We start from the raw sequence: 44,946 nt of genomic DNA, 5'->3' as shown, positions 1-44,946 counted from the left end.
TAATTGGAGCCGTTCTTATGGACCTACATGATGAATGGATTTATTCTTCAAGAAAATACATCAATTTTGATAAGTAGAAATGGTAAAAACATTGTATAGCATTTTACACAGGAGTCTGGACTTGACTAAACATTTCGTTTATTATTTATATCACTTAACTAATTAATTTATAATTTTTTATTGTTTTTAAGTTATCACTTAAAAATCGTTTGGCAAATTCGTTGTGACGCGTGTCCATCTTCTAATGAACAGAATTTTTGATAAAATACCGTTCGTGCTTCAATATACTCATTTGCAGTCTCATCGATTTGTTTTAATGCATCAATGAGTGCTGTTTGATTTTCAACAATTGGACCTGGCAACTCTTTTTTATAATCCATGTAAAAACCTCTAAGCTCATCGCCATATTTATCTAAGTCATACGCATAGAAAATTTGCGGACGCTTTAATACACCGAAGTCGAACATGACAGATGAGTAGTCGGTAACTAACGCATCGCTGATTAAGTATAAATCCGAAATATCTTCATAATCTGAAACGTCTTTCACAAAATCATCATGTTCATCAATACGTGTCACAACTAAATAATGCATGCGTAATAAAATAACATAATCATCATCCAGCGCTTGACGCAAAGCTTCTATATCAAAGTTAACATTAAATTGATATGAACCTTCTCGAATCGCTTCATCGTCACGCCAAGTTGGCGCGTACATAATCACTTTTTTATCTAATGGAATATTTAATCTTGTCTTAATACCATTAATATATTCAGTATCATTGCGTTTATGTGATAATTTATCATTTCTTGGATAACCTGTTTCCAAAATCCTATCTCGACTAACATGAAATGCATGTTGAAATATCGATGTCGAATATGGATTAGGTGACACTAGATAATCCCACCGTTGGCTTTCTTTTTTAAAGCCATCTTGGTAATTTTGAGTATTTGTTCCTAGCATTTTAACGTTACTAATATCCAAACCAATCTTTTTCAATGGCGTGCCATGCCATGTTTGTAAGTACGTCGTTCGCGGTGATTTATATAACCAATCTGGTGTACGTGTGTTAATCATCCACGCTTTCGCTCTTGGCATCGCTAAAAACCATTTCATTGAAAACTTTGTAACATATGGTACATTGTGCTGTTGGAATATGTGTTCATATCCTTTTTTCACACCCCATATTAATTGGGCATCGCTATGTTCAGTTAAGTATTCATATAATGCTTTGGGGTTGTCGCTGTATTGTTTACCATGAAAGCTTTCAAAATAAATTAGATTCTTGTTTGGCAATTTTGATAGTAATTTAAAAGTCGTATATATACTATGTTCTATCAATTTTTTAATTGTATTTTTAATCATGTCGTACCTCCGACGTGTTTTTGTAATTATATTAATATGTATGAGCAAGCTCATTGTAACCATGCCTATTATAGCATTTCATCATAAAATACATTTAACCATTACACTTGTCGTTAATTATCATACGAAATACATGATTAATGTACCACTTTAACATAACAAAAAATCGTTATCCATTCATAACGTATGTGTCTACACATTTATGAATTAGATAACGATTGGATCGATTATTTTATTTTACAAAATGACAATTCAGTTGGAACAGGCTGGGACATAAATCAATGTTCTATGCTCTACGAAGTTATATTGGCAGTAGTTGACTGAACGAAAATGCGCTTGTAACAAGCTTTTTTCAATTCTAGTCAGGGGCCCCAACACAGAAGCTGACGAAAAGTCAGCTTACAATAATGTGCAAGTTGGGGTGGCTGAGACGGCACCCTAGGAAGGGACCCGTCATCAAAAATTCTATTTATAGAATTTTACAGTAATGTGCCAGACGGGCAAAGCGAAGCCATTCAATACGAAGTATTGTATAAATAGAGAACAGCAGTAAGATAATTTTCAATTAGAAAATATCTTACTGCTGTTTTTTAGGGATTTCTGTCCCAGCCTCTTATGCATGAAAAATCAAAAGGTTATTCTCATTGTATAGTCCTGCTTCTCATCATGACATGTTGCTAACTTCATTGTCAGAACCCTTCTTGAAAACTATGCCTTATGACTCATTTGCATGGCAAGTAATATATGCCAACATTAGCGTCTAAACAAATCTTTGACTAAACGTTCACTTGAGCGACCATCTTGATATTTAAAATGTTTATCTAAGAATGGTACAACTTTTTCAACCTCATAATCTTCATTGTCCAAAGCATCCATTAATGCATCAAAGGATTGTACAATTTTACCTGGAACAAATGATTCATATGGTTCATAGAAATCACGCGTCGTAATGTAATCTTCTAAGTCAAATGCATAGAAAATCATCGGCTTTTTAAATACTGCATATTCATATATTAAAGATGAATAATCACTAATCAACAAGTCTGTAACAAAGAGAATATCGTTAACTTCACGATGATCTGACACATCGATAAAGTATTGTCTATGTTCACGTGAAATATTAAGTCTATTTTTTACGAACGGATGCATTTTGAATAACACAACTGCATTATGCTTCTCGCAGTATCTTGCTAAACGTTCAAAATCAATTTTAAAAAATGGATAATGTGCCGTACCGTGACCATTACCTCTAAATGTCGGTGCGAATAGAATAACTTTCTTACCTTTTATAATTGGCAATTCATCTTCCATCTCTTGTTTAATTTGTGTTGCATAAGCTTCATCAAATAGTACATCAGTACGTGGTACACCTGTTGGTACAACATTTTCTTCTCTAATTCCAAATGCTTCAGCATAAAATGGAATATCGGTTTCTGATGAAACATATGCTTTCGTGTAACTACGATGGTTTAATGAATCGATAAATGGACCACCTTTTTTACCTGTACGACTAAAGCCAACTGTTTTAAAAGCACCAACGGCATGCCACACTTGAATAATTTCTTGTGATGGTCTAAAGCGAACCGTATAAATTAATGGATGGAAATCATCAACAAAAATATAATCTGCCTTACCAAGTAAATATGGCAATCTAAACTTGTCTCTCCATTTACGTCTATCCGTAATATTCGCCTTAAATACCGTTTTAATATCATAATCAAAATCTACTTTTTGGCGTAGTAACTCATCATATACATACTTGAAATTCCCTGATAAATTCGGACGCGAATCTGATGTGAATAATATTGTTTTGCTTCTTTTAATATGTAGTAACTTTGTAATATTAAAAATAGCTTTAAATAAGAAACTTCTACTTTCAAATGAAGCTTTATGACCTTGTTTATGAATCCAGTGTGCACTTGTCGCAATGACCCCTGATTTCTCTTGAGGTAAGGTGATTTCAATATCAAATACAAATTCGTTAACGTCACTTGCTATTTCCGGAGTAATGGTATAGACCGTATGTTGTGATACGCCACCTTTACGGAAAACTTTAGCATCATACGCTAATAAATAGTTCACTTTTCCATTTTGTGTAGTCAGCTCATTGTATTCTTCAATTTGCTCTTCATTTAATGCCGCATAAGCTTGATCAATAATATTTGGATTAAGTTGTCCAATATACTCTAACTGGTCATGATAAACAAATAAATATTTATCCATTGGTAAATAATACCCATCGTCTAATATTGCGACGTTGAATCTACATATAAATGTATTACCGTCTATTTTCATTTCATTTGCTTCTAATGTTTTTGTTTCGGTTAAATTCCTCAGAACAAATTGTCCTGATGTTAAATCGACACCTTCACTATGTCCTTCAATATATAACTGAACACGTTCCCAGTATATGTTATCAATATGTATTGCTTGTTTCGTTTTTGTCATTGTTATTCCCCCATCGGTTTATTAAATCGTCCATTTCAATACTGTTTTTCCCCAAGATGTCGATAAATCCATTTCAAACGCTTGGACGATATCTTGCATCGTACATACATTAATTTCATGTCCTTTTAATAAGGCTAACTTTTCAACTATGTCTGGGTACTTACGATATAAATCAACAACTTGCTCAAAATCTTTAGAGCCGCTTCGACTACTACCAATCAATGTTAATCCTTTTTCAAGTACTAATCGTGTATTCACTTCCACGGGTAATTCACTTACGCCTAACAAAGCAATACTGCCTTCTGGTGAAATATGTTCAACTATTTGTTGAAGTGCAACTTGACTTCCTTTACCTCCAACACATTCAAATGCATGATTAATTTTAAGATCATCTGGTATTTGATTTACTGTAAAGATGTCATCTACAAATGAAAAATGACTTAATTTATAGTCTGTCTTACCAAATACATAAATTTTAGCTTCTGGGTACAACTTACGTAGCAAAATAGCAGTAATATAACCTAAGTTACCATCACCCCAAATACCAAAGCTGGTTTTCAAAGGTATAGATTTACGTTCAAATCGTTGTATAGCATGATAACTTACTGACACTAACTCTGTGTATGAAATCGTACTCAAATCAATGGCATTAGGCAGCGGAACGATACGATCATGTGCCATCACAACGTAGTCTTGCATAAAACCATCATAACCACTAGATCTAAAATAACTAGAGGGCAGGTAATTCTCGGCAATCACGTCGTGTTTTTCTGTAGGTGTATTCGGCACCATTACTACTTTCGTACCTTTTTCAAATACGCCTTTACTATCGAATACAACTTCACCAACAGCTTCATGAACTAGTGACATTGGTAATTTTTTGCGCAGTACATTTTCATCTCTTCGACCTGTGTAATACCTTTGATCAGCTGCACAAATAGACAAGTATAAAGGTCTTACAATGACATGATTACCATAAATATCAACATTATTATATGTGACGTCGAACTGTCTCGGTGCAACGAGTTGATATACTTGATTAATCATCGGCAATATCACCTTGAATAATGGCATTTGCTACTTTTAAATCATACGGTGTTGTCACTTTAATGTTGTATAGTTCTCCACGTACCAATTTAACTGGATGTCCAGATTCGACAATGATTTTACATGCATCTGATAAGATTTCTTTTTGTGCACTACTTAAGGCGCGATAACTATCTTGTAATAATTTAATATTAAATGATTGTGGTGTTTGGCCTTGATACATTTCATTCCTTACAGGGATACTGTGTATGTTCTGTTTATCTTTAGACATTACAATCGTATCAATTGCTTCAATGACTGTATCTACTGCACCATATTTTTCTGCTACTTCAATATTCTCTTTAATAATACGTTGAGTTAAAAATGGTCTTACGGCATCATGAGTTACAATCACATCATCATTATTAATTCCATTTACATTGCGAATATAGTCGATAATGTTCATAATTGTTTCGTTTCGATCCGTACCACCTGCAACTACTTTGACACGTTGATCTGTAATGTTATATTTTTTTAAAATATCCTGTGTATGGGAAATCCACTGTGCTGGCGTTGCGATAATAATCTCATTAAATTCACTCACTAAAATGAACTTCTCAATTGTATGGATTAAAATCGGTTTATTATCAATATCTAAAAATTGTTTTGGTAATGGCACGTTCCCCATTCTCGAACCAATACCTCCTGCTAAAATACCTGCATAAATCATGTTGTCCTCCATTCTGTCATTACATCATTTCCATTTATACATTACTGACCTATGCCCGCACATAAGCCTAACCTATTGCTCACTTGCCTCTTTTATTAATCCAAAGATAGTTGTCACAATAGTGTGATAATTTTTTATAAAAATGTATTTTTGTAACTGACCATTCTAAGTTGTTTTGCCATGCAGTTAATCATTAACTCTGACGATATTAAATTGTTAAAGGTATTAATGTTTACTCTTTTTCAAATTCATTATTACTGCCATCATTTTACCATATATTATAATAAATTTATCTTATTAAGTGGCTGTACTTGATTTTCACTTTAAAAATTATCAAATATTGCCATCTCATTTTAAGTATACAAAATGCAAAACAACCGATTCACAAGCATATTTCACACAAGTAAACCGGCTATTTAGCAACGTATATTCGAAGATGAGTTATTTCGATAGTATCTGTAGACCAGACGGCATTCGCACTTTCATAGCTATAACTATACCAGTGTTTTCGTCCTCAAAGGTGCATACTAATAAATCGTAAACATGACTTTATCAAATCGTTCTTTCTTGTTAACTAATTTATCAAATGTCTCTGGGCCTTTTTCTAACGGTAAAAAATGAGAAATAATAGGCTTTACATTAATATCTTTCGTCTTCATATAATGTAAGGTTGCCGTCCACTCTTTGCCCGGAAAATTACTGGACAAACAGTTCCAAGAGCCACATACTGTCAACTCGTTACGCAGAATTTTTTCAAAATGAACGCGATCAATCTCAATATCATCATATGGTATTCCGAGTAATACCACCTCGCCACCTTTTTTAGGTAGCGTCAATATTTGACCAATCGTAACTTTAGCACCTGATGATTCTATAGCTAAATCGATTTGATTGGCGTAATGATTTTCGATGAATTTCTCAAGATTTTCTTCTTTTGAATTGATTGTTTGATGTGCGCCCAATGATGTTGCAATATCTAGTTTATGCGCATCTATATCTATAGCGATGATATGTGCAGCACCAAATATTCGTGCCCATTGAATAGCTAACAAACCTATACTGCCACACCCCATTACTGCAACAGTCATACCAGGTTGTATATTCGATTTATAAAACCCATGCGCAACAACGGCTGATGGCTCAACCATTGCTGCTTCAATGTAATCAACATTGTCTGGAACCTTTAAAACATTTTGCGCTGGCAATTTGACATATTCCGCGAACGATCCAGGTTCATATGAGCCAATAACGAATAACTTTTCACATCGTGCATATTCACCTTTTAAACAATACTCGCATTGATAACAAGGTATTGCTGGGCAACCTGTCACTTTGTCGCCTACATTAACATGCGTAACATCACTTCCAATGGCATCTACAACACCTGAAAATTCATGACCAAATGGCATACCTTTAATGTATGGCCCCATTTTTTTGTATCGTGACGTGTCTGAACCACATATGCCAGTCGCTCGTACTTTAACAATAACGTCATTCGCACTTTCAATGACTGGCTTTTCATTATCCTCATACCGTAAATCTTCCACGCCATATAATTTCAATGCTTTCACTTGTAAATCACCTCAAATTTGATTTAATTCACAACTTTTTTCTTTTTAAAAATACCTGTCGCAAAATAACCTGCAATGACAATGGAATTACTTACGAGTAAATGTTCCATATAAAAATCAGTGATTTGTCTTAATGGCCCAAGCATAAAAGTTAGCATTGATTCTACCATATTAATTCTCTCCTTCATTTTCATCTAAATCGAGCGGCTTAAGTAATGCTTTAATACCTTCGCCAGATTTTAAATGTTGATACGCCTCGTCCCATTTCGAAATATCATATATTTTTGTCACCAAAGCTTCAGCATTTACTAAACCATCCGCCATAAGTTGCAATGAAGGTTCCCAATCTGCTGGCTTTTGACTTCTACTACCAACAACTGTTATTTCTTTTTGAATCACTTTTTCCATATCAAATGGAATTTCAGCATCCTTAAAAATACCTATTTGACTGTAGAAACCTTTTTTGCGTAAAATATCCAAACCTTGTCGTGCTGCTGGAACTGCACCTGAACATTCAACAACAACATCTGCACCGTAACCGTCTGTAATTCCATTGATATACGTTTTTAAGTCTGTTTGTTGTAAATTGACTACATAATCCATGTGCAATGCTTCTGCTTTATCTAATCTGACTTTGTCATTGTCCAATCCAGTTACCACAACAGTTGCGCCTTTACTTTTTAACACTTGTGCTACAAGTAATCCGATTGGCCCAGGTCCCATTACAACTGCTACATCGCCTGAATTGACTTGAATCTTAGAAACGCCATGATGTGCACATGCTAATGGTTCTGTCATAGCTGCAGACTGATACGATACTTCATCTGGAATATGATGCAAACTTTCTTCACGTGCAATGACATAATTAGTAAATGCGCCATCAACTTGTGTTCCAATACCTTTTCGATGGTTGCATAAATTATAGTCTTTTGATTTACAGTATTCACACTCATTACAAACATAGAATGTCGTTTCAGAAGTGACACGGTCACCAACTTTAAAATCTTTAACGTCTGCTCCAACTTCAACGATTTCACCAGAAAATTCATGACCTAATGTCACTGGAAAATTAACTTTATAATGCCCTTCATAAGTATGAATGTCTGTGCCACAAATTCCTGCATAATGTACTTTAATCTTTACTTTATCATCTAGCGGTGTTGCAACTTCTTTATCAAGAAGTTCTAAGTTGCCATGTCCTTCTCTTGTTTTTACTAAAGCTTTCACCACAAACACCTCGATTTTTAATTGAATAGACTAAATAGTTTAAAGATAAGATAGTTAACGATATTACCACCTTGATCAATACTTGAAATTTCAGATGAACCTTTTGGCATTTGTACATTCGTACCTTTCGCCATATCTGTGAAAATGGGTGCTACGTCTGTTGCAATATATAATGAAATTGCAATCATAATCGTGCCCACAATGACAGAATGAATAATGTTTCCTCTTGCTGCACCAACAATAAACGCGACAACAAATGGTATAGTTGCTAAGTCACCAAAAGGTAGTACTTGGTTTCCTGGTAAAATAACGGCTAATAAAACAGTGATAGGTACTAAAATTAATGCTGTCGAAATAACCGCTGGATGACCTAATGCTACAGCCGCATCCAATCCAATATAAATTTCACGTTCGCCAAAACGTTTATTTAGCCATGTTCTTGCAGACTCTGAAACTGGCATTAAACCTTCCATTAAGATTTTTACCATTCTAGGCATTAATACCATTACTGCAGCCATTGACATTCCTAAATTAATGATGTCTCCAGGTTTGTAACCTGCTAACACACCAATACCTAAACCTAAAATTAATCCGACAAAGATAGACTCTCCAAATGCGCCAAAACGTTTTTGAATTGTTTCAGGATCAGCATCTAACTTATTCAGACCGGGTACTTTTTGTAACAATTTAACTAAGTAAATACCTGGTGCATAAGAAATTGTACTTCCTGTAGCAATCGATACACCTGGTAAATCAAAGAACTCACTCATCATCGGTGCTGTCCAATCTGCTACTTTCAAACAGATAACTTGGAAAATAACTGCTGCTAATAACGCTTGCCAAATACTGCCTGATACGGCATAAACCATTGCTGCTGTAAACGTATAATGCCAAAAATTCCAAATATCTACATTCATCGTCTTTGTCACTTTAGTTACTAGCAATACAACGTTAACTATGATTCCGAGTGGAATAATAAATGCTGCGACAGATGATGCCCAAGCGATAGATGATGTTGCTGGCCAACCTACATCAATCACATTCAGACTGACGCCTAAATTTTTAACCATCGCTTGTGCTGCTGGCCCTAAATTTTTAACTAATAAATCGATGACTAAGAAAATCCCTACAAAAGCCACACCTATTGTTAAACCAGACCTAAATGCCGCTCCAATTTTCTGCCTAAAGAATAGGCCAAGCAAGAATATGACAACCGGTAAAATAACAGTTGCACCTAAATCTAAAAATCCCCTTACAAAATCAGTGAAGTAACTCATATTTAAACCCTCCCTGTTATATATGCATTGTCACGATACTTTCCGATTGTGATTACATTTGACGTTACAGTCATTTCAACGACAACCCTTGCTACATTCGACTGCAGTCATTTTGAATTACAGTCACTGCGTTTCTATGTCATCAACAATCATTTGTCGTGATAGTCATTTATATGCAATTTGCATATATTAATATGTTATCGACCCACGTTACATATCAATTCCGTTATTTTTGTAACTCTGTTAAGATTTGTTGTTTTGTTTCTTCAATACCAATACCAGTTAAGAAATTACGTGCGTTGATAACTGGGAATTTATATTCTTTCTTTGTCATTGCAGTTGTAACTAATAAATCTGCAGTGTCTTCATAAGGTCCAACTTCTGTAATTTTGATTTGTTTAATATCTACTTTAATATTGTGTTCCTTTGCCATTTCCTCAATTGCATTATTTACTACTGTTGACGTTGCAATACCTGCACCACACGCTACTAATACTTGTTTCATTTTCAATTCCTCCAATTAATTTTTAGTTATATTCCAAATAATCATTGATTAGTGTTGCTAAAATCGTTTCATCTTTCGTTCGCAGAATCTGCTCCAATTTTTCTTCACTTTGAAAAATTTGCATCAACTGTTGTAACAACTTAAGTTGATCATCTACTTTATCCATCGCTAACATAAAAACGATTTTCACTTCTGTCTGTTGATCAAGTGTTCCCATTTCAATAAACGGCACCTCTTTTTCTAGAACAGCCACACCTATCGTTCTATGGTTAATATGTTCGACATCTGTATGCGGTATAGCGACCGAACATAGATGTGTTGGTAAACCAGTAGCAAATTCTTTTTCTCTGTCGATGACTGCATCTTTAAACGTTGACTTCACGAACCCATTTTGAAATAACACATCTGACATTTGTGACAATACGGATTCTTTATCAGTTGCCGACAAATTGAGCATTATATTTTCTTTATGCACTAATTGCTGTCCCATCCATTTTCCCTCGCTTCTTTATTTGAATAATTTTTTAAAATCTCATTTACATCAGAATTTTTGCGACTTTGTATGATGCGCTTAATTGCGTCATTGTCTTGCGCCACATCTCTCAATTGTAGTAACGCTCTTAAGTGTGTCACTTTATCAACAGCAGCAATAGGTACAATAATATGGATTGCTGTGCCATCTGACATGTATATTGGTTCTTGTAATATCAACATACTCATCGCTGTTTTATGTACATGCTTTTCAGAGTATGCATGTGGAATAGCAATATTTTGCATGATAACCATATACGAATCATCAAATACCTGTTGCATCTCATGAATATATTTAATATCAATAAAATGATTAGCAACTAACACATCACTTGCTTTAGCAATAGCTTCATCAATATTTTCAACATGATGTATTCTTTTCACGTGCCTTGCCGGTATCAAGTCAGCTAAATCTAATGTCTTATTTTGTGTGACAATCGATCCATTAATGGTTGAAATTGAATTATAATTCGCAATAAAATCTTCTAAACCATCACGTAGTTCTGTAATGTCATTAACTGTCGTAGTGCGTTCAATTAATGCCATTAACTTGTTTATTTCCTTATCAATGTCAGCCGATTCCTTATTAATGTACTTCATCACTTCTTTACGTAACTTTCGTTGCTCATTTTCAGATAAAGCTACTTTTGTGATAAATAATTTTTTATGTGTTAGGACAAACATTGGTGAAAAGACGATGTCATAATCTAATGTGTAATTTTCAAATGTTCTAAGTGAAATCGCATCTAAGAAAATAATTTCTGGAAATAAGTTTCGCAACTCGTATAACATCATTTGTGATACTGACGTGCCTTGTGTACACACGATAATAGCTTTTATCTTGCCATCGAAGTTTTCATCTTGACGTCTCAAACTACCTCCGAACAACATGGTTAAATATGCTATTTCATTATCAGGCAACGATTTTCCGAAATATTCAGTTAACGATTGACATGATTGTTTCACCATATGAAATAAGGATTGATAATTTCCTTGTAAAGGATTTATTAATTCATCACGATCCGTTAAGTTATATTTAATCCTATAAAAAGCAGGCGTTAAATGTAACAAGAGTTGCTGTGATAATTTCTCCTTATCTTCAATGTTAATAAAAGTGATTTGTTCAAAATGGTGAATCATTTGAGCGATAGCCATCGTTAAATTCGATATGTTATCTGATTCCTGCAAATCAGTCCATTGCACACTTGTTGAAAGTAAGTGTAATGTCAAATATAACTTTTCCGCTTCTGGCAAATCCGGCTCAAGTTGCGTCATAATCTCCGTTGCTTGATATTCTTTCGTATCCCTCAAATACTGATAATTAATATTTAATGGATTCATCACATGACCACTTTGAATTCGTCTACGAATCACACAAAGGACATAAGGCAATGAACTAAGTGATTTGTCTATAAAGCGACTCTTCAAAAATTGTTCTACCTGTTTGATTTTGTCTTTTTGATATGCGATATCTTCGAATGTTAAGTTGAGCGCCTTTAAAACTTCACTTTTAGTAATATCATGATTCAACCTTTGATCAATCAACTTAATGAAGAAACGGCGAACTTCAAATTCATCACCAACAATTTCATAACCATGTTTTCGAGAATACTTAAGTGACAAACCATGATTTTCCAATTGCTCTTTCACATGATTTATATCGTGAATGACAGTATTTTTACTGACTTGTAAATCAATTGAAAAATGGTTTAGAGACATTGCGTTTTCCTTACTAAAAAGCATGAGCATTAAATAATAACGACGTGTTTCTATGCTAAAAATGACATTGTTGCCGTTTAACATTTGCTGCTCTGATACATCTCGTTTGAATAACGTCATGATTTCAGAACTTACAATAAAATTTCCTTGGCTTGTTCTTTCAAGTTTTGGATAACCCTCTTGTTCAAGCCACAAATTGATTTTTTGAATGCGATATCCTAGTTGTCTACGAGACAAACCAAATATCGATTCAAGTTCTTTACCATGAATAGTAGGATTCAATACAATTTCTCTGAGTATTTGCTGATTATCCCCGTTCATGTTCGATCCTCCTTTGAGCATCTGAGCTCAATTTATCATCAATCGTCACACCGATGTACACACTTTGAACACATATTTTCAAAATGAGCATGTACATCATTGTGATGTTTTAACAACATTTCAATTATATCTATATTTTTTGTGATTTTAATCTTTTAAAATAAAGCAATTGAAATTTTGAATATATTTTTGTATTTTGTGTTTTTTGAAGCATTTTTAACATACATATCTCAATCATTATCAAATTGTCATGACCATTGTAATCCAATACAAAAACCCTAAGGACGCTTATATCAGGCACCTTAGGGCTAACTGTATCTATTTAATTAAGTATTATTATTCGTATGTACGTAACTTATGGTCTATCAAGTTCCACACTTCTTCAACATCAACTGCTGTAGCAAAATAAGCATTGGCAGGCTTACCTGTAACATGATTTAAATCGACAGCCATAGTGCCATAAGTTAGTGGACTTTGATGTTCAATGTCGATATTAACGGGTACCATTGTAAACAATTCTGGTTGTAACAAATACAAAATTGTACAAGCATCATGTATTGGACCACCATCCATATTAAAGTGAGTCTTGTATGTCTTCTTAAAGAATTGCAATAATTCTACGACGAACTGTGCAACAGGATTATTGATACTTTCAAAGCGTTCAATCACGTGATCGTCGGCTAAAACTTGATGTGTTACATCTAAACCAAACACATTTATAGTAATCCCACTTTCAAAAACACGCTTCGCTGCTTCAGCATCTACCCAAATATTGAATTCTGCTGTAGGCGTCCAATTTCCAAATGTACCACCACCCATCAAAGTAATAGATTCAATATGCTCAGCGATTCTTGGCTCACGAATCAATGCCGTTGCTACATTCGTAAGAGGACCTGTCGCTACAATTGTTACAGGTGTATCACTCGTCATCACTTTGTTTATAATCACATCTGATGCTGGCATTGCAACTGCTTGACGTGATGGTGTCGACGGTAGTTTCGGACCATCTAATCCAGATTCCCCATGTATTTCAGAAGCAAAGGCAGCTGGTTTAATTAACGGCCTATCCGCACCTTTCGCTACTGCTATATCTTGGCGTCCCATAATATCCAATACGTTCAAGGCGTTTGTCGTATTCTTGTCAACTGATTGATTACCTGCGACTGTTGTTACAGCTAATATCTCTAGTGGACTGTCAATTGCCCCCGCTAAAATTAATGCTATTGCATCATCGTGTCCTGGATCACAATCCATAATAATCTTTCTTTTCATTTATATATCCACCTTTCTTAAGTTGTTATCGATAGCTTATGTATATTTATTTATGTGGTGAATCATGTTTATTTTGAAAAATAGTTTTAACTTTCTCATATTTTTGGATACAAACACTATTTATCTATTTTATGGCTTATAAATTTATCCGATATGCCTTATCAACCTACCTCGCTAAAAATAGGATGTCTACATATCTATACCGACTTTTGTCAACTCATTTTCACAACAATATAAACAGCAATTTATATGATTGTTACATGATTCAAACAATTTTTATGAAAAATATTTTCATACACAGAATATATATTGATATTAAATTTCTCAAAAGCTATATTGAGAATAATTAGGAGGGATGTTGATGAAATCTTTATTTGAAAAAGCACAGCAGTTCGGCAAGTCCTTTATGTTACCTATCGCAATCTTACCAGCTGCAGGTCTATTGTTGGGTATCGGTGGTGCATTAAGTAATCCAAACACCGTTAAAGCATACCCTATTTTAGATATTACCTTATTACAAAATATTTTTACATTAATGTCAGCTGCAGGTAGTATTGTTTTCCAAAATTTACCGGTCATCTTTGCAATTGGTGTCGCAATCGGATTATCTAGAAGCGATAAAGGTACTGCAGGTTTAGCTGCGCTGCTCGGTTTCTTAATTATGAACGCAACTATGAATGGCTTATTAACTATCACGGGCACATTGGCAAAAGATCAGCTTGCACAAAATGGACAAGGCATGGTGCTCGGTATACAAACGGTTGAAACCGGTGTTTTTGGCGGGATTATCACAGGTATTATGACCGCAATACTTCACAACAAATATCACAAAGTGGTATTACCACCGTATTTAGGTTTCTTTGGTGGCTCTAGATTTGTCCCTATTGTCACAGCATTTGCCGCAATCTTTTTAGGTGTATTGATGTTTTTCATTTGGCCAAGCATACAAGCCGGCATTTATCATGTTGGTGGATTTGTAACGAAAACAGGTGCCATCGGTACTTTTGTTTATGGCTTCATCTTAAGATTGTTAGGTCCACTCGGTTTACACCATATTTTTTACTTACCGTTTTGGCAGACGGCACTTGGTGGTACTTTAGAAGTCAAAGGGCACTTAGTTCAAGGTACGCAGAACATCTTCTTTGCTCAACTTGGTGATCCAGATGTGACGAAGTATTATTCAGGTGTGTCACGCTTTATGTCAGGCCGTTTTATTACGATGATGTTCGGCTTATGTGGTGCCGCACTTGCAATTTATCACACAGCTAAACCTGAACATAAAAAAGTTGTCGGCGGTTTAATGTTATCCGCTGCACTCACTTCATTTTTAACAGGTATTACCGAACCTTTAGAGTTTAGTTTCTTGTTTGTCGCACCTATTCTTTATGTAATCCATGCCTTCTTTGATGGATTAGCATTTATGATGGCAGACATTTTCAACATTACAATTGGTCAAACCTTCAGTGGAGGCTTTATCGATTTCTTACTCTTTGGTGTGCTACAAGGTAATAGTAAAACAAACTACCTATACGTCATACCTATTGGAATTGTGTGGTTCTGTTTGTATTACATCGTTTTCAGATTCTTAATTACGAAATTTAATTTCAAAACACCTGGTCGAGAAGATAAAGCTGCAGCACAACAAGTTGAGGCTACTGAAAGAGCACAAACTATTGTTGCTGGTTTGGGAGGCAAAGATAACATTGAAATCGTTGACTGTTGTGCAACGAGACTACGCGTCACACTTCATCAAAATGACAAAGTCGATAAAGTATTACTCGAAAGTACTGGTGCCAAAGGTGTAATCCAGCAAGGCACTGGTGTGCAAGTAATTTATGGGCCTCACGTTACAGTTATCAAAAATGAAATTGAAGAATTGCTCGGGGATTAAGACTAACCGAAATATCAACAGAACTAATGGCAACGATGTACGAAGTAAGAAGTGACATCGTTGCTTTTATTTTTAATGTTACATTTGAAGCATTAAGTTCATCATGCACTGTAGTGAGCCCGCAAATCGCCTCTGCTAGACAATCATCTTAATGCTATGATTAAAGCTTAAGTGCCAGATTTGAATTTAATTTCAACAACGACTTTCACTACATTAAAAATAGGGCTACTCGACACATATAGTTGTATCAAATAGCCCTTTATACAATTTTTTGGGTAAGGTTTTACAATTTTTGGAATGGTATAGATTTTATAAAAAGTTATTTAAGTTCTTCTGCTTCAGCCATAATATCTTTTAATGTTTTAGCTGAATGTGCGAACTTGCTTTGTTCTTCGTCGTTTAATGGGATTTCTACGACGTTGCGAATACCGTTTCTATTGATGACTGCTGGAACACCAATATAAACATCTTCTTCATCATATTCGCCTTCTAATAATGCTGATACAGTCAATACGGCATCTTCATTTCTGAAAATCGCTTCAGTAATTCTAGCTAATCCCATTGCAACACCATAATAAGTGGCACCTTTAGCTTGAATAATGTCATATGCTGCATCACGTGTTTGAACAAAAATTTGTTCAATTTGCGCTTTGCCCTCAGGACGTTGTTCAAGTAATGTCTTCAAAGGTTGACCCGCAATATTAGCGTGTGACCATACTGGTAATTCAGTGTCACCATGTTCACCAATAATTTGAGCATCGACGCTACGTGGCGCAACATCGAACGCTTCGCTTAACAATAATCTAAAGCGTGCAGAGTCTAAAATTGTACCAGAACCTATAACACGTTCTTTAGGTAAACCAGAGAATTTCCATGTTGCATACGCTAAAATATCAACAGGATTTGTAGCTACCAAGAAAATACCATCAAATTTTGATGCCATTACTTCACCAACAATTGATTTGAATATTTTCAAGTTTTTAGATACTAAATCTAAACGTGTTTCTCCAGGTTTTTGTGCAGCACCAGCACAGATGACAACTAGATCCGCATCATGACAATCACTGTATTCGCCAGCTTTCACACGAACTGTTGTTGGAGAATATGGTGTGGCATGTTTTAAATCCATAACATCTCCTCGAACTTTTTCAGTGTCTAAATCAATGATGACTAATTCATCAACAATGCTTTGGTTCACTAATGAAAATGCGTAGCTTGAACCTACTGCACCATTACCTATTAATACAACTTTGTTCCCTTTAAATTTGTTCATTACAAAAACTCCCTTATGATTAATTCACTAACATACGTGTAGTTTCAAATATGTTAGTTTAATGCTGCTTATTGACGATACAAAAACAAATAAACATCTCTTTTATTTTCAACGCATAACTTAAAAGGTCATGTGTCATCCGCTTTTAAGTTTGTGATTTATTTCACATATAAAATGTAACATACATTAAGTACTAGGTCAATATTAAATTGTGATTTATTTCACATTTCATTTTAATTTTTACACCTTTTTAATTTGTATACGATTACATCTTAGATGTCTTTAGTCTTCGTACTTCGCCAGTGATTATTTACACTTTCACATTTTTATTATCATGTTTACTTTTTTCTAAGAAAACAACAATGTTTTTTGAATTAGTCAAATAAATGCGCGCAATCGTCGGTGTGCAAACAGACAATTGTACACAATGCTTATTGATAAGTATTTAAAAAATTAAAAATGTCATACAATTATCAAATTTGCCATTTTATTTATATTTTCTCAAACTAATTAATTGAATATCGAAATTTTTAGTAGAATAATCAAAATAGACAGATTAAAGGAGGAGTATCATGCTTACAGAACAAGAGAAAGACATTATCAAACAAACAGTGCCTTTACTTAAAGAGAAAGGGACAGAAATTACGTCAATCTTTTATCCAAAAATGTTTAAAGCGCATCCTGAACTTTTAAACATGTTTAATCAAACGAACCAAAAACGAGGCATGCAATCTTCAGCATTAGCACAAGCTGTAATGGCCGCAGCGGTTAATATCGATAACTTAAGTGTTATTAAACCAGTCATTATGCCAGTCGCATATAAACACTGCGCACTACAAGTTTATGCTGAACATTATCCAATTGTGGGGGAAAATTTATTAAAAGCCATTCAAGACGTGACAGGATTAGAAGAAAATGACCCTGTCATTCAAGCTTGGGCAAAAGCATATGGCGTTATTGCGGATGTGTTCATCCAAATTGAAAAAGAAATTTATGATCAAATGATGTGGATAGGTTTTAAACCATTCAAAATTACCAATATTAAACAAGAATCTGAAGACATTAAATCATTTACAGTTGAAACTGAAGAATATGACTTTAGTGAATTTACACCAGGCCAATACATCACAGTTGATGTTTCTAGTGAAAAACTTCCATATAGAGCTAAACGTCACTATTCTATCGTATCAGGTGAAAAAAACCATTTAACTTTTGGCGTTAAACGTGATGTCACAACAGAACATGAAGGCGAAGTTTCAACAATTTTACACGATGAGATTAAAGAAGGCGATATGATTAATTTAGCTGCGCCTGTAGGTGGATTCGTATTAGAGAATACGACTGAACCACAACTTTTCTTAGGTTCAGGTATTGGTGTTACACCTTTAGTAGCTATGTATGAAGCTGCCTCTGCCAAAGGTTTAGATACACAGATGGTTCAAGTTGCTGAAAATGAACAACATTTACCTTTCAAAGACAACTTCAACAGTATCGCAAGCCATCATGACAACGCTAAATTATATACACACTTAAAAGATAAACAAGGCTATATTGGCGCTGAAGAATTACAAGCATTTTTAGCAAATAAACCTGAAATTTATATCTGTGGTGGTACAAAATTCTTACAATCTATGATCGAAGCACTTAAATCTTTAAATTACGATATGGATCGCGTACACTACGAAACATTTATTCCAAGACTAAGCGTTGCAGTATAACTGAGAAAAGAGGTTTAGTGCTCATATGAAACTTAATCAACGTTACGTAAAAGTATTTGCATTATATTTCGTAAGTATTGTTACTGCAAATATTATTGTTAAAAATAATAATTTAATTAAAACATTGATACAAACCATAGCCGGGTACACGGTCTTTGCAGTTGGTTTAAAGTATTTAACTAAACGTAAAAATAAATAACATATATACAAAAACAGCTATGACTTTACTTTGTCATGGCAGTTTTTTAATTGGGAGTGGGACAGTAATGAGATTTTCGCAAAATTTATTTCGTCGTCCCACCACAACATGCATTGATGTATGCTCACTGAATTTCATAAGAAAGGAGTTCACAAGATGACCGTAGATATTGGACGGATTTATGACAATAAAGATAATACCGACGCTATTCGTATCCTAGTCGATAGAGTCTGGCCGAGAGGTATTTCGAAAAGAACTGCTAACCTAGATTATTGGTTAAAAGACATTGCCCCTTCTACTGAGTTGCGACAATGGTTCCAACATGATCCTAAACTTTTTGGAGCTTTTAAAGAAAAATATGAAAAAGAATTACGTGATCAGGATGCACAAAAAGATGCTTTTGAAAAATTAAAGGATATTGTAAATCAGCATAATCATGTTCTATTGTTATATGCAGCAAAAGATACTAAACATAACCAAGCTGTAGTACTACAGCAGTTGCTCAATACTTAGGTATATATGTTTATCGTGAATCACTATAAATATCGCTAACTTCATTTCTAATATTTATTTTTAAAAAGCATAATTACTACAATTAATTGAACTTTAATGATTACTAAACTTGAACAATATTTTACTTTAACAAAATAAAGTTTTAAAATATTAATTGTTGGGTTTTACATAGTAATTAGAAAGAGAGTGTTAATGAAATGAAGTTTAAAAGACTAGCAACTATATTTTCAGCAGTATTAGTGTTATCAGGATGTGGCTCAATGCATTCATCTGGCAAAGACTTAAATATTTCGTTACCGTTAAAAACAAAGTCTATTGCACCTTATGAAACAGATGTACCAGTTAAGATTGGTGCTGCAGAATCATTATTTAAAACAAATGATCAAGGAAAAATAGAAAAAGCATTAGTGAAATCGTATCATCAACCAAATGATACAACGTTAGATATAGAATTAAAAGATAATATTAAATTTCAAAACGGTCAAAAATTGACTGCAGAAAAAGTGAAATCTAGCCTTGAAAATAGCATGAAAAAAAGCGACTTGGTCAAATATTCATTACCAATATCATCAATTACCGCTAAAGGTCAAAAACTGACAATTAAAACCAACTCCGCTTACCCTGAACTTGTATCTGAATTAGCTAATCCTTTTATGGCAATTTATGATACAGATGCTAAATCAGATGTTAATCAAACTCCTGTTGGTACAGGCCCTTACCAAATAAAAGATTATAAGCAATCTCGAAAAATATCATTGTCGAATTTTAAGGACTATTGGCAAGGTAAACCCAAACTTGATCATATTACTGTGACGTACCAAGAAGACGGCAATAATCGCGTCAGAAATTTAGAATCTCAAAAAGATGATTTAATAACTGATGTCCCAGTTAATAAAGTTCAAGACATAGAAAATAATCAAAATTTAAAAGTGTCAAAAGAATCTGGATTTAGAACTTCTTTACTTATGTATAATCATACTAATAAAAAAATGACTAAATCCGTTCGTGAAGCATTAGATCATATCATTGATAGACAAGGTATTGCAGATCATATTTATCAAGGTTATGCGAAACCTGCAACGAGTCCATTTAATGATAAAATTCCATATATTAAAGAACCTAAGTTAACCAAACAAAATATCGAACAAGCAAAAACGTTATTAGCTAAAGATGGTTATACAAAAGAACACCCTTTAAAAATTAAGTTAATTACGTATGACGGTCGTCCAGAGCTATCGAAAATTGCGCAAGTATTACAATCAGATGCTAAAAAAGCAAATATTGAAATCGACATTAAAAGTGTTGATGACATAGAAGGTTACTTAAAAGACCGTTCTGCATGGGATGCAACGATGTATAGTTTTGGGACAATCCCTCGCGGTGATACAGGTTATTTCTTTAATCAAGCATATAAAAAAGATGGTGCTATTAATAAAGGAGACTACAATAATAGCAACGTCGATGATTTAATTAATCAATTGAATCATACTGTAGATGTTAAGGAACGTCACAATATTTCTAATGATATTATTAAATTATCAAGTCGAGATGTACCAAACAGTTATATTGCTTACAACGATCAAATAGTCGCTGCTAACGCTAAGGTTAAAAATTATAAAGTAACACCTGAAGGTATCTATTTAATCGATTATCGAACAACGATTGAACGATAAGGGAGTGTGGGACATTGATTTATGTCTCAGCCCTGCTTCAACTATAAAAACCACGCCGAAGTCATCCAATATGATTATGGCGTGGTTTAATTTGCTTATATGATTGTATTAATTTCTGTTTGATGAATTTCAATAAAATGATTATTACATACTTTCAGTGAATCATGTTCATTTTATATAAATCTAATTGTCACTATTTGTTTAACGTGAAACACTTTTTTAACTCCGAAAAGTATTCCTATTCCACTCTTTTAAAGACAAATTATAAAAATAGCTTATGTCACAAACATATGAGCAACATAAGCTTTAATTATTATTCGTCTACTTTTTTCTGTTGTTCTTTAAATTCTTTCTGCAGTAAATTCACTTGTTTTAAACCTGCCCCCATTAAAATGAATACAAGTATCCACACAATAACGATTAAAATAAATATTTTTAACGTATCACTGCCAAGTACAGTTAAAGATGTATCCCAAATGCCATGTAAACCAACGGCTGATAAAAAGAATATTAAAAAGCGTTTATCAAAAATATCTTTGAATTCAAAGCCATGCTGTTCTTTCGCAATAACTATTGCAGCACCAACAATCGCTGACCAAACTAAATGACCACCAATCGCAGTCCACGCACGTGTGAAGACAATATCTAATAATGGGACATTTTCCCCTAAAGCGAAATTCAAAATATAACCTGCTGATTCAAAAACTGCGAACCCTGCACCAATAGCAGCACCGATTAATAATCCATTCAAAATCTTATTTGTTTTCAATTTATTGACGAAATAAACAATAATGAGTGCTTTTCCAGTTTCTTCAACTAATCCTACTAAAAATGCATCGAAAAATGTTAAAGAACCAAACCTTTCGAATTGATCACTAAAAACGACAAATCTATATAATAACATCGTACTTAGTAATGAAAATACGCCGCCAATAAAGAACATGATAATAACTTCAAAAATGCTAATATTTTTAAACGCATTTGATTCATAAAAGAAGAACAAACCCGATAATGGTACTGTTAAAGCCCCTATAAAAATGAGACCCGGAATCGCGTTAGTGTTATTAAAAATCGCTGCCATGACCCATAATCCAATAAATGTTACTGTGAAAGCGATGAATACTCGAGAAAAGAGCCATGGCTTCCCCCATTCTTCTGATATGTCACAAATTGCTGGCGTAGTTTTAGCAGTACCCGCTATAAATATTTCATCTGCTTCGTTTTTAGTATGCGGCTTAAATACTTCAGAAAACATATCTTTTAAATTAAGATTTAAGCTTTCATCATTGCCGGCTAGTCTACCGATTGATTTGGTTGCATTATCAAATAAACTTCTTGCTTCGGTTTTTAAATCTGCATTTTGCGCTGTTTCATGCGCTTTGGCTTCCATTTGTTTATTGATAGATTCATTATGTATGTCGGACGTCTTAGTTGATTGTGTACTTGCTGATGACATCCCCTCTTCACCTGTATTAGGTGCAACTGATTGCGTTTGTGTTGTCTCTTCTTTTTCTGTATTTCTTCGATGATTAAGACCTTCCATAGACTTACCTACTTTCACTTTTCATAATAAAACTATTTTAATTTAATATTGATGGATTTTCCATATTTTAATATAAATACTTTGTTCGATTGGGCGCTTTGTATTTCATATTTAAAAATCAAAACCTATTTAACTTTTTATATTCCGAGCAATATTTTTATATAAGTATTTTAATGATATTCAATTCATTACAAACCCTTGATATTACAATTGTTATCAACCATCAAAATGTGTCTATACTGTGTCTATTATCAGAATAAAAAGATATTTCTAATTGATTTTAAACGTCGTTATGTTATATTTCTTGTAAGGGTTTACACAAAGTGTAAAAACGCTATATTTTATCAAATGTGATGGAGGTGACTTGCTTGAAACAAATCACATGGCACGACTTACAACATATCATTAAAGATGGTGATGTGATTGGTTTACCAGCATTAGCTGTAGCCAACTTACCCGCCGAAGTTCTACGTGCTGTGTTAGCGCAACATGACACATATCATACGCCCAAAGATTTAACGTTTATATTAGCGAATGATATCCATAGTTTAGGTGCCGCACCGGATTTAGATGATTTTATAGAACGTCGCATGATTAAACGTGTCATTATGAGCATTTTAACGGCTTCTTCCAAAACGGCACAAGCAATGAAAAATAATGACATTGAAGCTTATTTTTTACCACAAGGTATCATTGCAACTCATTATCGTCAGAGTAATCAATTATTACCTGGAGTTATTACTAAAATCGGATTAAACACAGCTGTTGATCCTAGATACGGTGGCGGTAAAGTAAATACACGAACAACTGATGATTTAGTTTCATTAGTAACCATCAACGATGAAACATACTTACATTACACATTCCCTAGCGTTGATGTGGCACTACTGAGAGGAACATACGCAGATCAACAAGGTAACATTTATTTAACTCAAGAAGCGTACTTGAGCGAGTGTTATCATGTCGCATTAAACGCGAAAGCCAATCATGGGAAAGTTATTGTACAAGTTAAAGCTTTAGTTGACGGATATCAACTAAAACCGAATGAAGTTGTTATCCCAGGAAATCTTGTCGATTATGTATACGTCACAGAAGATGAAAAGAATCACCGCCAAGTAATTCAGAGTCATTATTTACCAGCCTTGTCTGGAGAAGAACGAATTGATGGAATACCTGAACCCGCATTACCTTTTAATAGTCGCAAATTGATTCTCCGACGTGCTGCTCAGTTTTTAACTTATGGCGATACAATTAGCATCGGTTATGGCATCAATAATGAACTCTCTAATTTATTGCACGAAGAATGTGTTGAACATGATGTGCAACCGATTTTAGATGTTGGCATTTTCGGTGGATTCGTTGGGAGTCGTGAACATTTTGGTATGAATTACAATGCAGATGTGCGCATGCCTCATGATCGAGCATGGGATTTTATTTATAACAATGGTGTATCAGTTGCCTATCTTAGCTTTGCTGAGGTTGATCAATACGGCAATGTCAACGTGTCTTACTTCAATGACCGACTAAATGGATGTGGTGGCTTTATAGACATTACGCAATCTGTAAATAAAATTATCTTTTCAGGTACTTTTGTAGCTGGCAGTCATGTCTCATGCCATAATCAACGATTAAACATTGAAACTGAAGGACAAAACCAGAAATTTGTATCAGATGTGAGCCATATCGACTTTAATGCACAATATTCACAATCACTCGAGCAAGAAGTCTATTTTGTTACTGAGCGTGCAGTATTCGAACTCACCAATCAAGGCTTGAAACTAATTGAAATTGCACCAGGTCTTGATTTGCATAAAGATATTTTGAATCAAATGGCTTTTAAACCAATTATTGCTGATCATTTAAAATTAATTGATACCAGCATTTACAAAGAAAAATGGGGACAACTTAAACAATCAATTCATAAAGTATGAAAGTGAAGCTAAAGGGGGTATACTAATGAATTTCGATTGGATAAAAACGCGTTCAGACTTCGATGATGACAAGCCTGCCGTTATTGATCACGCAAAACAAACATCTTGGACATACCAACAACTCAATGCACGCGCTGATAATATGGCACATTATTTAACATCTCAAGGTGTTAAAAAAGGCGATGTTATCGGTATTTTTGCGCCAAATGATATTGCAATATTAGATTTATTGTTTGCTTGTTTTAAAACAGGTGCGGTTTTTTTACCATTGAATTGGCGGCTTAACCCAAAAGAAATTGCAGCCATTGTGGAAGATGCACAATTAAAACTGCTCTTCTATGCTGAAAAACATTTAAGTTCACTCACCGATATTGACCAAAACTTATTGCATATGGATATTGATGTAGCGCAATATGATGAAATCGTAAATCCAGATTATCACCAACCTTTTCAAGCAACACCTGTCGAACCACAAGATCTTGCAGCATTAATTTATACAAGTGGTACAACCGGATCACCTAAAGGTGTGATGTTCTCATATGAATCATTTGTTCATAACGGTGCAAACCTAGAGCTGACGTATAAGTTCAATTCAAACTATATTACGATTGTATCAACACCAATGTTCCATGTTTTAGGGTTTAACGATACTGTATTACCAGTATTGATGTCAGGTGGCACACTTATTCTTCAACGTTACTTTAACGGCGAAGAATTGAATGACATGATTGCACAATATCACCCTACATTTATTATCATGATTCCGACAATGTATTATAGTACGCTACGTGCTAGTAATTTTAATCCTGAAAATTTTAAAGCTATGGATTATATCATCCAAGGTGGTTCACAACCATTACCAAGTATCCAAGCAGCTTTTAAACAATATGGCATAAACATTATTAACGGCTATGGTTTAACTGAAGCACCTCTTGTACTTGTTAATACACCGGAAAATTCAAAACGTAAGCCAATGAGTATTGGTAAAGCAGTCATGTTCGTTGATGCACGTATCCTTGATGATAACGGTGAGGAAGTACCTACTGGTGAGATTGGCGAACTTGCAATTAAGGCTAAAAATGTCACGCCAGGATATTGGAATAAACCAGCAGAGACTGCCAAAGCATTTCATGGTCGTTATTTATTAACTGGTGACTTAGCGAAGATGGACGACGATGGCGATATATTTATTATTGAACGCAAAAAAGAATTAATCATAACTGGTGGCGAAAATGTCTTACCATCCGAAGTCGAAAATGCTTTAGCTGAGCATCCACTAGTAGACCGGTGTGTGGTCGTTGGCTATGATCATCCAAAATATGGTGAATCAATTGCTGCAGCCATTATACTTCGCGAAGATGAACCTCATTACGCTGAAATTTTAGATCAACATATGCGAAGTCGTTTAGCAGGTTATAAAGTCCCAAGAATGTATGTACCAGTGACACATATGCCGTTAAACAGTACGCAGAAACCAGATAAACTTGCGATTCGACAAATGATGAATGACAAAGTCTCACAAACACTTTAAAGGTGATAAAAATTTTTGACATTTAGTGTAAGCGTTTACAAATAAAGCGTGTTGTTTTTGAATTAAATGCATTTCACATTAGTATTCATATTATTTTTAGGAGGAATTTATATGACATTTGAAAAAGAAACGGTCTTAAAAACATTATTTCCTGAAGATGTACTTAGTATTGCTAAAGGTTTAACAGACGGTGAAGTCGAATTTTTACAACAAGTAGATTCATTGCTAGAAAGTAAGTACCGTGAAAATATTAATCAACATTGGATAGACGCTACTGTACCCGAGGACTATTTTAAAGATCTGGGAGAATTAAATTATTTTAACAATCCATTACTTTACAAGGATCGTCCAAACGCCAAAATGCCTAGTCAACTATTTCAGTTTTTCATGTCTTACCTACTCGCGCGATTTGATATTTCCTTAGCTACCCTACTCGGTGTTCACCAAGGTTTAGGGCATAACACTTTCTATTTCGGAGGTAGCAAAGAACAAATTGCGAAATATGTACCTAAATTACAGTCACATGAACTGCGTACATGCTTTGCTTTAACTGAACCAGAACACGGTTCGGACGTTGCGGGAGGTCTTGAAACAGTCGCTGAACGCCAGGGCGATACTTGGGTTATCAATGGTGAAAAGAAATGGATTGGTGGTGCACATGTATCTGATGTCATTCCAGTATTCGCAGTAAATAAAGAAACTGGCAAACCCCATTGCTTTGTAGTCAGACCAGAACAAGATGGCGTCGATATTGAAGTCATTGATAATAAAATCGCACTTCGCATTGTTCCTAACGCCCTAATTAAATTAACTAATGTCAAAGTAGATGAAGCGGATCGCTTACAAAACATAACAAGCTTTAAAGATATTGCCAAAATTCTTTATTCAACGAGAGCAGGCGTTGCTTATATGGCTACAGGTGGTATGGCTGGCGCTTTACGTGCCACATTAGATTATGTCACTGAGCGTAAGCAATTCGGCAAACCAATTAGTAAATATCAGTTAATACAAGAAAAGCTAGCAATGATGCAAGGTAATTTAGCTCAAGCAATGGCAACATGTGCTCAATTAGCTAATATGCAAGCACATGGTGAATATGACGAGGTTGCAACTTCAACGGCGAAGATGATGAATGCCTTACGTTTGCGTGAGACAGTAGCTATGGGCCGTGGTATTACAGGTGGTAATGGCATACTAGCTGACGATTATGATATTGCACGTTTCTTCTCTGATGCAGAAGCGATTTACACGTACGAAGGTACACATGAAATTAATGCCTTAGTAATTGGACGCGCTTTGACTGGAGATTCTGCTTTCGTATAAATAGCAAAGAATTATATGAGATGCAGTAATATCACTAAAAAAAGACTTATTTTAAGCATAAAGCTTTTTCCTTAAATAAGAGGCTAAGATGACTGTCAAAGATACTTAATTAATTTTATAAAATAGCAACGTTATTCCAATTATCTTAATGGTTATCTTATCCTCAACTAAATTGGAGGAATCACTATGACAATTAATAAAGTAACCGTTCTTGGCGCAGGCACGATGGGCGCTCAACTGGCAGCACTCTTTGTGAATGCTGGACTTAAAGTAAAACTATTAGATATTGTAGTGGACAAAAACGATCCAAATCTCATTGCGAAAAAATCTTACGATAAAATTACAGATAAGAAACGGCCGCTACTATTCGACTTAAATCTAGCGAGTCATTTAACATATGGTAATTTTGATGATGACTTGGTAAATGATGATGCTGATTTATATATCGAAGCAGTTAAAGAAGATATTGAAATTAAGCATGCTGTTTGGCAACAAGTTCTACAACATGCTAAAGAAGATGCTTTATTCGCTACAAATACATCAGGTATTCCAATTAATGCGATTGCTCAAACATTTAACGAGAAGGATCAAGAACGATTCTTTGGTCTACATTTCTTTAACCCACCACGTATTATGAAATTAGTGGAGTTAATACCTACGTCACACACGAAGGAATCTATCATATTAGATGTAAAAAATTTCGCGCAAAATGTGTTAGGTAAAGGTGTCATTGTCGTCAATGATGTGCCTGGCTTTGTCGCAAATAGAGTCGGCACGCAAACAATGAATGATATTATGTATCGCGCCGAGCAACACAAGTTAAGCATTGTAGATGTGGATGCTTTAACTGGGCAAGCGATTGGTCGTCCTAAAACAGGTACATATGCCCTATCTGACCTAGTCGGTTTAGATATTGCAGTGTCTGTAATTAAAGGCATGCAACAAGTACCTGAAGAAACGCCTTATTTTCATGATGTCAAAATTGTAAATACGTTGTTTGACAATGGCGCACTCGGACGTAAAACGAAACAAGGATTTTACAAAAAGGATAAAGAAACTAAAGCTCGACTTGTTTACGATGTTGAAAAACAAGATTATGTACCTGTATCGCAACCACAATTACCAATTTTAAATGAATTTAATAAAGACTTAGTGCATAACCTTGATGTCATATTCAATGCGCAAGACGAAGCGGGACTATTTTTATGGGAGACATTACGTAATAATTTCTATTACTCTGCTATCAATGTACCTAAAGCTACCGATGATTTCCGAGACATAGACCGTGCGCTTGTCTGGGGGTTCAACTGGAAACTTGGTCCATTCCAATTATGGGATGCAATGGGATATGAACGTGTTAAAACACGTATGGAAGACGAAATTGGAGACTTACCACAATGGATTAGTGATTTAGATGGTGGCTTTTATAAACAAGATGAGACCATCGAATATGCAACACCTGTTTCTCACTTCGTAAAAGATGAACTTTGGGATAAAGGTGATGCCAAACTTTCCGTAACTCATGATGATCAACTGTTACTGAAATTACAAAGTAAAAATAATGTCATTACCGATGAATTCAACGATGCGTTAGTTGATGCGATTGATTTACTGGAAAATGACCATTACACAAGTATGGTTATTTATGCAGATGGTAACAATTTCAGTGTGGGTGCTAACCTTTTCTTAATGAAAAAGGCGCATGAAGACGGTCTTGTAGATGATGTCGTTGCACAATCAATTGATAAATTACATTATAGCTTTAATCGTTTGAAGTATAGTTTGAAACCAGTAGTCACAGCTGTTCAAGGTCGTGCCTTAGGCGGTGGCTGTGAGCTTGTACTTTACTCACCTATTGTTGTCGCTGCAAGTGAAACGTATATCGGTCTTGTTGAAGCAGGCGTTGGCTTATTACCGAGTGGCGGTGGCCTTGCAGAAATGGCTGATCGCATATTACGCACATCGCATAAGTTTGATGACAAACAAGCTTCCATGACAAAAGTACTGACGAATATCGCATTTGCGAAAGTCTCTACAAATGCCTTTGAGGCACGTCGTTATGGTTATTTACGTGATACAGATACGATTATTTTCAATACAGCACAACGTGTCGAAGTTGCGCTCAAACGTGCGAAATATGAAGCAGAAACAAACTATATTCCGAATCCTAGACATCAATATATCGCTTTAGGTGAAGACTTCAAAGCATTGATCCAAGGACAATTAGATGCGCAAAGACGGGGTCATTTTATTAGCGACCATGATTATCATATCGCCTTAAATATCGCCACAATTTTAGCGGGTGGTGATTTACCAAGAAATACATTTATCAATCAACGTTACATTCAATCGTTGGAGAAAATTGGCTTTATTGACTTACTAAAATCTAAAAAATCATATGAAAGAATTGCACATATGTTAAAAACTGGTAAGCCATTACGTAATTAAAAGATAGTCATTAAGAGAGGATGATAACCATGCAAGAAGCATACATTGTAGCTTATGGGCGTTCAGCCGCAGCGAAAGCAAAGCAAGGCGCATTATTCCACGAAAGACCTGATGATGTCGCAGCCAAAGTATTACAAGGCGTATTGAAACGTATTGACGGAAAATTCAATAAGAATATGATTGAAGATGTCATTGTTGGTACGGCTTTTCCAGAAGGATTACAAGGACAAAACATTGCACGAACGATTGCATTGCTTACGGGATTATCTGACACGGTACCGGGTCAAACAGTGAATCGCTACTGCTCATCAGGATTACAAACCATCGCGATTGCAGCCAATCAAATTATGGCTGGTCAAGGAGATATACTTGTAGCTGGTGGCGTTGAATTGATGAGTGCCGTACCAATGGGTGGCAACGAGCCCACAAACAATCCTACCTTACAATATGATGATATAGGTGCGTCATATCCTATGGGTTTAACTGCTGAAAATGTAGCATCCCAATTTGACGTATCACGCGAAGATCAAGATGCTTATGCTGTCAGAAGTCATCAACGTGCCTATGAAGCACAACGTGATGGTCGGTTCAACGATGAAATTATCCCAATACAAGTAAACTCAGTTGAATATACAAACGCAGGACCAAAAGTACACACAAATATCTTTGACCAAGATGAATTTATACGCCCTGACACCACGATGGAGGCATTAGCCAAATTACGTACAGTATTTAAAGCTGACGGCACTGTGACTGCGGGAACATCTGCCCCACTTTCTGATGGTGCAGGATTTGTAGTTTTAATGTCTGGAGATAAAGTGAAAGAACTAGGCGTGACACCTATTGCACGATTCGTTGGTTATAAGGCAGTAGGCGTTGACCCGAAAATTATGGGTATTGGGCCTGCATATGCGATTCCTGAAGTATTGTCACTCAGCAATCTATCTGTTGAAGACATTGATTTGATCGAATTGAACGAAGCATTTGCTTCTCAAACAATTGCATCTATTAAAGAAGTAGGTCTAGATATATCACGTACGAATGTGAATGGTGGCGCTATTGCTTTAGGTCATCCATTAGGTGCTACAGGCGCAATGTTAACCGCGCGTTTACTTAATGAAATGGGTAGACGTCCCGATAGCCGTTACGGCATGGTTACGATGTGTATTGGTGTCGGTATGGGTGCAGCTGCTATATTTGAATATGTGCGTTAGAATGGTTGATTTTGGATGAAGCGGATTCGTTTTGTTATTGAATGAAGTAGGCTGAAGTTGAAGCCAGTTGAAGTTGAAGCGGGTTGAAGCAATTTCGTTTTATTAATGAAGCTGTGTGAAATATAGTGATTGAACAAAAAAGTGGTTTAATGGGATGGTGGTTATTTCCGTTTTAGAATTTAACATTTACACGTCTAATTTTAATCATTGTTTTAAATTTTATGAATCGAAGCCCTTTGATTTAATAATATTTGCTAATGCTAGTAACTTATCTGATTGTTCATGTTTAAAATAAAGAAAACCACTCACATCAGTGTGTGTTCGAACTAGACTTGTAAGTTCCAGTTCGGCACGACTTTCTAAAGCAATTATTATTGCTGTGATTGTCGTATATCACTTAGATGTGCGTGGTTTATTTTAATAGGTTAGTAATATATTAGGTCATGTTATGTTTAAGACTATAATGAATAAATAATTTAGAAATATGCTTCCGATTGTTCGATGCTTTAATTCAGTTAGAAGCATCATAGAATGCATGATTACTGTTGTAAAGATACGTAATGTTTTGTATTGACTGTATGTCTTTGGATAGAGTTACAAACTTATTTTGTTACTCTAGGCCCATATGTCGCAGTACCATCTGCATGTGTTGTTACATTGTATGCATTTGTTTTACTTGGCTTCTTGTATGTCGGGCGAGCTCCGTATGACACTTGACCGTTTGCGTGTGTTGTTACGTTATATGCATTTGTTTTGCTTGGCTTGTTTTGTGTCGGGCGAGCTCCGTATGATACTTGACCATTTGCATGTGTTGTTACGTTATATGCATTTGTTTTGCTTGGCTTGTTTTGTGTCGGGCGAGCGCCATATGATACTTGACGATTTGCATGTGTTGTTACGTTGTATGCATTTGTTTTGCTTGGTTTGTTTTGTGTTGGGCGAGCGCCATATGTTACTGTGCCATCTTGATTTGTCGTTACGTTGTATGCGTTTGTTTCTGATGGCTTATTGAATCTTGGTCTCGCTTCATATCCAAATGTTCCATCGTTGTATTCACGGATACCTGTACCAGCATCTCTATATTTAACATATTTAGGTGTTTTGTTAAATTGAGGTCTTGCTGGATAATGTGATGCTTCTGTTGTTTCAGATGCTTGAGGTTTAACTTCAATATCACTTGATTCTCCTTGAGTACCTTTTAACGTTGATTCAGTACCTTGTGGTTTTATTTCAAGTTTAGATGAGCTACCTTCAAGACCTTCTAAAATAGGGTTCGGTGTCGTCGGTTGAGTATAATTATCGCTTAAAGATGGTCTGTTTTGTTCCATTGTTGGGAAATCTGGACCTTGAACGATTTCACCTTGTAACGTTTTATTTTCCATCGTTGGATATTCCGGACCTTTTACAATTTCACCTGTAATTGTGCCCTGTGGAATTTTAACTAATGGCTGTGCCACTGGTTGTGTTGTTTCTTCAGCTTTATCAACTGTAATTTTAACCTCTTGTTGGTTATCAAATTTAGGTGATTGAGGTTCTTCAACTTTCTTCTCTTCTTTTACAACTGGAGATTTTGTTACAGTTTCCTCGTATTTTTTGACAGTTTTATTTTTCCAAGATTCGTCAGCCTTTGCAACCGCTTCTCTTGTTTCTTTAACTAGAGCATCAAATCCATCTTTATGTTTATGGTAATCATGTTTAGTTCCATCATACCTAGTAATGTGTTTAGGTCTATTCAACTTGGTTTCAATGAAGAAATCATCAATAATAGATTCTAAATCTTTAATCATTTCTTTTTCAGTACGTTGATTCGTAACTCTAATTGGATCTTTTTCATCACCTAAAATCAAATCAATTTTCGCCCTAAGATTTAATGCTTCTGTTTTATGTTGTGCATCTGTAACGTAGGCAAAATATACACTATATGCTTGATCAACAAGTGAATCTATTTTACCATATGCTGTTCTTTCTTCGCTTTCAGAATATGGTTTTAAATCTGGATTCTCTGATTCAATTTTCTTTACTTCTAACTTAAAGTTATCCAATGCTTTTGTTAATAATTTTGATAAGTCATTGTATTCTTCCATAGTTAAATCGCCAAGATCGTATTTATCAAATGCTTTCATTTTAACTTGAGTATTAGGATTCTCTTTTTTGTATTTTTTATATAGTTCTTTATAAATTTCGTATTTTTCTTTTTTTCTTTCTAGCAGGTATTGGTCTTCCTCTAAAACTCTAGTTTTTAATTTATCTACTGCATCTTTATATTCTTTTTCTGCATATTTATGCTGATCCAGTAAATGAAAAATATTGTAAAACTGGTTTTCTAGATTTTCAATTATTCCCCAATAATATCCATCTGCAATTTGTTTCCCATTTTTACTCCCAGCATTAACTTGTGATTTCCCACTATAATCCTTTGTTACTATCGCATCTGCTTTGTTATCCCATGTAAATAAGCTAGATGCAACTGCTAATGCGCCTAGCGAAATTATTTGCTTTTTCATAATTTTTTAATTCCTCCAAAATGTAATTGCCCAATCTACATTAAAGAAACAAAATATTAAAAGACATTAACTATATATTAACTAGAATAAACAAAGCATTAACTATCTTTTTGTTATAGTTAATTAGCTTTGCAATATACAATAGTGTATAATTTTTTTGATTAATGTACATCAAAGGAGTAACAAAGCATGACAACACAAATGAAAATCAAAACATATTTAGTTGCTGGTATTAAAGCGGCGCTCCTTGATACGACTGGTATTAAATTAGCAAGCAAATCTGAAACTACATCACATACGTATCAACATCAAGCGCTTGTAGATCAATTACATGAATTAATAGCAAACACTGACTTAAATAAATTATCGTACCTAAATTTAGATGCGTTTCAAAAACGCGATATTTTAGCTGCGCACTATATTGCAAAATCCGCTATACGCACTAAAAATTTGGATCAAATGACTAAAGCGAAACATAGATTAGAAAGTATTTACGATTCAATTTCTAACCCTTTGCATTCACAAAACAATTAGCAACTTATCAATAAATCATGTAAGTGTTTGTGACGCCAAATTGCCATACAAATACTTGTCATATGAATATAAACGAATGAAACGATTGCCTATCCCATAGATGGCAACATTAAAAAGACCTCTGAAGGTATCATCTTGATAACTTTAGAGGTCTTTGTTTATATTATTCAAACAAAATTCTTATAGAACGATCGAAGTATGTTTCGTCTTTCTTTTCTTCTTTAATCTGATCAGCTAATGCTGGGTCATCTGTGATAATACCATCAACATTGGTTTGTAAGTATTTCGTTAAATCTTCTTCGCCGTTAATGGTCCAAGTATAGACTTCTTTATTTTCCAAGTGCGCTTGATTAACAAGTCTTGGCGAATAAGAAAAATCTTCGATGACAAAGAAATCTAATGATGTTTCTTTAAAATGACCAAACTGCAACGGAATGATATAACCACACTTGAGATATGGCGCTTCTTTTTTCAACTTAGTCATCACATCATAATCCAATGACATCACACGATATTGATGTTCAACACCATGCTTTTTCAAAATATCAATAACACGTTGTGTATAATCTGCTGGTTCTTTACCATGTGGCTTTAACTCTACTAGTAGCTTCACATTTGATTGTTTAGCCGTTTCAATAAATTCGTCTAAGGATACAAGTTTTGCTTCATGTCCATTTTGACGCATTTTCAAACCGACGACATCTTTGAAATTAGATTCAGAAATATTTTTATTAACACCTGTTAAACGTTTCAAATTGTTATCATGACTAACAACAAATTGTTTATCTTTCGTCATAATTGTATCTAACTCAACGTATTCGACATTCGCTTTTGCAGCAGCTTTCAATGACGGAATAGAATTTTCAACGCCTTTATCTTCGAAACCACGATGGCCAATAATGGAGATATTTGTATTGATAGTATTATTGTAAAGTAAGTACATGTTATAACCGATAAAACATGTCACTGCAAGTACCATTGAAATTATAAAGAACCTAGACTTCCGTTTCGGTTTTGGGTATTTAAATTCTAAGCCCGGTTGGTCTAATACATTCTCTTGTTTTAAGTGCAGTACTAACACACTGATTAATGATAATTTCGTAAATAAATAATAGAAGAACAATGCGCTTTTCAATACAACAAATAAAATTGATGAGACTAAAAACTTATCTCCTTCTTCATCTACACAAATAGCAAGATATGTTGCTCCTGAAATAATTAATGTTAAAATCGCACCAATGATGAGTTCCAATATAACTATTTCTATAACAAGTCGAAACTTATTTCGCTTCGTAATTTGCCAACTTAGTCTCATATTTTTAAATAACGACTGACGGTTTAAAATCGTTAACGGTAAGGTAAATATTAATTTAAAGTTTAATATAAATACAGCAATCATAAAGGTACCGTAAATGATTATACCTTTCGTCGTTTTCATAAGTTCTTCCGTTAAAAATTTAGGTATGTAAATATTTTTTGTTAATACTGAACTTAGTCCTAGGTTGGCAATGGGTATCATTAACATTAAATAAATAACAAAGAAAATAACTGGTACACCTATGAGTTTACGCACATTTACAAAGGCATTTTTAAAAATGGATTTAAATGTAATAATCTGTCGATCAAAGCCGGCATAAACCATATAAACTAACAATGAAAACTCTACATAAATCAGAAAGGCAACACTTAATATGAATATAATAAGAAGTATCACACTGGCGGGATGACTAACGATTTCCGTCCAATTGTTAATCGTAAGTTGGCTTTGCCCAGCTACTTTTAACATCATATTAAATAGTAAAATTAAGTATGTACTACTAATAAAAATCATGATTAACTGCAATAGTAAGGCATTAATGCTAAAACGCCCTTTATTTTGATACAGTAATTTAAATACTGCCCATATATCTTTACTAATTCTCTTCATAATCACGCTCCGCATTGCTTTAATATTAAGTTTCATCTTAATATTTTTCATTACTCAGGGTCAATAAAAATTTGAAAAGACTCATATTCATATGCAAGTAGCAAATAATAACCCATTCAACATCAGCTAAATGATGATATTGGAACCCCACCTTTAACAAGACATCACATTCTTTATCAGCATAGCTACTTACAAAAACGTCTTCCTTCAACCATTGTAGAAGTTGTCTCATATACTTACTACGTCTTGCTAATACTCTATACTCAATTGAAAAAGAAGCATATGCCCCTTCACTCTTGAAGTTGCATATGCTTTCTTTTCGGTCTGAATTGTATTTATAATTCAACGGGAATTTTCCCTTTGAAGTTAACATAACGGTAGGCTGCTTTAACAGCTTCATCATCGGGCGCTTCGACATCTTCTAATTCATATGCAATGCCCAATGTTTTCCACTTATGAACACCTAACTGATGATATGGCAGAATTTCAAACTTTTCGACGTTATCAAGAGAATTAATGAATTCCCCTAGTTTAATTAAATCGTCTTTATCATCAGAATAACCAGGCACAAGGACATGTCGAATCCATACAGGTTGTTTCATATCTGACAGTTTGCGCGCGAAGTTAAGGATGTGTGTATTAGGCTTTCCTGTCAATCTAATATGTTTGTCATTATCAATATGTTTTATATCTAATAATATCAAGTCTGTATGTTTTTGTAATTCTTCAAAATGCCTTTGAAATGCTTTTGTATCATTAGCACATCCAGCCGATGTGTCTAAGCAAGTGTGCACACCATTTTCTTTTAATTCCGCAAATAATTTTTCTAAGAATGGCATTTGTAACAATGGTTCGCCACCACTGACTGTTACACCGCCACCCGATGCATCAAAGTATGGTTTGTATGGTAATATTTCATTCACCATTTCATCAACTGTGACTTCTCTTGATGGCTCACTAATTTTCCAAGTATCTGGATTGTGGCAATACAAGCATCTAAGTAAGCATCCTTGTGTAAATAATATATATCTTAATCCCGGTCCATCGACAGTACCTAAACTTTCGACAGAATGTAAGTGTCCCTTAAGCATAGTGCTCCCACCTTAAATTTTGTTACATACTTTCATGGAATGTACGAGAAATTACATCTAATTGTTGTTCACGTGTTAATTTAATGAAGTTAACAGCGTAACCAGATACACGGATTGTTAACTGTGGATATTCTTCTGGATGTTCCATTGCATCTATTAATGTTTCACGGTTAAATACGTTAATATTTAAGTGGTGACCACATTGCATTGCGTAACCATCTAACATACTAGTTAAGTTACGGTTTTGATCTTCTGGTTCTTTACCTAATGATTTTGGTACGATACTGAATGTATTTGAAATACCATCTTTACAGCAATCGTAAGGGATCTTAGCTACAGAACTTAATGAAGATAATGCACCTTTTTGGTCACGGCCATGCATTGGGTTTGCACCTGGTGCAAATGGTTCGCCAGCTTTACGTCCGTCTGGTGTGTTACCAGTTTTCTTACCGTATACAACGTTTGAAGTAATTGTTAATACACTCATTGTATGTTCTGAATCACGATATGTTTTATGACTACGTAATTTAGTCATAAAGCGTTCTACTAAATCAACTGCGATATCATCTACACGGTCGTCATTGTTACCGTATTTAGGGAAGTCGCCTTCGATTTCAAAGTCTACTACAAGACCTTCTTCGTTACGAATTGGTTTAACTTGTGCATATTTAATTGCAGATAATGAGTCAGCTGCTACTGATAAACCAGCGATACCTGTTGCCATTGTACGTACAATTTCTGTATCATGTAATGCCATTTCAATACGTTCATAGCTGTATTTATCGTGCATGTAGTGAATAACATTTAATGAGTTAATGTAAACACCTGCTAGCCAATCCATCATTTGATCAAATTTCTTGAATACTTCGTCATATTCTAATACTTCGCTGTTAATACCTTCGAAGTTTGGACCAACTTGTGCACCAGATTTTTCATCTTTACCACCATTGATAGCGTAAAGTAATGTTTTAGCTAAGTTCGCACGTGCACCGAAGAATTGCATTTGTTTACCAATTGTCATCGCTGATACACAACATGCGATACCATAGTCATCGCCATAGCTTTCACGCATAATGTCATCATTTTCATATTGGATAGAACTTGTTTTAATACTCATTTTTGCACAGTATGTTTTGAAGTTGTCAGGTAAACGTACTGACCATAATACTGTTAAGTTTGGTTCTGGAGCTGGACCTAAGTTATCTAATGAGTGTAAGAAACGGAATGAGTTTTTCGTAACAAGTGGACGTCCGTCAATACCTACACCACCGATAGATTCAGTTACCCAAGTTGGGTCTCCAGAGAATAATTCATTGTAATCAGGTGTACGAGCAAATTTAACAATACGTAATTTCATGATGAAGTGGTCAATAATTTCTTGAACTTCGCTTTCAGTAATAACGCCTGCTTTAAGGTCACGTTCAGCATAGATATCTAAGAATGTTGATGTACGACCTAAACTCATTGCTGCACCGTTTTGTTCTTTAATTGCAGCAAGGTATGCTAAGTATAACCATTGAACTGCTTCTTTGAAGTTTTCTGCTGGACGGCTTAAATCGAAACCATATTTTTGTCCAAGTTCTTTTAATTCTTTTAATGCACGATATTGTTCTGATAATTCTTCACGTAAACGAATTACATCTTCTGACATTTCTGTAGACATCGTGTTGAAGTCGTGCATTTTTTCTTCCATTAAGAAATCTACACCATATAAAGCTACACGACGATAGTCACCGATAATACGTCCACGTCCGTATGCATCAGGTAAACCAGTGATTACACCTGCTTTACGGCAGTTCAACATTTCTCTAGAATATGCATCGAATACACCTTGGTTATGTGTTTTACGATAATCTGTAAAGATTTTTTCAGTTTCTTCGTCTAATTCGTAACCGTAAGCTTCACAAGCTGCTTTCGCCATACGAATACCACCGAATGGTTGCATTGAACGTTTGAATGGCTTTTCAGTTTGTACACCTACAATTGTTTCTAAATCTTTGTCTAAATAACCAGCATCATGAGATGTGATTGTTGAAGCTACTTTCGTGTCCATATCCCACATGCCGCCACGTTCACGTTCTTCTTTCGATAACTGCATTACTTGTTCCCAAAGTTTAGAAGTTGCTTCTGTTGGTCCTGCTAAAAATGAATCATTACCTTCATAAAGAGTGTAGTTTAATTGGATAAACTCTCTTACATCTACGTGTCTGTTCCATCTTCCATTTTTAAATCCTTGCCAAGCTGTTGCATGATTTTTATTTGTTTCTAACATACTAAACGCCTCCATCTGTATAATGTTGTGAATTTGAAATGCTATGTTAACGTTTTCATAGTCATTGTAGCATGTTTGTTGTGATTTTTTTCACATAAATTATGTACAATTTTCATCAAATGTATGTCAAAACATAGAAACTGTACTAATTTGTGTAACAGTAATATGCTAATTGCATTCTGTTACACAACAGTTATAATGTTCACTATTTTCATTGCTTTAAAAGTTAATTTAGGAGTATATATTTGTTTATAAAAAATGATTGTTGATAAGCGTTAAATCAACACTTAGAAAGATTTACTTTTATATATGAAGAGACTGGATTAAATACTTTTATTGACGTAAAAATATACTTTTGAACCGTTCAATATCTTGCCAATTTTTATATAACAGCTACAAATAAAATATAACAGTTTGATTTTACAACCTCGGTAAGTCATCTTGACAAACAAAAATTATGTGCTATCACAACATTTGCAACGTCTTAACAAGTCATCTTTAAACATTTCTAAATATTTAACATTACTTATGCGTCATTTATTGCTAAAATTATTGTATTAAAATATACATAGAATTGATGGGATATCATGAAATCAAAAATTTATATCTTGCTATTATTTCTCATTTTTTTATCAGCATGCGCTAATACGCGTCACTCTGAATCAGATAAAAATGTATTAACAGTTTATTCTCCGTATCAATCAAACTTGATTCGTCCAATTTTAAATGAATTTGAAAAACAAGAGCATGTCAAAATTGAAATCAAACATGGATCTACTCAAGTACTGCTTTCAAACTTGCATAACGAAGATTTTTCGGAGCGTGGTGACGTCTTTATGGGTGGTGTGTTATCAGAAACAATTGATCATCCAGAAGATTTTGTTCCCTATCAAGATACATCTGTAACACAGCAATTAGAGGATTATCGCTCGAACAATAAATATGTTACTAGTTTTCTATTAATGCCAACAGTTATAGTAGTGAATTCAGATTTACAAGGAGATATTAAGATTCGAGGTTATCAAGATTTATTACAACCTATACTTAAAGGTAAAATTGCGTACTCAAATCCAAATACAACAACGACAGGCTATCAACATATGCGCGCTATTTATAGCATGCATCATCGAGTAAGTGATGTGCATCAATTCCAAAACCATGCGATGCAACTGTCAAAGACGTCTAAAGTCATTGAAGATGTTGCAAAAGGTAAATATTACGCAGGTCTAAGCTACGAACAAGATGCACGCACATGGAAAAACAAAGGTTATCCTGTATCAATCGTTTATCCAATTGAAGGAACAATGTTAAATGTTGATGGTATTGCTTTAGTTAAAAATGCACACCCTCATCCTAAGCGTAAAAAGTTAGTGCAATATTTAACAAGCCGCTCAGTACAACAACGATTAGTTGCAGAGTTCGATGCCAAGTCAATTCGAAAGGATGTTAGTGAACAAAGCGATCAGTCTATCGAAAATCTTAAGAACATACCTTTAATACCGAAATCTAAATTACCGGACATTCCACATCATAAATTTTTGGAGATGATTCAATGACGGCATACAAACCTTATAGACATCAATTGAGACGATCGTTATTTGCGTCTACTATTTTTCCGGTATTTTTAGTCATTATTATTGGACTAGTAAGCTTCTATGCCATCTATATTTGGATTGAGCATCGTACGATTCATCAACATGTTGATGAAAGTCAGTCATCTTTACATCACACTGAAAAGCAGATTCAGACATTTATTACACAGCATAATAATTCGTTTCAAGAGCTCGATTTAACAAATCATCATGATGTTACCGCTACAAAACGTGGATTATTAAAATTAATACACCAACAGCCCGCAACACTTTATTATGAATTATCTGGACCAAATCAGTTTATAACCAATAATTATGAACATTTAAACACTAAAAATATGTATTTATTTTCAACGCATCAGCTTAAATTCAAAAATAGTACATATATGCTTAAAATTTATATGGCTAACACCCCACGTTTAAGTGAAATTAAGAAAGATAGCCGACAATTCGCACTTATCGTTGATCAATATGACAATATTTTATACGCCAACGATGACCGTTTTACTATAGGTGAAAAGTATAGACCACAACAATTCGGATTTATGAATGAATCTGTAAAATTAAACCATGCTGACCATCGTCTCATTATTTATAAAGATATACATGAAAACATTGAAGATGGTATCACGTTGTTAATTGTTATGGCCGTAGTTCTTGTTTTACTAGTAATATTTGGTTTCATTAGCGCAGATAATATGGCTAAACGACAAACAAAAGATATCGAAACGATTATTCAAAAAATTTACTATGCCAAAAATCGTCATCTAGGTACATATACACCTTTAAAAAACAACAGTGAACTAGAAGAAATTAATAATTATATTTACGATTTATTTGAATCAAATGAGCAACTGATCCATTCTATCGAGCATACAGAACGTCGCTTGCGTGATATTCAGTTAAAGGAAATAGAACGCCAATTCCAACCTCATTTCCTATTCAATACGATGCAAACAATACAATATTTAATTACGTTATCTCCGAAATTAGCACAAACTGTGGTCCAACAATTATCGCAAATGTTACGTTACTCATTACGTACAAACTCACATACAGTGGAATTAAACGAAGAGTTGAACTACATTGAACAGTATGTTGCGATACAAAACATCCGTTTTGATGACATGATTAAGCTCCATATCGAAAGTTCTGAAGAAGCGCGTCACCAGACAATTGGTAAAATGATGCTTCAACCACTCATAGAAAATGCTATTAAACATGGTAGAGATACTGAGTCATTGGATATTACTATACGCCTGACATTGGCACGTCAGAATTTACATGTTTTAGTTTGCGACAATGGTATTGGGATGTCGTCATCTCGCCTGCAATATGTACGCCAATCTCTTAATAATGATGTATTTGATACTAAGCATTTGGGATTAAATCATTTACACAATAAAGCAATGATTCAATATGGTTCACATGCACGACTCCATATTTTTTCAAAGCGTAATCAAGGTACGTTAATTTGTTATAAAATACCACTTTCAAGGGGGAATGTAGATGTTTAAGGTAGTTATTTGTGATGATGAACGAATTATTCGAGAAGGTTTAAAGCAAATCATTCCTTGGGGAGACTATCATTTCAATACAATATACACTGCTAAAGATGGTGTTGAAGCATTATCACTAATTCAACAACATCAGCCAGAATTAGTAATTACTGATATTCGTATGCCACGTAAAAATGGCGTCGATTTACTCAATGATATTGCGCATCTAGATTGTAATGTCATCATATTATCGAGTTACGATGACTTTGAATATATGAAAGCCGGTATTCAACATCATGTTCTTGATTATTTATTAAAACCAGTGGACCATGCACAATTAGAAGTTATTTTAGGAAGACTTGTCCGTACCTTATTAGAGCAACAATCACAGAACGGCCGTAGCTTAGCATCTTGTCATGATGCCTTCCAACCATTATTAAAAGTAGAATACGATGATTATTATGTAAATCAAATTGTTGATCAAATTAAGCAATCTTATCAAACGAAAGTGACTGTTTCAGATTTAATTCAACATATCGATGTTAGTGAATCGTATGCGATGCGAACATTTAAAGATCATGTTGGTATTACAATTGTCGATTATTTAAATCGCTATCGTATTTTACAATCTCTGCAATTGTTAGATCGACATTACAAACACTATGAAATTGCAGACAAAGTAGGCTTTTCAGAGTATAAAATGTTTAGCTATCATTTTAAAAAATATTTACAAATGTCGCCAAGTGATTATTGTAAGCAAGCAAAATAGATTAGCACATAACTAATGATTATGGCGCCTACATTTTGTTCTATGAAAAAGCGGACTGATAGAGAAGTTTTCACTTTTCTTTCAGTCCGCTTTTTAGAGAGTTTAAATATAAAACAATACTCCCTACAATATTGACACCGCTATATGTCTTTATTGTAAGGAGTAAATTCATTGAGTCACCCTAAGTCGGGCAAATAAGGATACTTCATAACAGGGAATTATGATCTGCCCCGAGACATAGAGATGATATATTTGCAAGGGTAGAAGCAGTATCTTTCATCTCTTCACGCACATGCCGTCGGGGCAGGATTGCCAACTATATTGCAATAGATTGGCGATACTTTTAATCCGATTTATATTAAATTTTTAAACTTCTAATTTTCTTTTCTTCATAGAAAGCAACGATTCCTAATAGAATCATGCCTAGGAATAATGCAACATAGAAGACGATGAAAACATCTGTCCATCCACTTAATGTATATCCAAAGATGTTTAAACCGTTACGTGTTGGATCAGCAATAGCCGCCAAACCAACTTTCGCCATTGAGTCACCGAATAGATACGCGAATGAACCTGTCATTCCGTTTGCTACACTGATGGCATTTTTAGGAACAAAACCAGTCAATGATACACCAATTAATAATTGCGGACCAAAGATTAACGCACCTAATGCAAACAATGAAATGTTAACCATCATGACACTTGTAGCATTTGTGTAGAATAAGACAACAAATGTAATCATAAACATACAGCCAATAGCTACAATTGCACGACGACCTTTTAATAAGTCTGATACGTAGCCCCATAATAAACTTGCAACTAATGCACCAATTTCAAAGTAGAATATCGTATTAACTGCATCGCCTTTACTAAAGTGTAAATGCTCTGACACATATAACGGTGCCCAGTTATCAATACCGATTCGTACAATGTATACAAAGACGTTTGAAACACATAGAATCCATATAACAGGATTTCCCAGGATATATTTTTTAAAGATCTCCCATTTCGTCATACCTTGAGAATCAATATTTTCTTTATCGACCGGCTCTTCCCAAATTTCTTCAGCACGATTCCATCCTAATTCTTCTGGATCATCTTTTCCGATAAATAATGTTGCGATACCAATAAGTAATGCAATCACCGATGGGAAAATGAACATCCCTATAACATTTCCATGGAAGAATACATTAGCACCCCAAAGTGCAACACCACCTGCAATGGCACCACCGATATTATGTGATGTATTCCAAAATCCTAAGTATCGGCCACGTTTCGTTCTTGGCGCCCATCTTGAAATCGTTGAATAACTTGCAGGTCCACCAACTGATTGGAACACCCCGTTAAGTCCCCAAAGTACAATTAATAATCCCATTACAGAACCAAAGTAACTTAAAACAAATCCCATAATTAAAACTGTAATCGCAGATAAGATAAGTAAGAACGAGATAATACGTTTTGTGTTACGTCCATCGACAAAATATCCAAGTAATGTTTTCCCTAAACCGTA

The 44,946-nt window shown here is 34.6% G+C and carries 35 protein-coding genes and 1 pseudogene (1 of these 36 cut by a window edge); 15 read left to right on the top strand and 21 right to left on the bottom strand.

From position 1 onward, the window contains the following. Positions 1-194: 194 nt before the first annotated feature. The 13 genes and pseudogenes from tarF to IDG66_RS12960 form a co-directional block, all read right to left on the bottom strand. Positions 195-1,364 (bottom strand): teichoic acid glycerol-phosphate transferase TarF, encoded by a 1,170-nt coding sequence (gene tarF, locus IDG66_RS13020; RefSeq protein WP_000594813.1) that lies wholly within the window; start codon positions 1,362-1,364, stop codon positions 195-197. A 753-nt stretch (positions 1,365-2,117) separates the two neighbouring features. Further along, positions 2,118-3,812 (bottom strand): teichoic acid ribitol-phosphate polymerase TarK, encoded by a 1,695-nt coding sequence (gene tarK, locus IDG66_RS13015; RefSeq protein ID WP_000167974.1) that lies wholly within the window; start codon positions 3,810-3,812, stop codon positions 2,118-2,120. 21 nt (positions 3,813-3,833) lie between these two features. Next, on the bottom strand, positions 3,834-4,859 hold the full coding sequence (locus IDG66_RS13010; protein WP_000610171.1) for an alcohol dehydrogenase catalytic domain-containing protein: 1,026 nt from the start codon (positions 4,857-4,859) through the stop codon (positions 3,834-3,836). Further along, positions 4,852-5,568: a 2-C-methyl-D-erythritol 4-phosphate cytidylyltransferase gene (locus IDG66_RS13005; RefSeq protein WP_000638479.1), complete on the bottom strand. Its 717-nt coding sequence runs from the start codon at positions 5,566-5,568 to the stop codon at positions 4,852-4,854. Before IDG66_RS13005 ends, IDG66_RS13010 begins: the two co-directional genes overlap by 8 nt. A gap of 527 nt (positions 5,569-6,095) precedes the next feature. Next, the gene (locus IDG66_RS13000) at positions 6,096-7,139 is read right to left on the bottom strand and encodes a galactitol-1-phosphate 5-dehydrogenase (protein WP_000645608.1); all 1,044 of its coding nucleotides are present in this window, start codon (positions 7,137-7,139) and stop codon (positions 6,096-6,098) included. 23 nt (positions 7,140-7,162) lie between these two features. After that, complete coding sequence (locus tag IDG66_RS12995; protein WP_000230358.1) at positions 7,163-7,309, bottom strand: hypothetical protein; 147 nt, start codon at positions 7,307-7,309, stop codon at positions 7,163-7,165. A 1-nt stretch (position 7,310) separates the two neighbouring features. Further along, positions 7,311-8,366, bottom strand: a complete 1,056-nt coding sequence (locus IDG66_RS12990; RefSeq protein WP_000646203.1) for a zinc-binding dehydrogenase — start codon at positions 8,364-8,366, stop codon at positions 7,311-7,313. Between the two features lie 17 nt (positions 8,367-8,383). Continuing rightward, positions 8,384-9,643, bottom strand: coding sequence for a PTS galactitol transporter subunit IIC (locus IDG66_RS12985; RefSeq protein WP_000120109.1), 1,260 nt, complete (start codon positions 9,641-9,643; stop codon positions 8,384-8,386). A gap of 226 nt (positions 9,644-9,869) precedes the next feature. Then, complete coding sequence (locus tag IDG66_RS12980; protein ID WP_000815795.1) at positions 9,870-10,148, bottom strand: PTS sugar transporter subunit IIB; 279 nt, start codon at positions 10,146-10,148, stop codon at positions 9,870-9,872. Between the two features lie 22 nt (positions 10,149-10,170). Next, positions 10,171-10,638: a PTS sugar transporter subunit IIA gene (locus IDG66_RS12975; RefSeq protein WP_000531476.1), complete on the bottom strand. Its 468-nt coding sequence runs from the start codon at positions 10,636-10,638 to the stop codon at positions 10,171-10,173. Then, the gene (locus IDG66_RS12970; RefSeq protein WP_001012755.1) at positions 10,623-12,719 is read right to left on the bottom strand and encodes a BglG family transcription antiterminator; all 2,097 of its coding nucleotides are present in this window, start codon (positions 12,717-12,719) and stop codon (positions 10,623-10,625) included. The genes IDG66_RS12975 and IDG66_RS12970 overlap by 16 nt, the downstream gene beginning before the upstream one ends. 130 nt (positions 12,720-12,849) lie before the next feature. After that, positions 12,850-12,946, bottom strand: a pseudogene (locus IDG66_RS12965) (hypothetical protein). A gap of 109 nt (positions 12,947-13,055) precedes the next feature. Next, positions 13,056-13,991: a nucleoside hydrolase gene (locus IDG66_RS12960; protein WP_000823215.1), complete on the bottom strand. Its 936-nt coding sequence runs from the start codon at positions 13,989-13,991 to the stop codon at positions 13,056-13,058. A 361-nt stretch (positions 13,992-14,352) separates the two neighbouring features. Here IDG66_RS12960 and IDG66_RS12955 point away from each other — a divergent pair, with 361 nt between their 5' ends. Beyond that, positions 14,353-15,882 (top strand): PTS transporter subunit EIIC, encoded by a 1,530-nt coding sequence (locus tag IDG66_RS12955; RefSeq protein WP_000838204.1) that lies wholly within the window; start codon positions 14,353-14,355, stop codon positions 15,880-15,882. A 319-nt stretch (positions 15,883-16,201) separates the two neighbouring features. Here IDG66_RS12955 and IDG66_RS12950 read toward each other — a convergent pair whose 3' ends face one another. Together IDG66_RS12950 and IDG66_RS12945 are read right to left on the bottom strand one after the other, a co-directional pair. Further along, the gene (locus IDG66_RS12950; RefSeq protein WP_001031880.1) at positions 16,202-17,155 is read right to left on the bottom strand and encodes an L-lactate dehydrogenase; all 954 of its coding nucleotides are present in this window, start codon (positions 17,153-17,155) and stop codon (positions 16,202-16,204) included. A gap of 310 nt (positions 17,156-17,465) precedes the next feature. Then, entirely contained in the window at positions 17,466-17,573 is a 108-nt protein-coding gene (locus tag IDG66_RS12945; RefSeq protein ID WP_001791329.1) for a hypothetical protein, read from the bottom strand. 154 nt (positions 17,574-17,727) lie between these two features. On the opposite strand from IDG66_RS12945, the gene IDG66_RS12940 reads away from it, so the two are divergent. The 4 genes from IDG66_RS12940 to nikA all read left to right on the top strand — a co-directional run bounded on the left by IDG66_RS12940 (position 17,728) and on the right by nikA (position 21,258). Next, positions 17,728-18,873: a globin domain-containing protein gene (locus IDG66_RS12940; RefSeq protein ID WP_000954808.1), complete on the top strand. Its 1,146-nt coding sequence runs from the start codon at positions 17,728-17,730 to the stop codon at positions 18,871-18,873. A gap of 25 nt (positions 18,874-18,898) precedes the next feature. After that, positions 18,899-19,072 (top strand): hypothetical protein, encoded by a 174-nt coding sequence (locus tag IDG66_RS12935; RefSeq protein WP_000773989.1) that lies wholly within the window; start codon positions 18,899-18,901, stop codon positions 19,070-19,072. A 156-nt stretch (positions 19,073-19,228) separates the two neighbouring features. Beyond that, a complete protein-coding gene (locus IDG66_RS12930; RefSeq protein WP_000215216.1) occupies positions 19,229-19,585 on the top strand; it encodes a DUF488 domain-containing protein in 357 nt (118 codons plus the stop codon). Between the two features lie 197 nt (positions 19,586-19,782). Beyond that, a complete protein-coding gene (nikA, locus tag IDG66_RS12925) occupies positions 19,783-21,258 on the top strand; it encodes a nickel ABC transporter substrate-binding protein (protein ID WP_000669654.1) in 1,476 nt (491 codons plus the stop codon). A 313-nt stretch (positions 21,259-21,571) separates the two neighbouring features. Here nikA and IDG66_RS12920 read toward each other — a convergent pair whose 3' ends face one another. Beyond that, a complete protein-coding gene (locus IDG66_RS12920) occupies positions 21,572-22,714 on the bottom strand; it encodes a PrsW family intramembrane metalloprotease (protein WP_010956622.1) in 1,143 nt (380 codons plus the stop codon). Positions 22,715-23,169: 455 nt separating this feature from the next. On the opposite strand from IDG66_RS12920, the gene fadX reads away from it, so the two are divergent. The 6 genes from fadX (at position 23,170) to IDG66_RS12890 (ending at position 31,669) form a co-directional block, all read left to right on the top strand. Further along, on the top strand, positions 23,170-24,732 hold the full coding sequence (gene fadX, locus IDG66_RS12915; RefSeq protein WP_000810036.1) for a fatty acid degradation protein FadX: 1,563 nt from the start codon (positions 23,170-23,172) through the stop codon (positions 24,730-24,732). Positions 24,733-24,757: 25 nt separating this feature from the next. After that, positions 24,758-26,263 (top strand): long-chain-fatty-acid--CoA ligase FadD, encoded by a 1,506-nt coding sequence (fadD, locus tag IDG66_RS12910; protein ID WP_001008399.1) that lies wholly within the window; start codon positions 24,758-24,760, stop codon positions 26,261-26,263. A gap of 111 nt (positions 26,264-26,374) precedes the next feature. Then, positions 26,375-27,586, top strand: coding sequence for an acyl-CoA dehydrogenase FadE (gene fadE / locus IDG66_RS12905; RefSeq protein WP_000142189.1), 1,212 nt, complete (start codon positions 26,375-26,377; stop codon positions 27,584-27,586). A gap of 186 nt (positions 27,587-27,772) precedes the next feature. Beyond that, a complete protein-coding gene (fadB, locus tag IDG66_RS12900; protein WP_000154532.1) occupies positions 27,773-30,034 on the top strand; it encodes a 3-hydroxyacyl-CoA dehydrogenase/crotonase FadB in 2,262 nt (753 codons plus the stop codon). Positions 30,035-30,063: 29 nt separating this feature from the next. Beyond that, a complete protein-coding gene (locus IDG66_RS12895; RefSeq protein ID WP_001154616.1) occupies positions 30,064-31,248 on the top strand; it encodes a thiolase family protein in 1,185 nt (394 codons plus the stop codon). Positions 31,249-31,561: 313 nt separating this feature from the next. Next, positions 31,562-31,669 (top strand): hypothetical protein, encoded by a 108-nt coding sequence (locus IDG66_RS12890; protein ID WP_001790533.1) that lies wholly within the window; start codon positions 31,562-31,564, stop codon positions 31,667-31,669. A 181-nt stretch (positions 31,670-31,850) separates the two neighbouring features. On the opposite strand, the gene coa is transcribed toward IDG66_RS12890, so the two are convergent. Next, positions 31,851-33,752 (bottom strand): staphylocoagulase, encoded by a 1,902-nt coding sequence (gene coa, locus IDG66_RS12885; protein ID WP_000744067.1) that lies wholly within the window; start codon positions 33,750-33,752, stop codon positions 31,851-31,853. Between the two features lie 189 nt (positions 33,753-33,941). On the opposite strand from coa, the gene IDG66_RS12880 reads away from it, so the two are divergent. Next, positions 33,942-34,286, top strand: a complete 345-nt coding sequence (locus IDG66_RS12880; protein WP_000211596.1) for a complement inhibitor SCIN family protein — start codon at positions 33,942-33,944, stop codon at positions 34,284-34,286. A gap of 163 nt (positions 34,287-34,449) precedes the next feature. Here IDG66_RS12880 and IDG66_RS12875 read toward each other — a convergent pair whose 3' ends face one another. The 3 genes from IDG66_RS12875 to pflB all read right to left on the bottom strand — a co-directional run bounded on the left by IDG66_RS12875 (position 34,450) and on the right by pflB (position 39,576). Next, complete coding sequence (locus tag IDG66_RS12875; protein ID WP_001806672.1) at positions 34,450-36,213, bottom strand: glycerophosphoryl diester phosphodiesterase membrane domain-containing protein; 1,764 nt, start codon at positions 36,211-36,213, stop codon at positions 34,450-34,452. 335 nt (positions 36,214-36,548) lie between these two features. Then, the gene (gene pflA / locus IDG66_RS12870) at positions 36,549-37,304 is read right to left on the bottom strand and encodes a pyruvate formate-lyase-activating protein (protein WP_000911657.1); all 756 of its coding nucleotides are present in this window, start codon (positions 37,302-37,304) and stop codon (positions 36,549-36,551) included. Positions 37,305-37,326: 22 nt separating this feature from the next. Next, positions 37,327-39,576, bottom strand: coding sequence for a formate C-acetyltransferase (gene pflB / locus IDG66_RS12865; protein ID WP_000894660.1), 2,250 nt, complete (start codon positions 39,574-39,576; stop codon positions 37,327-37,329). 587 nt (positions 39,577-40,163) lie between these two features. On the opposite strand from pflB, the gene IDG66_RS12860 reads away from it, so the two are divergent. The 3 genes from IDG66_RS12860 to IDG66_RS12850 are packed head-to-tail and all read left to right on the top strand — an operon-like array spanning position 40,164 to position 43,436. After that, positions 40,164-41,132 carry an ABC transporter substrate-binding protein gene (locus IDG66_RS12860; protein ID WP_000837105.1) on the top strand — a complete coding sequence of 323 codons (969 nt, stop codon included), beginning with the start codon at positions 40,164-40,166 and terminating at the stop codon, positions 41,130-41,132. Further along, on the top strand, positions 41,129-42,685 hold the full coding sequence (locus IDG66_RS12855) for a sensor histidine kinase (protein ID WP_000127997.1): 1,557 nt from the start codon (positions 41,129-41,131) through the stop codon (positions 42,683-42,685). The genes IDG66_RS12860 and IDG66_RS12855 overlap by 4 nt, the downstream gene beginning before the upstream one ends. Then, positions 42,678-43,436, top strand: a complete 759-nt coding sequence (locus tag IDG66_RS12850; RefSeq protein WP_000477521.1) for a response regulator transcription factor — start codon at positions 42,678-42,680, stop codon at positions 43,434-43,436. Before IDG66_RS12855 ends, IDG66_RS12850 begins: the two co-directional genes overlap by 8 nt. A gap of 358 nt (positions 43,437-43,794) precedes the next feature. On the opposite strand, the gene uhpT is transcribed toward IDG66_RS12850, so the two are convergent. Continuing rightward, positions 43,795-44,946 carry the 3' portion of a hexose-6-phosphate:phosphate antiporter gene (gene uhpT / locus IDG66_RS12845; RefSeq protein WP_001008722.1) on the bottom strand. The gene runs 228 nt beyond the window's last position, so the window shows 1,152 of its 1,380 coding nt (coding positions 229-1,380); the start codon falls outside the window, past its right edge — the gene reads right to left on this strand; the stop codon is at positions 43,795-43,797.

This window comes from Staphylococcus sp. EG-SA-18 (assembly GCF_017151825.1).
GTDB classification, from domain to species: Bacteria; Bacillota; Bacilli; order Staphylococcales; family Staphylococcaceae; genus Staphylococcus; species Staphylococcus aureus.
Note: the sequence above shows the minus strand (reverse complement) of the source record. Positions and strands in the feature narration are given on the sequence as shown.

Coding starts and splice junctions, on each gene's coding strand:
- tarF (WP_000594813.1), bottom strand. CDS start 1,364: ATGATTAAAAATACAATTAAAAAATTGATAGAACATAGTATATATACG.
- tarK (WP_000167974.1), bottom strand. CDS start 3,812: ATGACAAAAACGAAACAAGCAATACATATTGATAACATATACTGGGAA.
- IDG66_RS13010 (WP_000610171.1), bottom strand. CDS start 4,859: ATGATTAATCAAGTATATCAACTCGTTGCACCGAGACAGTTCGACGTC.
- IDG66_RS13005 (WP_000638479.1), bottom strand. CDS start 5,568: ATGATTTATGCAGGTATTTTAGCAGGAGGTATTGGTTCGAGAATGGGG.
- IDG66_RS12995 (WP_000230358.1), bottom strand. CDS start 7,309: ATGGTAGAATCAATGCTAACTTTTATGCTTGGGCCATTAAGACAAATC.
- IDG66_RS12985 (WP_000120109.1), bottom strand. CDS start 9,643: ATGAGTTACTTCACTGATTTTGTAAGGGGATTTTTAGATTTAGGTGCA.
- IDG66_RS12980 (WP_000815795.1), bottom strand. CDS start 10,148: ATGAAACAAGTATTAGTAGCGTGTGGTGCAGGTATTGCAACGTCAACA.
- IDG66_RS12975 (WP_000531476.1), bottom strand. CDS start 10,638: ATGGGACAGCAATTAGTGCATAAAGAAAATATAATGCTCAATTTGTCG.
- IDG66_RS12970 (WP_001012755.1), bottom strand. CDS start 12,719: ATGAACGGGGATAATCAGCAAATACTCAGAGAAATTGTATTGAATCCT.
- IDG66_RS12960 (WP_000823215.1), bottom strand. CDS start 13,991: ATGAAAAGAAAGATTATTATGGATTGTGATCCAGGACACGATGATGCA.
- IDG66_RS12955 (WP_000838204.1), top strand. CDS start 14,353: ATGAAATCTTTATTTGAAAAAGCACAGCAGTTCGGCAAGTCCTTTATG.
- IDG66_RS12950 (WP_001031880.1), bottom strand. CDS start 17,155: ATGAACAAATTTAAAGGGAACAAAGTTGTATTAATAGGTAATGGTGCA.
- IDG66_RS12940 (WP_000954808.1), top strand. CDS start 17,728: ATGCTTACAGAACAAGAGAAAGACATTATCAAACAAACAGTGCCTTTA.
- IDG66_RS12935 (WP_000773989.1), top strand. CDS start 18,899: ATGAAACTTAATCAACGTTACGTAAAAGTATTTGCATTATATTTCGTA.
- IDG66_RS12930 (WP_000215216.1), top strand. CDS start 19,229: ATGACCGTAGATATTGGACGGATTTATGACAATAAAGATAATACCGAC.
- nikA (WP_000669654.1), top strand. CDS start 19,783: ATGAAGTTTAAAAGACTAGCAACTATATTTTCAGCAGTATTAGTGTTA.
- IDG66_RS12920 (WP_010956622.1), bottom strand. CDS start 22,714: ATGTCATCAGCAAGTACACAATCAACTAAGACGTCCGACATACATAAT.
- fadD (WP_001008399.1), top strand. CDS start 24,758: ATGAATTTCGATTGGATAAAAACGCGTTCAGACTTCGATGATGACAAG.
- fadE (WP_000142189.1), top strand. CDS start 26,375: ATGACATTTGAAAAAGAAACGGTCTTAAAAACATTATTTCCTGAAGAT.
- fadB (WP_000154532.1), top strand. CDS start 27,773: ATGACAATTAATAAAGTAACCGTTCTTGGCGCAGGCACGATGGGCGCT.
- IDG66_RS12895 (WP_001154616.1), top strand. CDS start 30,064: ATGCAAGAAGCATACATTGTAGCTTATGGGCGTTCAGCCGCAGCGAAA.
- coa (WP_000744067.1), bottom strand. CDS start 33,752: ATGAAAAAGCAAATAATTTCGCTAGGCGCATTAGCAGTTGCATCTAGC.
- IDG66_RS12880 (WP_000211596.1), top strand. CDS start 33,942: ATGACAACACAAATGAAAATCAAAACATATTTAGTTGCTGGTATTAAA.
- IDG66_RS12875 (WP_001806672.1), bottom strand. CDS start 36,213: ATGAAGAGAATTAGTAAAGATATATGGGCAGTATTTAAATTACTGTAT.
- pflA (WP_000911657.1), bottom strand. CDS start 37,304: ATGCTTAAGGGACACTTACATTCTGTCGAAAGTTTAGGTACTGTCGAT.
- pflB (WP_000894660.1), bottom strand. CDS start 39,576: ATGTTAGAAACAAATAAAAATCATGCAACAGCTTGGCAAGGATTTAAA.
- IDG66_RS12860 (WP_000837105.1), top strand. CDS start 40,164: ATGAAATCAAAAATTTATATCTTGCTATTATTTCTCATTTTTTTATCA.
- IDG66_RS12855 (WP_000127997.1), top strand. CDS start 41,129: ATGACGGCATACAAACCTTATAGACATCAATTGAGACGATCGTTATTT.
- IDG66_RS12850 (WP_000477521.1), top strand. CDS start 42,678: ATGTTTAAGGTAGTTATTTGTGATGATGAACGAATTATTCGAGAAGGT.